Raw genomic sequence first — 57671 nt, forward strand, 5'->3', positions numbered from 1 at the left:
TTTGCCGCACCGGCAGCCGTGCCAAGGCACATGAGAGAGGATTGATCATGCTGATCTCGCAGATTCTCGACGACGCCGAGACCATCCGTGTCGTTGCCCGCAGCGGCGGCAAGACCCGGATCATCAACGGGGCGCGCAGCGTCTATTCGCTGGCGATGGAGGCTGCCCGCACCGGCACCGGCCTCGTCGCGCTGATCGAGCGCAAGGGACTTGGCGAGACGGTCGATCTCGACGCCGCCTACAAGAAGGGGCGGCTCCTGTCGCCGATCAATCACCCCGATCCGGCGCACCTGCATCTGACCGGCACCGGGCTGACCCATCTCGGTTCGGCCGCGACGCGCGATTCCATGCACAAGAAGCTCAGCACCGACGGCGAGGAGCAGCTCACCGATTCCATGAAGATGTTCCGCATGGGCCTGGAAGGCGGCAAGCCCGCGAAAGGCCAGACCGGCGTGCAGCCGGAATGGTTCTACAAGGGCAATGGCACGATGGCCGTAGCGCCGGGTGCCGCGCTCCTGTCACCGGCTTTCGCCAAGGACGCCGGCGAGGAACCCGAGGTGGCAGGCATCTATGTCATCGGTGACGACGGTGCCCCGTTCCGCGTCGGCTTCACGCTGTCGAACGAGTTTTCCGACCACGTGACCGAGCGCGTCAACTATCTCTTCCTCGCCCATTCCAAGCTGCGCAACGCCTCCTTCGGACCCGAGATCCTGATCGGAGACCTGCCATCGGACATCCGCGGCACGTCACGTATCGTACGCGACGGCAAGACGCTGTGGGAAAAGCCGTTCCTGTCGGGCGAAGCGAACATGTCGCACACCATCGGCAATCTCGAACATCACCACTTCAAATACTCGGCCTTCCGTCAGCCGGGCGACGTGCATGTGCACATGTTCGGCACGGCGACGCTGTCCTTCGCCGACGGCATCAAGACCGAAGCCGGCGACGTATTCGAGATCGAGGCCGGGGATTTCGGCCTGCCGCTACGCAACCCGCTCGAGCTTGAGCAGCCGGTGAAGGTGGCGGTCAGGGCTTTGTGATGGAGTGATCTCCCCCCTTGTGGGGGAGATGGCCGGCAGGCCAGAGGGGGGCGCTGTCCCGTCAGCGTCTCAATCGAAACAATTCTGTCTTCAGGCTATTCCCGGCATTTTGAAGAAAGGCCGCGATCCTTCGCGCCCCCCTCTGCCCTGCCGGGCATCTCCCCCACGAGGGGGGAGATTGGCAGCCTCAATCCCTCAATAAATATCGAAGTCGAAATATTTGGCCTGGATCTTCTTGTAGGTGCCGTCGGCGACGATGGCGTCGATGGCCGCGTTGAGCTTGTCGCGCAGTGCGGTGTCTTCGAGGCGCACGGCGATGCCGGCTTGCGTCTCCGTACCCTTGACGTCTCCAATCATCTTGCAGCAGCCGTCGCTCGCCTTCTTCATCCAGTCGACCAGCACGAACTTGTCCGAGATCACAGCGTCAAGCCGGCCGTTCTGCAGGTCGGTGATCGCTTCCTCCTGGGTCGGGTAGAGCTTTGCCTCCGCGCCTGCCTTGCCATAGACATCCTGGTCATAGGTGGCCTGCGTGGTCGCAGCCTGGGCGCCGACCGTCTTGCCGGCAAGTGCCGCCGGTTCGGTGGAGGCGATGTCGCTGTCCTTCAAGGCGACCAGGGCGAGCGGCGTCGTATAATATTTGTTGGTGAAGGCGACCTGCTTCTTGCGCTCCTCGGTGATGCTCATCGAGGCGATGATGGCGTCGAACTTCTTGGCCTGCAGGGCGGGGATGATGCCATCCCAGTCCTGGGTGACGATTTCGCACTCGACCTTCATCTGCGCGCACAGCGCATTGGCGATGTCGATATCGAAGCCGACAACCTTGCCGTCAGAGGTGATGGTGTTGAACGGCGGATAGGCGCCCTCGGTGCCGATTTTCAATTTCTCGGCAGCCTGCGCCGACAGAGAGCCGGCCGCCATCGCCAACATGGCAGCGCCTGCCGCCGATAGGATCCATTTTGAAATCTGCATTTTCTTGTTCCCCTTGAGCGCCGCATCCCGGCGACCGACAAGCCAGCCAAGCATGATGTGTCAGCGCAGGCAAGTATTTTACCTGGTGGTAATCGGAGCTCAGCGCGCGGCGCGGAAATGCTTGGACAGCTTCAGGCCCTGCGCCTGGTAGTTGGAGCCTAGGTCGGTGCCGTAAAGCGCCTGCGGCCGCTTCAGCATGTGCTCGTAGACCAGCCGGCCGACGATCTGGCCATGGTCGAGGATGAACGGCACTTCGTGGCTGCGCACTTCGAGCACCGCCCGGCTGCCGGTGCCGCCGGACGCCGAATGGCCGAAGCCCGGATCGAAGAAGCCAGCATAGTGAACACGGAATTCACCGACGAGCGGATCAAAGGGCGTCATCTCGGCTGCATAGAGCGGCGGCACATGCACCGCCTCCTGGCTGACGAGGATGTAGAACTCGTCGGGATCGAGCACCAGTTCGCCGGCGCCGCTCTTGTGGATCGGCTCCCAGAAATCTACGACATCCTGCGCGGCGCGCTTGTCGACGTCGACGAGACCGGTGTGATGCTTGCCTCGATAGCCGACCAGCCCATCACTGTCGCCATTGAGGTCGATCGACAGTGCGATGCCACCGCCGGAAATATTCGGCGGTTCGGTGGCGACCAGCATCTCGGCACGGTGCAGTTCATGCAATTCGGCTTCCGAGAGCAGTGCGTTGCCGGTGCGGAAGCGTATCTGCGACAGGCGCGAACCGGTGCGCGCGACGATCGGGAAGGTGCGCGGGCTGACTTCCAGATAGAGCGGACCGTTGTAGCCGGCGGCGATCTTGTCGAACTCGTGGCCACGGTCGGTCATCACACGGGTGAAGATGTCGAGCCGGCCGGTCGAGCTCTTCGGGTTGGCCGAGGCCGAAATCTCCGCCGGCAGCGCCAGGCTTTCGAGCAGCGGCACGATGTAGACGCAGCCGGTTTCCAGCACAGCGCCTTCGGCAAGATTGATCTCGTGCAGCTTCAGGCGATCGAGCTTTTCCGAAACCGTGTGGTTGGGGCCCGGCAGGAAGGAAGCCCGCACCCGCCAGGCCGTGTCGCCGAGCCTCAGATCGAGGCTGGCCGGCTGGATCTGGTCGGCATCGAGCGCGCGCGCCGACTTCAGCGCGCCGGACTGGAACAGCGCCGATATGTCCTGATCGGGAAGAATGCCTGTCTGCCGCAAGGCTGCGCTCCTGGCCGACGATTTTCTTGTCGCACAAACCTCTTAATGAAGCCGGCAATTGACGCAAGCGTGGGACGGGTCTAAAGGGTCGTTATCCCGTGGTGATTTGGCCGGTCGGCTTGCAGCCACGTTAAACAAGTCGCTAAAGGACCGTTGGCCGCAAGGCCGTATGGACCGGTTGCGACTTTCGCGGCCGGTTTTTTTGTGTCTGGAACAAAGCAATGAGCAACAAGAAGCGCGACTGGAAGCCACAGACAGCCCTCGTCCATGGCGGAACCCTGCGTTCCCAATTCGGCGAGACGTCGGAAGCAATGTACCTTACCCAGGGCTATGTCTACGAGACGGCGCAGGCGGCGGAGGCCCGTTTCAAGGGCGAGGAACCAGGCTTCATCTATTCGCGCTACGCCAATCCCACGGTCGACATGTTCGAAAAGCGCATGTGCGCGCTGGAGGGTGCCGAGGATGCGCGCGCCACGGCGTCGGGCATGGCGGCGGTGACGGCGGCGCTCTTGTGCAGCGTCAAGGCCGGCGACCATATCGTGGCGGCGCGCGCGCTGTTCGGCTCCTGCCGCTGGGTGGTCGAGACGCTGGCGCCGCGATATGGCATCGAAGCGACGCTGGTCGACGGCACCGACATCGCCAACTGGGAAAGAGCGGTCAAGCCCAACACCAAGCTGTTCTTCCTGGAAAGCCCGACCAACCCGACGCTGGAAGTGGTCGACATATCGGCCGTCGCGGCACTTGCCAATTCAATCGGTGCGCGGCTCGTCGTCGACAATGTCTTCGCCACGCCGCTGCAGCAGAAGCCGCTGCAGCTCGGCGCCCACATCGTCGTCTATTCGGCCACCAAGCACATCGACGGCCAGGGGCGTTGCCTGGGCGGCGTCATCCTTTCGGATAAGAAGTGGATCGACGAGAACCTGCACGACTATTTCCGCCACACGGGGCCCAGCCTGTCGCCGTTCAATGCCTGGACGCTGCTGAAGGGACTGGAGACGCTGCCGTTGCGCGTGCGCCAGCAGACGGAAAGCGCCGGCAGGATCGCCGATTTCCTGGCCGAGCAGCCGCAGATCGCCCGCGTCATCTATCCCGGCCGTGCCGACCACCCGCAGGCTGATATCGTCAAGAAGCAGATGTCGGGCGGCTCGACGCTGATCTGCCTCGACGTCAAGGGCGGCAAGCAGGCGGCCTTCGCCTTGCAGAATGCGCTGGACATCGTTCTGATCTCGAACAATCTCGGCGATGCCAAGAGCCTGATCACCCATCCGGCGACGACGACGCATAAGAATTTGAGCGACGAGGCGCGCGCCGAACTCGGCATCGGGCCAGGTACGCTCAGGCTGTCGGTCGGCCTGGAGGATACCGACGACCTACTGGAAGACATCGCGCAGGCGTTGAGGGCGGCCAAATAGGCAAGACAGTCCGGTAGGTCCGTCAAACAGGCGCGATCAGGCGCTTGACGGCGTCTCCTCCAGTTCAGCCGCCTTGGTGCGGATGGTCATCGCATTGCCGCGCCAGTCGACGGCGCCGCCGAGCCAGCCGCGCGTCCACATCGCCGGCAGGATTAGGTCGCGCACCATGATCGCCGCGACCATGCGCGGCGACAGGTACCAGCCCTTGGACCAGGCCAGGGCGCATTCCGGAAGATAGAAGGCCGCCAACACGGCAAGCGCGGTTGCCCAGAGGCTGAAGCCGGCGCCTGCCGCCGCGACCAGCGCAAGCGCCAGCGGCACCACAGCACCAGTGAGGATTTCGGGCGCGAAGAACAGCGGGAAGGTGACACGGCGCAGGCGCGCCCAGCGGGCCTGGCGCGACCAGATCTCGCCAAGCGTGCGCCGGCCGAGCGGCTGCTCGAAGGGCGAAGCGACGAGATTGACGCGCAGGCCGAGGCCGTTCACCAGCTTGGTCGCGGCGGCGTCCTCGGCGATCTCGGCCGCCAGCGCGCGAATGCCGCCGCTGGCATCCAGCATCGGCTTGTTCCACAGCATGCTCTTGCCCTGGGCGAAGCCAAGGCCGAGCGCCTCGCCGGCATATTGCCAGCGGGCCTGCAGCGTGTTGAGAAAGGCGCATTCGACCTCGGCCCAAAAACCGTCGGGACGCGAGCCGATTGGCGTCGAGCAGACAAGGCCGGTATCGGCTCGCCACGCCGCCATCAAATGCTGGATGTAGTCCCTGGGCATCAGCACGTTTGAGTCTGCAAGAACGACCCAGTTGTGGCGCGCCGCTTCCCAGCCCTTGACGCAGTTGTTGAGTTTGGGATTGGCGCTGATGCGGTCGTCGCCGATCAAAAGCCGGGCCGGCACTTTGGGAAACCGGGCAATCGCCCTGTTTATCAGTTTGACGACCGGATCGTCGGCATGGGCGACGCAGAAGATCAATTCGTAGCGCGGCCAGTCGAGCGAGAAGGCGCGTTCCAGTGTCTCGTGCGTGAACGGCTCGACACCACGCGATGGTATGACAATCGACACCGGCTGCGATTTGCCGTCGGGCGGGGCGACCGTGGTTCGCCGCTTCAGCTGCGAAGCGGCAAGCGAAATGCTGGCGGCATTTGAGAGAATGAGAGCAGTCGAAAGCGAGGCGGCTATGAGAGTGAGTTCCATCGAGATCTGGTCACTCCAGAAAAGACGGCCGGCTTTGTGGCCGTTTTCAACAGTTCGACAGAGCGTCGAGTCGCCCGCTTGGCGCACACCACCATTGTCCTGTGTCACTTAAATGACATTCTTTGCCGGCACCTGCCTTTCAAGGCCGGGCGCGACAAGACGCGCATGTTGACCTGCCCGCCGGGAGCGCCGAAATTACCGGATCAGTTTGGAGCCGTTTATGTATAGCGCCGTCACGCGCAACATCGAAGTGCAGGTCAGGCCGTTCTACCTCGAGGACCGCTCGGATCCTTCGGAGAACCGCTATGTCTGGGGCTATCAGATAACGATCGACAATCAGTCGGACGAGTTCGTGCAGCTTCTGTCGCGTTATTGGCATATCACCGACGGCACCGGCCGGGTCGAGGAAGTGAGTGGGCCGGGCGTCGTCGGCGACCAGCCTGAACTCAATCCCGGCGACAGCTATCAGTATACGTCCGGCTGCCCGCTCTCGACCCCGTCAGGAATCATGGTCGGCCGCTACACGATGCGCAACAAGCGCGGCGAGACCTTCGACATCGCCATTCCGGCATTTTCCCTCGACCTGCCAGGGACGCGGCGGACGGTGAATTAGCGGCTTTCTCCCCGTTCCATGGAGAGAAAGCCGGTTCCTTCATTGCGCCGCGAATTCCGCCGGGTCGAAGTCATATTGCTTCGAGCAGAACTCGCAGGCGACGTGGATGCCGCCATCCTCGGTGCTGTCCTTGATCTCCTGCGCGGAGAAGCCCTCGAGGATGCCGCGGATCTTGTCGCGCGAGCATGAGCACTGGTCGGCGACGGGAACGCCGCCGAAGACGCGCACGCCATGCTCGTGGAACAGGCGATAGAGCAGCCGTTCGGCGCCGATCGTCGGATCGATCAGTTCGGTCGGCTCGATGGTGCCGAGCAGCGCCAGCAATTCCTGCCAGGAATTGTCGGCCGGATCATGGATCTCCTCGCGCGGATCGCCATCGCCGCCGGGCAGGTCCGGAACGCGCATGCGCTCGGGCGATTGCGGCAGGAACTGCGCCAGGATGCCGCCGGCACGCCACTGCTCGCGCGCGCCGCCAGGGCCGGGCGTCAACAGCTTGGCCACCGACAGCCTGATATCGGTCGGGATCTGTTCCGACTGGCGGAAATAGGTGCGCGCGGCGTCTTCCAGCGTTTCGCCGTCGAGCTGGACGATGCCCTGATAGCGCTGCGTGTGGGCGCCCTGGTCGATGGTCAGCGCCAGAACGCCGCTGCCGAGCAGCGTCTGCTGCGATGTCTCGCCGACCGCGACCAAAGCCTCGAGCCGATCGGCGTCGAAGCGCGCATAGGCGCGCAGGGCAGAGGGCGTGGAGAAGTCCGCCACCAGCATGTCGACCGGCCCGTCGGTGCGGGTCTGCAGGATGAACTTGCCCTCGAACTTGAGCGAAGTGCCGAGCAGCACCGTCAGCACACAGGCTTCCGCGAGCAGGCGGGCGACCGGCTCGGGATAATCGTGGCGGCTCAGGATGGCGTCGAGCATCGGCCCGAGCTGGACCGTGCGGCCACGCACGTCGAGCGGGCCGACCTCGAAGGGCACGACGTGATCGTCGCCGGCGTAGCCGAACTCGCCGAGTTTGGGGTGGTGTTCAGTCACTTGATACGTTTCCAACATGACAAAGCTCCGGGGCGCGGCCATGCCGTCCTCTCGGGAGCATGCGTCCAAACGCGCTTGATTTGCGTGATGCGGCGCAGATAGGCATCGCGCCCCCGCAGATCAAGCGCCCAGACACTTCAAGCACCGAGACACTTCAAGCGCCAAGACACTTCAAGCACCAAGACACCAGGCAAGCACGGCCTTCTGGGCGTGGAGCCTGTTCTCGGCCTCGTCGAAGACCACCGAATGCGGGCCGTCGATGACTTCGTCGGTCACTTCCTCGCCGCGATGAGCAGGCAGGCAGTGCATGAACAATGCGTCGGGCTTCGCCCTGGCCATCAGCTTGGCATTGACCTGATAGGGCGAGAACACGTTGTGGCCACGGGCGCGATGCTCCTGCCCCATCGACACCCAGCAATCGGTGACGATGCAGTCGGCCTGGTCGACGGCCTCCTCGGGCGAGCGCGTGAAGTGCAGCTTGCCGCCATTCGCCTGCGACCAGTCGATATGCTTCTGCGCCGGCTCGCTGCCTTCGGGCACGGCGACGTTGAGGTTGAAGCGGAACCGCGCCGAGGCCTCGAGCAGCGAATGCAGCACGTTGTTGCCGTCACCGGTCCAGGCAATGGTCTTGCCGGCAACCGGACCGCGATGCTCCTCGAAGGTCATGATGTCGGCCATCAGCTGGCATGGATGGGTATCGTCGGTCAGCCCGTTGATCACCGGAATTGTGGCGTTCTCGGTCAGCTCCAGCAGCCGTTCGTGCGAGGTGGTGCGGATCATGATGGCGTCGACATAGCGCGACAGCACCTTGGCGGTGTCGGCGATGGTCTCGGAACGGCCGAGCTGCATCTCGGTGCCGGTCAGCATGATGGTCTCGCCGCCAAGCTGGCGCATGCCGACGTCGAAGGACACCCGCGTGCGCGTCGACGGCTTGTCGAAGATCATGGCCAGCACCTTGCCTTCGAGCGGCTTCGAGCGCTCGCCGGCCTTGAGACGCTGCTTGCGCGCCACCGCGTCGGTCAGCATGAAGCGCAAATCGCCTTCGGAAACGGCGGAAAGATCGGTGAAGTGGCGAAGTGACATCGGCAACGGTTCCGGGATTTACTTCGCGGCGGCGGAGGCGATCGCCTCCACCAGGCCCTTGGCGCCGGCGCGGATGCGATCGAGCGCGTCGTGGATCTCGGCATCGGTGACGGTGAGCGGCGGCAGCAGGCGAATGACGTTGTCGCCGGCCGGAACCGCCAGCAGGCGCTGGTCGCGCAATGCCATGTTCACCTTGGCATTGGGCATGGCGCATTTGAGGCCGAGCATCAGCCCGGTGCCCCTGATGTCCTCGATGACCTCGGGAAATTCGTCGGCAACGGCGGCAAGTCCCTGCTTTATCAGCAGCGCCTTGCGCTGGACGTCCTCGAGGAAGCCCTCTTCGAGCACCACGTCGAGTACGGCGTTGCCGACCGCCATGGCCAGCGGGTTGCCGCCGAAGGTGGTGCCATGCACGCCGGCGGTCATACCGACGGCCGCTTCGTCGGTGGCAAGGCAGGCGCCCATCGGGAAGCCGCCGCCAATGCCCTTGGCAATGGCCATGATGTCCGGCGTGACGCCTGACCATTCATGCGCGAACAGCTTGCCGGTGCGGCCGATGCCACACTGGACCTCGTCATAGATCAGCAGCAGGTCGTGCTGGTCGCAAAGCTGGCGCAGCCGCTTCAGCGATTGCGCAGGCACCGGGCGGATGCCGCCCTCGCCCTGCACCGGCTCGATCAGGATCGCGGCGGTCTCCGGGGTGATCGCCTTTTCGGCGGCATCGATGTCGTCGAAGCCGACCTGGTCGAAGCCTTCGACCTTGGGTCCGAACCCCTCGAGGTATTTGTACTGGCCACCGGCCGCGATGGTGGCCAGCGTGCGGCCGTGGAAAGCACCCTCGAAGGTGATGGTGCGGAAGCGCTCGGGATGGCCCTTGACGAAGTGGTAGCGCCGCGCCGTCTTGATCGCGCATTCCAACGCTTCGGCGCCGGAGTTGGTGAAGAACACCTTGTCGGCGAAGGTGGCATCGGCCAGCCGCTCGCCAAGCCGGCTCTGCCCGGGAATCTCGTAGAGGTTGGAAACGTGCCAGAGCTTGGCTGCCTGCTCGGTGAGGGCCGCGACCAGGTGCGGATGGCCGTGGCCAAGCGAATTGACCGCGATGCCGCCGGCGAAATCGAGATATCGCTCGCCCTTGTCGGTAACCAGCCAGGAGCCTTCCCCATGGTCGAAAGCCAGGGGTGCGCGAGAAAAGGTCTCGAAAAGCGCCGAACCGCTCATTATATGCTTCTCCGGTGCCGGAAAATCAAAAAAGCCGCCAAAGCGGCGGCCTTTGCGGCTTATCGTGTTTTTCGGCCATGAAGTCAACGAAAACGTCGCGTAGTGGCACGCGGCAAGCCCCCTGGCAGGACGCCGGCTCATAAGAGAGCGGCAAGTTGGGGAAAACCGAAAAAACCGATTCGTGTTGCACTTGGGACTCTTGTCACCGAGTCAGCGCATAGAGTAGTTGTAGTCGAGAAATAACTAGATTTCGTGCGGCGGACCTAATCACCAGATATATGTGGTGTCTGCCCCAGCAGTGGTGCTGGGTCGGGAGTGGATTCTGATTGCCGCACGCTTAGCAGGAGCGCGGTCTCATGAACTGGACTGACGAGCGGGTCGAACTTCTCAGAAAACTGTGGTCGGAGGGTCTGAGCGCAAGCCAGATTGCTGCGCAGCTCGGAGGGGTCAGCCGCAACGCGGTCATCGGCAAGGTGCACCGGCTGAAACTGTCGGGCCGCGGGCGCGCAACGGCGGCGCCGGCACGCCAGAAGAAGACGGCGCAGGGATCGACCGTTCAGAAATCGGTGGCGCGGGCGGCAAGCGCGTCGCGTCACGTCACGACATCGATCGGCGCGACGGCCTTGCAGACCCAGTTCGACGCCGAACCGGTGGCGCGGCACTATATCCGGCCAGTCGAGAACGTCGTGGTACCGATCTCACGGCATCTGCAGCTTGTCGAACTGACCGAGCGAACCTGCAAATGGCCGAACGGCGATCCGCTTTCGGAAGACTTTAATTTCTGCGGCAACGAAGCCGCCGAAACCGGCCCTTACTGCAAATATCACGCCCGGGTTGCGTTCCAGCCGGCGGCGGAGCGGAGGCGGAACAGGTAAGTAAGGGAATAGGGAGTAAGGCAGTAGGGCAGTATGTTTTGAACCGCGCTTGTGAGCGCCCTGCCCTACTGCCCTACTGCCCTACTTTCACAGCCACCCGTTCTTGCGAAACCGCCAGTACAGGACCGCGCAGATCAGCGCGATGGTGGCCAGCACCATCGGGTAGCCATATTCCATCCTCAGTTCCGGCATGTCGGTGAAATTCATGCCGTAGATGCCGGCGAAGGCGGTCGGCACGGCCAATATGGCCGCCCATGAGGCGAGTTTCTTCGAGATCGCCGTTTCCTGGCTCTGACCGACCAGCAGGCTCGCCTCGAAGGCGAAGGCCAGCACCTCGCGCAGGCTGTCGATCTTTTCCTGGACGGTCCGGATGTGGTCGGTCACGTCGCGGAACAGCGGGTGCATGGCGGAATGGATCTGCGGCAGGTCGGCGCTGGTCAGCCGGCGGCAGACTTCCACCAGCGGCAGCGCTGCATTGCGCAGGCGCAAGAGGTCGCGGCGCAGCATATAGAGCCGCTCGATGTCGGGGCCGGTCATCGGCTTCAAAAGGACCTTGTCCTCGATCGCCTCGACCTCGTCCTCGATCTGCTCGAGCACCGGCATGTAATTGTCGACGATGAAGTCGAGAATGGCATAGAGGACGAAATCCTCGCCCTTGGCCAGCGAATGCGGGCAGCTTTCCCAGTGCTGGCGCACGGCGGCATAGGATGTCGAAGGACCGTGCCTGACGCTGACGATGTAGCCGCTGCCGACGAACAGATGCGTCTCGCCGAAGGTGACACGTCCTTCGATCAGCTGCGCGGTGCGGGCGACGATGAACAGCGCATCGCCATATTGTTCGATCTTGGGCCGCTGATGCGGATGTTCAGCATCCTCGATCGCCAGTTCGTGCAGATGAAATTGCGCCTGGACACGCGACAGAAGCTCCCGGTCGGGTTCAAGCAGCCCGATCCAGACGACGTGTCCCGACTTCTTGGCCCACTCGCCGGCTTCCTCGATCGGGATGTCGGCAATGCGACGCCCGGCGGTATAGACGCCGGAGGCGATGATGCCTGACTGCGGCGGCGCGGGCTTGAACTCCCGGACATATTCCATCGCTGCCTCCCGAAAGCATTGCCTTCACTGGGGAACCAACCCGTCTGGCGTCGGGATAGTTTAGCGCAATATGATCAAGCGTTCGAGAAAAAGTGCACTCACTTCGCCGACGGTGGCGGTGAAAGGCCGATCTTGTCCGTCTTGTCGCCCTTCGGCCGGTCCGCAGGCATCTGGTCACCGGTGACAATGTAGTAGATGGTCTCGGCGATGTTGGTGGCATGGTCGCCGATGCGCTCGATGTTCTTGGCGCAGAACAGGAGATGCGTGCAGGGCGTGATGTTGCGCGGATCTTCCATCATGTAGGTCAGCAATTCGCGAAACAGCGACGTGTACATGGCATCGATCTGGTCGTCGCGGTCGCGCACGAAGCCGATCTTCTCGACCGAGCGCGACGCGTAGACGTCGAGAACTTCCTTGAGCTGGGTCAGCGCCAAATTGGCCAGGGCCTCCAGACCACGGAACAGGCTGGTCGGCTGGCGCCCGTCGGTGACGGCGACCACGCGCTTGGCGACGTTCTTGCCGAGGTCGCCGACCCGTTCGAGGTCGGCGGAAATGCGGATGGCGCCGACAATCTCGCGCAGGTCCGTCGCCATCGGCTGGCGCCTGGCGATGATGATGATCGCCTTGTCGTCGATCTCGCGCTGGCCCTCGTCCAGCACCGCGTCGTCACGGATGACCTTCTGGGCCAGTCCCGGATCGGCGTTGACCAGGGCGGCGACTGCCTGCTCGACCATGCGTTCGGCATGGCCGCCCATCGCCGCGATGCGCTTCGACAGATATTTCAGTTCTTCGTCGTAGGCGCTCACTATGTGCACGGACTGCATGGACGAATGCCTTCCCACGGATGTCTTGAGTCGTTTCCTTCGAATCCCCGCTGATACGCTAACCGGATGACAGAAAAAAGAAACGGCCTCTGGGAAAACTAGGGCAGTATCAGTGCGCCGGCAAATGAACAGAGAAGGCGGCGCCCTTGCCGACCTGCGACCTGATCGTCAGCCTGGCGTTGTGACGCGTCAGGATATGCTTGACGATCGACAGGCCGAGGCCGGTGCCTTTCTGAGTCCGGCTGGTCTCGACATCGATACGGTAGAAGCGTTCGGTGATGCGCGGAATGTGCTCCTCGGGAATGCCGGGACCGAAATCCCTGATCGTCACGTCGACACCGGGTTCGGAACCGTCGTCACCGGGCGCGATCGACACGATGACGCGGCCGCCCGACTGGCCGTATTTGCAGGCGTTCTCCAGAAGGTTCTCGAAAACCTGAAACAGCTCGTCGCGGTCGCCCGGCACATCGAGCGGCCCGTCGGCGAAATCGCGCTCGATGACGACGTTGTTTTCGCGGGCCAGAGGGGCCAGGGAATCGATGACGCTGTCGACGGTCTGGCGCAGATCGACCTCGGTTCCCGGCTTCAGATAAGGCTTCATCTCCAGCCGCGACAGCGACAGGAGATCATTGATCAGGCGCGCCATGCGGCCGGTCTGGTTTTGCATGATCTGCAGGAATTGCTCGCGCGCCGCCGGATCGTTGCGGGCCGGTCCGCGCAGCGTTTCGATGAAGCCGGAGATAGAGGCCAGCGGAGTGCGCAATTCGTGGCTGGCATTGGCGATGAAGTCGGCGCGCATGCGGTCGATGCGCCGCGCTTCGCTCTGGTCCTTGAACACCAGCACGTAAAGATCGGTGCCGTGTCCGACCGATGACGCACTGACCCGGTAGGCGCGCTCAACCGGCAGCTTCTCGGTATAGTCGACGACATCCGACGCGACGTTGCCGGACAGCACACCGTCCAGCAGGGCCTGCATTTCCGGCGCCCGGAATTTCAGCGACAGCGATATGCCCGGCGCAATCCCGCCAAAGGCGGCGAAGGCAGCGGCGTTGGCGTGGACGATGGTGGCTGCATGGTCGAAGATGATGAGCGGGTCGGCGACGGCGGCCGCCAGATACTCGCCGGAGAGCCGCTGCAGGCCGATCGCTTCGATCGACGCCGCACCCTCAACCGATTGGAGGGCACCGGCTGTCGGCAACATCGCGGCCGCGAGCAGCAGGAGCAGCGCCGGCACCAGCACGTAAGCGGAAATACCCGCGAAGGCGAAGGCGATCAGAACCGCCGCGACACCGGCCGCAAGCAGCCAGCGGCTGTTCCACAGCCTGACGGCCAAGGTCCGTGCCATGCCTTTCTGCTCTGCGTCCAGGTCTGTCCTCCGCCCGCGTGCCCGCGCCTATGCCGTCCCCACCGGTCGTGCGGCGACGGAAACTTCCGCTGGACCGCTCCGGAGGCTCCCAATAGCATGAGTCCGGATGCTTAAAAGGGTTCGTCTCGATGAAAAAAGCCAAGGAAGACTCCGCCGCGCCGACTTCGGGTCCGCTGAAAATCAGGATCGGCGGCAAGGAGCGGGAGTTCGATATCGAGAATCCCGAGCTTCCAGATTGGGTCGAGGACAACAAGCTGACCGCGGGCGGCTATCCCTACGACAAGAAAATGAAAAGCGACGAGTATGACGAGACGCTCGAGAAATTGCAGATCGAGCTGGTCAAGGCGCAGGCGTGGTTGCAGGCGACGGGCAAGCGGGTGATGGCGCTGTTCGAGGGACGCGACGCCGCCGGCAAGGGCGGCACGATCTTCGTGGTGCGCCAGTACCTCAACCCACGCACGGCGCGCAACGTGGCGCTGACCAAGCCCACGCCCACCGAACTCGGACAATGGTACTACCAGCGTTATGTCGACCATTTCCCGACGGCGGGCGAATTCGTCACCTTCGACCGTTCCTGGTACAACCGCGCTGGCGTCGAGCCGGTGATGGGGTTTTGCACGCCGCAACAGCACGAGAAGTTTCTCGACGACACGCCGCATTTCGAGCGGATGATCGTCAATGACGACATCCACTTCTTCAAATTCTGGCTGAATATCGGCCGGGAAACGCAGCTCGAGCGCTTTCACGATCGCCGGTACAGCCCGCTGAAGAGCTGGAAGTTCTCGCCGATCGACATTGCCGGCATTACCAAATGGGACGATTACACGAAGGCGCGCGACACCATGTTCGAGCGCACCCACAAGGAATTCGCACCGTGGATCATCGTGCGGGCCAACGACAAGCGCCGTGCGCGGCTGGCGGTGATGCGGCGCATCCTGTTGTCGCTGCCCTATAAGGGGCGCGATCTCGATGTCGTCGGCAAGGAAGACAAGAAGATCATCGGCGAAGGGCCGTCATTCCTCGGCAAGGAAGGCTGATGCCTGCCGTGCCGCGTGGCGCCCACGCGGCACGGCATTCTTCGCGATCCTTAGGCCGCCAGCCTGGCGATGCGCTGCAATCGCCGCAGCGTGGCATCGTCCTGCAACGCCTGCTGAAACAGCGATATCTCCTGGTCGATGCGGTCGCACAGCGCACCGGTGTTGCCCTTGAGCAGGCCACGCGTCTGCAGCAAGGCGGCGACCGGCTTCTTGGCGAGCTGCCTTGCCCGGCCGAGTGTCGCGTCCTCGACGCCTTCGTGGACAATCTCGGCGACGAGGCCGAGCGCCCTGGCGTCCTCGGCACGGAGCGTGTCGCCGAGGCAGAAGAAGCGGAAGGCGCCGGCATAGCCGAGCTTCTGCGGCGCCAGGATGCTGGTCGCTGCGTCCGGCACAAGGCCGAAATCGACGAACGGCACCCGGAACGTGCTCTTGCCGGAAGCAATCACCATGTCGCAATGGAACAGGATGGTGCAGCCGACGCCGACGGCATCGCCGTCGACGCAGGCCAGGATCGGTTTGGGAAACGTTGCCAGCGTGCGGAACATGTCAGTGACGGCGGCGATCAGTTTCTGATGCTTGCTGGCATCGAGGAACTCGGAAAAATCGCCGCCGAGGCAGAAGCAGCCGGCCAGGCCACGCAGCACGACGACACGCACTTCTTCATTGTCGGCGGCTTCGTGGAACGTCCTGGCAAGGCTTTCATAGGCTCGTCTGTCGAGCACCGGCCGGCCATCATTCGACGACACGGTGACGACCAGCGTATGGTTGCGCAGTTCAGGTTGCGGGTGCATGGCGATTTCCGATCTCATGACGCCCGCCTTTGACCGAACATGTCGGGATATCCCCGGGCCAGGACCGGGGCATGGTGATTGCGGCGCGAACGCACCACGTCCAGCGTGTGCTCGTTGAAGGAGAGCAGCGTCGCCACGACCTGCTGGTTGCCGTAGGTGCGCTGATAACCCAGCGGCGTCGCCAGGAAATGCAGCTGCAACGCGCGCAGCACCCACATGGGCTCGAACTCGATGATCACCTTGTCGACGCCGCGCTTCAGCCCCCACTCGACGAAGCCGGCTATCAGTTCGGTGCCGACGGTCGAGACGCCACGACGGCCATCGCGAAATCCGGGAGCCACCGCATAGCGGGTCAATTCCCAGATGTTCGGACCCGATGGCGGCGTGCCTTCGGAAAGGTCGGTCAAAACCTCGGTCAACAGATGCGGCCGCGTGGTCGGCAGCATCCTCTGATAGCCCGCGACTTCGTTGCCTCGGATGACGATCTGATGCACCGCCTCGTCATGATCGAACTGGTCGACCTCGAATCCGTCCGGGCGGCGCAGATCCTCCCACCCCATCTCCTCGACGAAAATCTGATAGCGTAGCCGATGGACCGCCTCCCAAAGGTCGGGGCGTTGCATCAATTCCTGGGTTGTAAGACAAAAAAGCATACTGCCGTCTCCTGTGTTCAAAGGATGATACGGCCGTGCTTTGATGAGAAAATTGCGTGATCACGTAGGCGGGAGTTCGATCACGTAGGCGGGAGTTCTAGGTCGGCACGGCCGACCTAACTAATGTAGCCGCGTCTTATCGCTTCGGCGACAGCCTGAACTCTGTTGACGGCACCGAGTTTGCTTTTGGCGTTAAGAAGATGTTTCTCCGACGTGTGTTCGGAGATGCCGAGGATTTGCGAGATCTCCCATTCGGACTTGCCGACGGCGGCCCATTGCAGGCATTCGCGTTCGCGTGGCGTCAACTCGACGTGGTCGATGGTGTTGCCGGCCATGGTGTGGAGCTGCATGGCGCGGCCAACGGCATAGGTCGAGACCAGCGACACCAGGCCGAACTCGGCCGCCGACAGCTCCACGGCCTCGCCGCCCAGCGACACCATGACGATCTGGCCGTCGAGCGTGATCAGCGGGAAGGCCAACCCGTCGCGCAGCTTGAACGCGCCGGCATCGCCCATCACTTCGCCGCTGCTCTTGTCGATGCGAATGTCCTGGGCGGCTTCGCGCCACTGGAAAGGTGCCTGCAACTGCTTCATGTGGCTGACCACGGGATCGTGATCGACATAGTTGCGCGCCACGTAGCGCTCCAGCCATTCGACAGGCCAGTCGCAAAGCAGCACGTGCTGCTTTTGCTGCCCGGCAGGCGTGCCTGGCTGCGGAACGGTTCCGGCCATCAGCGCGGTCAAACCGAAATCCGATGTTATGCCCAACAGTTTCTCACAGACCGCCGCCGCCGTTCCTGCGTGCTGCAGTTGGTCTATGTATTCCAGCGTAAGATCAAATTGACCCATCGCAACATCAACCCCATGTTGCCTCATGCATTGAGACCGATGGTCCATGCATTGTCTGCACTTTGCCACCGACCGCCGATTGCAACGCGCCCGTTTCCGGTTGTGGTTCTCGACCCTGGTTCCCCAACCAGGGCAGCCACCGCTGTTTGCAAACACGCTAAAGCATATCCTGAAATCGGCGCGTTGAAATCAAAAACCATTGTGCCTATACCATTTTCGTACCAAAACCGCTGCGAACACGAGTGCGGCGGAGTTCTATCGTGGCGTTCCAACGGAGATTCCTGTTCCTGGCCTCGATGCTGGTCGCGGTGCTGCCATTGGCTGCCGCGCGCGCGGCGGAACCGCAGGTGCCGGTGCTGTGGGACGCAAAGGAGCGGCTGCCCAAGCCGGACCTTTCCGCGCTGCCGCGGCTGCGATTCCTGACGACCACGGATTTTCCACCCTTCAACTTTCTCGACAGCTCGGGAAAATTGTCCGGTTTCCACATCGACCTGGCGCGCGCCATCTGCGCGGAACTCGGCATCGTCGATAAATGCCAGATCCAGGCCTTGCCGTGGACCGAGCTCGAAGGGGCGCTCGAGAAGGGGGAAGGCGAAGCCATCATCGCCGGCATCGCCGCGACGCCGCAGTCGCGCCAGACATACGCCTTCTCGCGCTCCTACCTGCAGTTTCCGGCACGTTTCATCATGCCGAAGGGCAAGGCATTGGTGGAACCGATCTTCGACAAACTGCGCGGCAAGCGCGTCGGCGTGATATCAGGCTCGGCACATGAGCGCATGCTGCGCGACTATTTCAGCACGGTCCAGGTCGTCACCTTCGAGGGACCCGAAGCCCTCTACAGCGATCTCAAGGCAGGCAAGATCGACGCGGCCTTCGGCGACGGCATGCGCTTCGCCTTCTGGCTGGGCGGCTCGGACGCGGCAGGCTGCTGCCGTTTTGCCGGCGGCCCCTATCTGGCTCCCGAATATCTGGGCACCGGCATGGCCATCGCCACGCGGGCGGACGATCCGGCGCTGGCGGCGGCGCTGGATTACGCGCTGCAGGAAATTTCAGTGAAAGGCACCTTTGCCGAATTCTACCTGCGCTATTTCCCGGTCAGCTTTTTCTGATCCGGTTCCGGTCAGCTTTTCTGATCCGAACGGAATGCCGTCAGGTCAGCGTGCGCAGCCGTGCCTTGGCCGCGCGGCCGATGGCGGCGACGGTCAGCGTGTCGAGATCGAGCTCACGCCGGATCAGCTGCAGCACCCGCACTTCTTCCAAGCGCATTTCGAGATCGACGGCGGCCACTTCGAAGGCGGCGGCGTAGGCGGTGTCGCGCAGGCGCTCCGGCAAAGCCTCGCCAACCTGGGCCAGCACACCCTCGAGACCATCCTTTTCATGCAGCAGTTTCTGGCAAGCCTGGGCGACGGGAACCAGCCGGTCCTGATTGAAATCCTCGAACACCGGCCATGAGCGGACTACGTCGCCGATCCTGGCCAGTTCGACATCGGTCATGTCACGGTCGGAGGCCGAGGTGATGACCATCAGGTAGATCAGGGCTTCATGCGGGGACGGCGATGGCATTGTTTGCTCCTTGAACGGTCTTCGAAGGTAGGAACGTGCCCCAAGGGCCGCAAGGAAAAAGCGCCGCGCGCGTTGACGCTCCGGCCACGCGCGCCTAGAGACCGGTTGAAAATCGACACTTGCGGCCATATCGCGAATTTGGCCGACGCATAATTGGAAAACAGGACCATGGCGGGATCAAACATCATCGATCTCAATCCCGAACTGCTGGCGGCGGCGGCCGAGAGCAAGGCATGGCCGTTCGAGGAAGCCAAAAAGATCATCGAACGCTACAAGGGCGCCGACTTTCCCGAAACCATCCTGTTCGAGACCGGCTACGGACCGTCCGGCCTGCCGCATATCGGCACGTTCGGCGAAGTGGCGCGCACCTCGATGGTGCGGCATGCGTTTCGTGTGCTGACGCAGGACAAGGTCGCGACCAAGCTGCTCTGCTTTTCCGACGACATGGACGGCATGCGCAAGATACCCGACAGCGTACCGGATCGGGCGGCGCTCGAACCGCATCTGCATAAGCCGCTGTCTTCGGTTCCCAATCCGTTCGGCGGCGACTATGCGAGCTTTGCCGACCACAACAATGCGATGCTGTGCCGCTTCCTGGACACGTTCGGCTTCGACTACGAATTCGCCAGCGCGACGCAGTACTACAAGTCGGGCCGTTTCGACGCGATGCTCAAGCGCGCCGCCGAACGCTACGACCAGATCATGGCGGTGATGCTGCCGACGCTCGGGCCGGAGCGGCAGGCGACCTATAGCCCGTTCCTGCCGATTTCCCCGAAGAGCGGGCGGGTGCTTTACGTGCCCATGAAGCATGTCGACGCCAAGGCCGGCACCATCACCTTCGATGACGAGGGCACGGAGACGACGCTTTCGATCACCGGCGGCCGGGTGAAGCTGCAGTGGAAGCCGGACTTCGGCATGCGCTGGGCAGCGCTTGGCGTCGATTTCGAAATGTTCGGCAAGGACCACCAGACCAATGCGGTGGTCTACGACCGCATCTGCAACATTCTGGGTGGGCGTGCGCCGGAGCATTTCGTCTACGAGCTGTTCCTGGACGAAAACGGCCAGAAGATCTCGAAGTCGAAGGGCAACGGGCTGACCATCGACCAATGGCTGACCTATGCGCCGACCGAGAGCCTGGGGCTCTACATGTACCAGCGGCCGCGGCAGGCGAAAAAACTCTATTTCGACGTCATCCCGAGGGCGGTGGACGAGTATTACACCTTCCTTGGCGCCTACCCGCGCCAGGACTGGAAGGAACGGCTGGGCAACCCGGTCTGGCACATGCATGACGGCAACCCGCCGGCCATCGACATGCCGGTGCCGTTCTCGCTGCTGCTCAATCTGGTCAGCGCTTCCAATGCGCAGAACAAGGACGTGCTGTGGGGCTTCATTTCCCGCCACACCACGGGCGTAACGCCAAAGACGCATCCGGAGCTCGACCAGCTGGTCGGCCATGCGATCCGCTATTTCGACGATTTCGTGAAGCCGACGAAGACCTTCCGCCCGGCCGACGAGATCGAGCGCGAAGCGCTGCTGGCCCTCGACAAGGCGCTTGGCGACTTGCCGGCGGACGCCGGTGGCGAAGCGATCCAGAACGCCTCGCTCAACGTGGCGCGCAAGATCGAGCGCTATCAGGATCATTCCAAGCAGAGCCCGGAAGGCGGCCCGGGCGTTTCGGGTGCGTTCTTCCAGATGATCTACCAGGTGCTCATCGGCCAGGAGCGCGGCCCGCGCTTCGGATCGTTCGCAGCGCTCTACGGCGTCGCCGAGACCCGCGCGCTCATTCAGAAGGCGTTGGCGGGACAGCTGGCTTGAGGGCGCCGTCGACCTCTTCCAGGATCGAGCCCGGCGCCTGAGGCGCCGGGGCGGGCGCGGCCGGCGCCGCCGAGACGCCGGCAAGGTTCGGCGCCGATCCGAAAATACCTTTCTTTTCGGTGCGGGCCTTTTCGCCGGCATCGACATAGGGTCCGCCCTTGGCGGCGCGCGCCCAGCCGTTCTCGACCAGCCATTGACCGATATCCTGCTTGCCGATCCGGCATTCCGCCGCGACTAGGTCGCGGCCGCCCTCGGGCGGCACGGTGCAGACCACGGCGCGGCCGCGCAGGAAGGCGCGGAACGCCGTGCGGGCGCGGATGCCGCATGGCCAGGATTTGCCATCCGCAGTGCAGGTCTCGTCCTGCCCGACGACGTCGATGCCGGAGACCGCGACCGAATAGCCCTTCGCCTCGATCAGGCCGGCGGCCGATGCGACCGGCTGAAACAGCTTCGTGCCGTTCCAGTCGTCGGGCATCTTCGGCTTGGGCGGCATGGCGAGTGCGAGTTTGCTCAACGGTTTGCGCGGCTCGACCCGTTCGAGTTCACCGGTTGGCAGTTCCGGCGGGGCGACGAGGGCTGGATCGATCGCCCTCGAATGCGGCGACGGCGGCTTTGGCGGTTGCGAGGGCGTGGGAAGAGCTGAGGTGGCCGGCTCCTCGGACCCCGCATCGGTGCCGGCTTCAGCGATCGTATCGGCGCCAGGATCGATCTGATCGACCGTAACGGCGCTTTCGCTTCCCTTCAGCGTGCGCCCGCCGGCGATGACCAGCGCCGCCATCACCGGGACCATCAGAACCGCAAGGACAAGATGAGGAAACCGCATCGGCCGGACCTACTGGCTTGCCCAGACAATCCGCGCCACCCACTCGACCTCGCGCATGGAGATGTCGCGGTCGGGATGATCGGGATTGAGCGAAACCAGTGAAATCGACTTGACGGTCTGGCGTTCGAGCACCTTGGCCATCACCTCGCCGGCAGTGGTCTTGACGACGACGCGATCGCCCTTGCGGGTGACCGCGCCCGGCTCGACGATAAGGACGTCGCCATTGCGGTAGAGCGGCAACATGGAATCGCCCTGCACCTGCAGTGCGTAGGAGCTCTCGGTCGATTGCGCCGGCAGTTCGACCAGATCCCAGCCCTGTCCCGCCGGAAAGCCGGCATCGTCGAAGAAGCCGCCGGCGCCGGCCTGGGCAAAACCGAGCAAAGGCACCGACCGTCTGCGGCCATCCCGGGCGTCATGGACAAGTCCGGCCCTGCCTTCGATCAGCCCGGTGAATTCGTCGAGCGAAGCCCCCGTCGCCTCGATGATCTTGGCCAGTGATTCGGTCGAGGGCCAGCGGGGCCGGCCATCCGACGACAGGCGTTTCGACTTGTTGAAGGCGGTTGAATCGAGCCCTGCGCGCCTTGCCAGACCCGAGGCCGAAAGCGAATAGCGCTCGGCAAGAGCATCGATGGCAGCCCAGACACGGTCGTGCGAGAGCATGTCGTGCTCTCCTTCGAAACAGGAAAAAATGCCTTTTCCTTCTAGTCTTCGAATGCCGGTTTGTCCACCGGCGTGCAGCCGTGACGCGCGTTCCCGTCGGCCGGGCAAACTCCGATTGCGGGATTAATCCGCCGCCTTGGCAAGACTGCGCAAACCCTGGTGCGATGTCATGAAAATCCGCTCTTCCTGCGTTGGCGGTCGCGGATTTACAGCACGGCCAAGTGCGGTCACAACCTCGTCTATGTCGAGGAAGCGTCGAACTTTGCGGTCGTAGACGCCGGCCGTCGTCAGGATCAAGGCGGCCGTCTCGCCATTGTCGAGGACGAAGCGGTGCTTGCCGATGACCTGGGTGCCTTCCCAGGTCTCGATCGAGGACACCACCTCGAAACGGCGCCACAGCCTGATCTCGCGGGCATAGACCACCTGCAGCCCGCCCATCATCGGCGCCCAGCCATTCTTCCGCGCCAGCCTGATGAGGCCGGCACGGACGAACAGGTCGATGCGGCCGAGATCGGCCAGCATCATGTAGCGCGCATTGTTGAGATGGACGTTGAAATCGATGTCGGTCGGCAGGCAACGAAAGGCCAGCCGGCTTTCACCGCCCATCACGTAGGGGCCACGGCTTCGCGTCGTGGCCAGCATGCGCGCCATACGCGCCCAGACGTACATAACCTTACATCAGGCGGCCTGCTTCACGTCGCCCTTGGCGTAGGGATCGAAGCGTTCGTAGAAGGTTTCGCCCTTCTCGGCCATGTCGAGCAGCAGCTTCGGCGCCTTGAACTCGGCCCCGTATTTCTTCTGCAGGCCCTTGGCGATCTTGACGAATTCCTTGGCGCCGATGCCGTCGATATAGGACAGCGCGCCGCCGGTGTAGGGCGCGAAGCCGAAGGCCAGGATCGAGCCGACATCGGCCTCGCGCGGATCGGTGACGATCCCCTCCTCCATCACCCGCGCCGCTTCCAGCGCGATGGTGACGAGCAGACGCTGCTGCAGTTCCTCATAGTCGACCTTCTCGGGTGCCAACTGCGGATAGAGATCCTTGAGGCCGGGCCACAGCTTCTTCTTGGCGGGCTTGGCCGGATAGTCATAAAAGCCCTTGCCGTTCTTGCGGCCGAAGCGGCCATGGTCGTTGACCATGGTGTTGATCAGCGCCATCTGCTTGGGGTCGACGGCCTTGTCGCCGATATCCCTGATGGTCTGCTTCATGATCTTCTGGGCAAGGTCGATGGCCGTCTCGTCGGTCAGCGCCAGCGGACCAACCGGCATGCCGGCGGCCTTGGCCGCATTCTCGATCATCGGCGCGGGCACGCCTTCGATCAGCATCTTGTAGGCTTCCGACATGTAGCGCAGCACGCAGCGGTTGACGTAGAAGCCGCGCGTGTCGTTGACGACGATCGGCGTCTTCTTGATGGCGCGCACGAAGTCGATCGCGGTCGCCAGCGCCTTGTCGCCGGTCTTCTTGCCCAAAATGATCTCGACCAGCATCATCTTGTCGACCGGCGAGAAAAAATGGATGCCGATGAAGTTCTTCGGCCGCGCCGAATTCTTGGCCAGACCGGTGATCGGGATGGTCGAGGTGTTGGACGCGAAGATCGCCGACGATTTCAGCACCGCCTCCGCCTGTTCGGTGGCGGCTTTCTTGACGGCGGAATCCTCGAACACCGCCTCGACCACCAGATCGCAGCCGGCAAGGTCGGCATAGTCGGCCGTCGGCGTGATCAGCGACAAAAGCTTGTCACGCTCCTCGGGCTTGGCGCGGCCCTTCTTGACCTGATCGGAGACCAGGCTGTCGGAATGCGCCTTGCCCTTCTGCGCCGACTCGATATCGCGGTCGAGCAGTACCACCGGGATGCCGGCCTTGGCCGTGACATAGGCGATGCCGGCGCCCATGAAGCCGGCGCCGAGAATGCCGATCTTCTTGAATTTGGTTTCCGGCACGCCGGCCGGGCGGCGTGCGCCCTTGTTCAGTTCCTGCAGCGACACGAACAGCGAGCGGATCATCGCCGCCGCTTCCTTGGTCTGCATGATCTCGGTGAAATAGCGCTGTTCGATCCTGAGCGCGGTGTCGAACGGCACCAGCAGGCCTTCATAGACGCATTTCAGGATCGCGGCGGCTGCCGGATAATTGCCATAGGTCTCGCGGCGCAGGATGGCGATGGCCGGCGGCCACAGGTTGAAGCCGGCGGGTGTATAGATCTGGCCGCCAGGCAGCTTGAAGCCCTTCTCGTCCCACGGCGCCACCGGCTTGAGCCCGTTCCTGATCATCGCCTTGGCGGTCTCGACCAGCCTGGCCGGCTCGGCGATCTCGTGGATAAGCCCCATGGACTTGGCCCTCTGCGGCGACAGCGTCTGGCCGGAGGTCAGCATCTGCAGCGCCTGCTGCTGATCGGTCAGCCGCGGCACGCGCTGGGTGCCGCCGGCGCCCGGGAAGATGCCGATCTTGACCTCGGGAAGCGCCATCCTGACCTTATCAGAGTCGGCGGCGACACGGCCGTGGCAGGCCAGCGACAGCTCGAAAGCGCCGCCCATGCAGGTGCCGTTGATCGCCGAAACCCACGGCTTGCCGCAGGTTTCCAGCTTGCGGAACAGGCCGGTCATGTAACCGGCATTCTCGAACAGCGCCTTGGTCGCCTTTTCGGCATCCTTGCCCTTGTCCGTGGCAAAAGTCGCCAGCATCTTCTGCAGCAGGGTGATGTCGGCGCCGCCGGAGAACGTGTCCTTGCCGGAGGTGATCACCGCGCCCTTGATGGCCGCGTCGCCGGCCACATGATCGACAATGGCGTTCAACTCGCGCATCACCTCTTCGGTGAAGACGTTCATCGAGCGGTCCGGGCTGTTCCAGGTGACCAGCGCGATGCCGTCGGCGTCGATGTCGAGGGTGAAATTGGTGTAGCTCATTTTCTCTCTCCCCGTCAGACGCGTTCGATGATGGTTGCGGTGCCCATGCCGGCGCCGATGCACAGCGTCACCAGCGCGGTGTTGAGGTCGCGGCGCTCGAGTTCGTCGAGCACGGTGCCGAGGATCATCGCGCCGGTAGCCCCGAGCGGATGGCCCATGGCGATGGCGCCGCCATTGACGTTGATCTTGTCGTGCGGGATGTCGAAAGCCTGCATGTAACGCAGCACCACTGAGGCAAAAGCCTCGTTGAGTTCGAACAGGTCGATGTCGGACAGCTTCATCTTGGCGCGCTTCAACAGCTTCTCGGTGACGTCGACCGGACCGGTCAGCATCAGTACCGGCTCCGAGCCGATGTTGGCGAAGGTGCGGATGCGCGCGCGCGGCTTCAGGCCCATGGTTTTCCCGGCCCTCTTCGAACCGAGCAGCACGGCCGCCGCGCCATCGACGATGCCGGACGAATTGCCGGCATGGTGGACGTGGTTGACCTCTTCCACCTCGGGATGCTTCTGCACCGCGACCGCATCGAAGCCGCCCATTTCGCCGGGCATGACGAAGGACGGATTGAGCGAGGCCAGTGACTGCATGTCGGTCGACGGACGCATATGCTCGTCATGGTCGAGGATGGTCAGGCCGTTCTGGTCCTTGATCGGGATGACGGAGTTCTTGAAGCGGCCATCGGCCCAGGATTTGGCGGCGCGCTTCTGGCTCTCGACCGCATAGGCGTCGACGTCGTCGCGGGAGAAGCCGTATTTGGTGGCGATCAGGTCGGCCGAGATGCCTTGCGGCACGAACCAGCCGGGCAGGCCGACCGAAGGGTCCATGAACCAGGCGCCGCCCGAGGCGCCCATGCCAACGCGCGACATGGATTCGACACCGCCGGCGACGACGATCTCGTCGGCGCCCTGGGCGATCTTGGCGGCGCCGAAATTGATGGCGTCGAGACCGGAGGCGCAGAAGCGCGAGATCTGCATGCCCGGTGCCTTGTTGTCGTAGCCGGCCTCGAAGGCGGCGGCGCGCGGAATGACCGAGCCGGCCTCGCCGACCGGGTCGACGCAGCCGAAGATGATGTCGTCGACATTGCCGGTATCCAGCCCATTGCGGTCGCGCAAAGCCTCGAGCGTCTTGGCGGCGAGCCGTACCGCCGGCACCTCGTGCAGCGACCCATCCTTCTTGCCCTTGCCGCGCGGCGTGCGCACGGCGTCATAGACATAAGCGTCAGCCATTTTTCTGCTCCTTGGGTTTGCCGGTCGTCGCTCTCAGAGCGAGCGGCCGATCAGCAATTTCATGATCTCGTTGGTGCCGCCGTAGATGCGCTGGACACGGGCGTCGCGGAACATGCGGGCGATCGGATATTCATTCATGTAGCCATAGCCGCCATGCAATTGAAGGCATTCGTCGACGACTTTTCCCTGCAGATCGCTGAGCCAGTATTTGGCCATCGACGCCGTCACCGGATCGAGGCCGCCATTGATGTGGCGGGCGACGCAATCATTGTAGAAGACGCGGCCGATGGTGGCCTCGGTCTTGAGTTCGGCCAGCTTGAACTGGGTGTTCTGGAAGTCGATGATCGCCTTGCCGAACGCCTTGCGCTCCTTGACGTAGTCGATGGTCAGCGCCAGCGCCCGCTCGATCATGGCGATGGCGCCGGTGCCGATCTGCAGCCGCTCCTGCGGCAGCTGCTGCATCAGCTGGATGAAGCCCTGCCCTTCCTCATGGCCAAGCAGGTTGGAGGTCGGCACGCGCACGTCGTTGAAGAACAGCTCCGACGTGTCGTTGGCCTTCAGCCCGATCTTGTCGAGGTTTCGGCCGCGCTCGAAACCTTCCACTTCATCTGTCTCGACGACGATCAGCGAGGTGCCCTTGGCGCCCTTTTCCGGATCGGTCTTGGTGACGACGATGATGAAGTTGGCGAGCTGGCCGTTGGTGATGAAGGTCTTGGAACCGTTGACCTTGTATTGGTTGCCGTCCTTCTGCGCCCGCGTCTTGACACCTTGCAGGTCCGAGCCGGCGCCCGGTTCGGTCATGGCGATGGCGCCGATCAGTTCGCCGGTCGCCAGCTTCGGCAGCCACTTCTTCTTCTGCTCTTCCGAGCCGTAGTGAAGGATGTAAGGGGCGACGATCGAATTGTGCAGGCCGATGCCGAAGCCGTCGACACCGACATGGCCGATGGCCTCGATGATGGCGCTCTCATGCGCGAAGGTCCCGCCCGAGCCGCCATACTCTTCCGGCATCGAGGCACAGAGCAGGCCGGCGGCTCCCGCCTTCAGCCAGCTTTCGCGGTCGACCATCTCGTTCTTCTCGAACTCGTCGTAACGCGGCGCGATCTCCTCCGACATGAAGCGGACCGCCATGTCGTAGAGCATGCCGACCTCGTCCGCCGCCCAGGCGGGTTTCGGCAAAGAAAGCACTTCAGCTGGATTTGTCGCCACGATTTCCTCCGCGTTCCGACAATTGTGGGCCGGCGGTGCCGGCCGACAAACCTAGAACGCTTCCGCAGGCAGCGCCATTAGCGTGTCCGCACCACTCGAGATACGGGCAAGGTGCGCCGACGTCTCCGGCATGATCCGCTCCATGAAGAAGCGCGCAGTCACCATCTTGTTGTCATAGAACGCCATGTTGTTTTCATAGGAAGACTGGGAACCGTTGGCGCCGGTCTTACCCAGCGCCGCCTTGGCCATCTGCGCCCACATGTAGCCGAGCGCCACAAGGCCGAAGAGATGCATGTAGTCGGTCGAGGCGGCTCCGGCATTGTCAGGCTTGGCCATGCCGTTCTGCAGCAGCCACATGGTCGCCGCCTGCAAATCGTTGAGACCCTTCTTCAACGCCTTGGTGAAGGGCGCCATCTTTTCGTCGGCGCGGTTTTCCTCGCAGAATTCGCCGACATCCCTAAAGAAAGCCTGGACGGCGCGGCCGCCGTTCAGGCCGAGCTTTCGGCCGACGAGGTCGAGCGCCTGGATGCCGTTGGCACCTTCATAGATCATGGCGATACGGGCATCGCGCACGAACTGGCTCATGCCGTGCTCTTCGATGTAGCCGTGGCCGCCGAACACCTGCTGCGCCATGACGGCGTGGTCGAAACCCTTGTCGGTGAGCACGCCCTTGACCACCGGGGTCATCAGGCCGGTGTAGTCGTCAGCCGCCTGGCGGTCCTTTTCGTCGCCGGAACGGTGCGCGATGTCGGACTTGATCGCCGTCCACAAGGCCAGCGCGCGGCCGGCTTCGTTGAAGGCCCTCATGGTCATCAGCGAGCGGCGGATGTCGGGATGGACGATGATCGGGTCGGCCTTCTTGTCGGGCGCCTTCGGCCCCGACAGCGAGCGGCCCTGCAAACGGTCCTTGGCGTAGGCGACGGCGTTCTGGTAGGCGATCTCGGAGAGCGACAGCCCCTGCAGGCCGACACCGAGCCGTGCCTCGTTCATCATCGTGAACATGGCCTTCAAGCCGCCATTCTCCTCGCCGAGCAACGTACCCTCGGCCTCGTCGTAATTCATGACGCAGGTCGAATTGCCGTGGATGCCCATCTTCTCCTCGATCGAACCGCAGGAGAGGGTGTTGCGCTCCCCCGAATTGCCTGATGCATCGAGCTTGAGCTTCGGCACGATGAACAGCGAGATGCCCTTGACGCCTTCCGGCGCGCCCTCGATGCGGGCCAGCACCAGATGGACGATGTTGTCCGACATGTCGTGCTCGCCGGCCGAGATGAATATCTTCTGGCCCGAGATCTTGTAGGTGCCATCGCCGTTCGGCACCGCCTTGGTGCGCAGCAGGCCGAGATCGGTGCCGCAATGGGGCTCGGTCAGGTTCATGGTGCCGGTCCAGGCGCCCTCGACCATCCTGGGCAGCCATTTGGTCTTCTGCTCGTCGGTGCCGTGGGTGATGATCGCCGCGATCGCGCCCTGCGTCAGGCCCGGATACATCATCAGCGACATGTTGGCCGACACCATGTATTCGGCAACCGCCGTGTGCACGGCATAGGGCAGGCCCTGGCCGCCGAACTCGACCGGCGCGGCAAGCCCCATCCAGCCGCCTTCGCGGTACTGGTCGAAAGCTTCCTTGAAGCCCTTGGGCGTCGTCACCGAGCCATCGTGGTGACGGACGCAGCCTTCCATGTCGCCGACACGGTTGAGCGGGTGCATGACGTTTTCGGCAAGCTTGGCGCCCTCCGCGAGGATCGCCTCCAGCACGTCGGGCGTGGCGTCCGCAAATCCGGGAAGGTTCGAATAGCGCTGGTAGCCCAGCACCTCGTTCAACACGAACAGCGTATCCTGGACCGGTGCCCTGTAGATCGGCATGCTTTTCCTCCACCATGCGGATTTGGCCCCAAACCAAGCCGTGCGCGGCAGGCGAGCCAATGTCGAAGTCGCAATAGCAATTATTGACGTTTGCGTAAACGTCAATTGTTTGCGCCGCAAAAATTTTTGCCAGGCTTTGTCCGAAATTTTGCAAGCGGCCGCTTGCCCGGCTGTTCGCGACAGGGCAATTTCATCGCATGAACCCCGCCGCATTCATAATCAGCGTTCAGAGCCATTACCTGGATCAGTTTCGGGCGTTCGTAGCAAAGCAGCGGCAGAGCTGCGTTCAGGGGTCCCCCGAAGTAAAGTTCCAGATCGGTGAGGATAGCGGGATATTTCGGGGGCTTTGTTGCGTCGACTTTGTCAAGAATGACGGCAAAGTCGATCCCATCGAGCTTCAGCCGGATTTCCTCACATTCGAGCCGGATTATCAGGTCGGATTGAGCGCGCCGAATTCCTGATAGAGCAGTTGCAATGGAACGATGTCGTGATCCATCACACGCTCGCGGCTGCTCCGCTCGACCAGATAGGCATCTGGTTCCAGCACTGGTTCGATCCCGATGACGAGCGTCACCAAGAGGGCGCCGAATTGGGAAATATCATCCACTCGGCTTCCATTCGGCCCAAAGTGCTGAACGTGGACTTCGGAACGGCTTCCCCGGACGCATTCTGGAGCCTGCTTGCGCTTCTTGAAGCTGCAGGCGCGACCGGCCTTCGGATCACCAATTCACAGGCGCAGGCATCATCCTAGCGCGGCGGTCCGCTGCGCCCATCCTAAAAAAGCCGCGCGGCAACGGCCACGCGGCTTTTTCGGTTGAAAGCAGATGGGGGCTGGCTTAGCCCGCGACGCTCGCCTGCGGCGCCGAGCGCTCGGCCAGCATCTGGCGCACCGCCGTCATCGAGCCGCCCAGCTCGTTGATGGCGTCGTCGATCAGCGCCCGCTGCTTCTGCAGGCGGGCAAGCTGCTTTTCAGACTTGTCGAGCGCCAGCCGCAGCTGCTTGGTGTTGGACCCGGTCGGATCGTAGAGATCCATCATCTGCTTGACGTCGCGCAGCGAGAACCCGACCTTGCGGCCGAGCAGGATCAGCTTCAGCCGGGCCCTGTCGCGGCGCGTGTAGAGGCGGGTCGAGCCGTCACGCTGAGGATTGAGCAGGCCCTTGTCTTCGTAGAAACGCAGCGTGCGCAGCGTCACGCCGTACTTCTTGGCCATCTCGCCGATGCGGACGAGATCCTCGCCGGCTTCGACAGGTATATTGTTGGTGTTGGCCGCGGTCTCGCCGGCCGAAATAAGCTTCATGGTCACTGGCTTTCCCCGTCTGGTGGCGTCGCGGTCCTTGACCATGCGTCGCCTGACTGGAAGCGGGGGCGTGCTTCCGGCCGTGGTTTCGACAAACAAATCGCAAAACAGCACACTCAATGCGCCTTTTACGTTTACGTCAATTCTATACCGATAGCCGCCTCATGACGCAAGGGCGTTCTGTGGGCGTTCCGCGGACGGTGCTTTTTGACGCAGCGCAAGTGCGATGCCCAGCGCAGGCGCGGCCGTGAACTTCCTTCCAACTTCTTAAGCTTGGTTAACGCGTTGTTTACCACGTTGGGCGAAATGTGCGCATGTCGGCTACCCGTGTTTATCCTGTATCGAATTTTTCACGGTTTTTCGGAGCGCGGGTGAACCCCGGGAAGCTTGTCTTCCACCGCATGGAAGCGCGGTCGCCTCGTTCCGGCAGGGACTTGGGGAGCTGGTCGCAAACTGGCCAATCTGAAAGACGGACGCACCGATGAACAGCAAGCGGTCCTATCTCGATACACTCAACGCCGGCAGGCCGCGCAGGCCGCAGACCACGCTCGAGCAGCTCAACCGCTCGCTGGAGACGCTGGAACAGCGGCTGGGGCAGACGCGCGAAGACACGATGGCACGTCCCGCTCCCCGCCAGTATGGCGCCGAACCGCGCTATCCCGCAGCCGATCCCCGCTATCCCGCCACCCAGCCTGCCGGCCAGCAGCGCTGGTACGAGGATCCGCAGCCGGCACCCCGCGCCAAGGCCCCAGTGCCGCCCCCCGCCTTCGACCAGAGCTATCAGGCCATTGCCCGTGACATCGACCGCGTCCGCGGCCAGGAAGACAGCGTCGCCATGGTCGGCAAGATCGCCGGCGAGTTGCGCGGCATGCGCGAGGAACTGCGCCACCAGATGACATCAGGACTGCAGCGCGAATTCGAAGCACTGCGCAAGGATATCGATCGCGCCTTCCAGTCGAACGCCAAGCTGGGCGCATCGGGCCCAGGCGGATCGGGCAAGGGCAGCGCCGAACTCGGCGTCGAATTCGAACGGCTCTCCGGCGCCATCAAGTCGCTGTCGGAAAAGAGCGACGACAGAAGCGTCAACCTGCTGCGGCTGGAACTTGAGCAGGTCAAGGCCGCGCTCGACACGCTGGCGCGCGAGGAGAGCGTGCAGAAGGTCGATCGCCGCTGGGATGATTTCGATCGCCGCTGGACAGCCTTCGAAGACCGCGTCGACGCCGACCAGCGCAAGCGCTCAGACGAGCCCGCGCTTGCCGCGCTGACCGATCGGCTGGAGCAGATCAGCAATGCCGTCAACAACCTGCCGGAATCGCTGTCGCTGCGTTCGCTGGAGGAAAAAGTCCGCACGCTGGCCGGCGCCGTCGATCACTTCGCCAGCCAGCAGGACAATCGCGGCGGCGACACGCTGGCCATGATCGACGAGCGGCTGGACGAAATTTCCCGCGCCATCGTTGCCTCGACCGTCGCGGCGCAGGCCAATTCGCTCGACCATGAAGCCTTCGAGCGCATCGAGAAGCGGATCGATTCTCTGGCCCTGCAGATCGAGGAAGTGGCGCAGGACCGCCCCGGCAATGCAGTCATGGATCGCCTGAGCACGCTGTCGAGCCGGGTCGACGAACTCGCCGGCCGCGCCAACCTGCCCGAACAGGCGATGGAACGGCTGGCCAAGCAGATCGCGCTCATCGCCGACAAGATCGACCAGGCGCCGGCCATGCCCGATGCCGACTATATCTTCCAAGGCCTGGAGCAGCGTTTTGACGTGCTGTCGAGCATGATGGAACGCCGCCAGGGCGACGCCATCGAACAGGGCAACATGCTGTTTCGCGATCTCGAGCGCCGACTGGACGAGGTTGCCGACCGGCTGGACCAGCGCGTGCCGCAGATCGACAGTGCCAGTATCATGGAGGCCATCGACGCCCGCTTCACCGCGCTCGCCAAGCGCATCGAGACGCGCGCTCCCGATCCCGCCGGCGAAGCGGCGATCCGCAGCCTGGAAAGCCGCCTCGTGGACATTTCCAGCCGGCTCGACGCATCGGCCGCGCAGGTTGCCGGCATCGACCCGGCGCTGATCCGCAGCCTGGAGGCGCAGGTCACCGGCTTGTCCGCGCATCTTTCCAAGCCCGGCACGCCGTTGCCGGAATTCGAAGACATCAGCCCGCGCCTCAACGAAATCGAGAAGTCGCTGGCCGGGACCCGCGATTCCATCCTCGGCGCGGCTCGCGAAGCGGCCGAAAACGCAGTGCAGTCGCTCGCCGGATCGAGCGCCAATACCGCCGCCGTTTCGGGGCTCGCGCAGGACCTGAAGACACTCGAGACGCTGACACGCCGTTCCGACGAGCGCAATTCGCGGACCTTCGAGGCCATCCACGACACGCTGCTCAAGATCGTCGACAGGCTGGGCTCGCTGGAAACCAGCGATCCGTCCGAGGCGGTAAGCGAGCTTTTGGACGCACGGCCGGATGAAGCAGTCGGCAAACGCCGCGCACGCACGGCCAAGATGGCTGTCGAGGCGCCGTCGATGGATATCGACGCGCCGATGCCGCTGACGGGCGACATGGCCGATCTCGACGGCCGTGCCGCCGCCATAATGCGCAACGAGCCGGGAGGCACACGCTCGCCGGCGGAAGCCGCCGCTGCAGCCGCCATGGCCGCACTCGGTTCCGACACCATTGCCGAGAAGGACCAGCCGGCCGGCCGCAAATCGATGTTCGGCGGGCTGGCACGCGCCTTCAAGGGCAAGAAGGCGGCGGATATTCCGCCCCTGGCCGGCTCGGCGCCGAGCGCCGATATCCCGAGCGTCGATCTCGACGAGCCGCTCGACCCGAAAATGGCCAACCGGCCGCTGGAGCCCGGCTCGGGCGCACCCGACCTCAATGCCATCATGAAGCGCGTGCGCGACGAGCGGGGCCAGCCGGCAAAGCTCAGCGACAGCGATGCCTCCAAATCGGACTTCATCGCGGCGGCGCGGCGCGCGGCGCAGGCCGCCGCGGCCGAAGCCGATGCCTTGAAGCGCCAGTCGACGATGAAAGGGCCGGTAAAGGCGCTCAGGATCGGCGACCTGCTCAAGGCACGGCGCAAGCCGATCCTGATGGCGGCGGCCGCGATCATGCTGGCGCTTGCCGGCCTGCAGCTCGGCAAGGCATTCCTCTCCGATCCGGCCCAGGTGGCAAGCAACGACGCGGCACCAATGGCCTCGCAGCCGGTTCATACGGCATCCGTCGACGCAGCCAGCCCGCCGAAGGCGGAAGCCCAGCCGGCGGCAACGGACAACGCGCCGGCCCACGCCGTCAGGCAGGCCGAACCATCCGCACCGATCGCTAAAGACGACATGGTCAACCAGACCGCCATGGCGATGCCTTCCGACAACGATGCGATGGCGGATACGGCACCGGCCACCGGGCCGACATCGGGACCCGCGGCTTCGGCCGCTGCTTCCGGCTTCGGCGCCTCCGATGCAATGGCTCCGGCCGCGCCGACGGCGCCCAATTCGACGGCCCCGACGACGTCAACGCCGGCGGCCATCACCGGTGGCGCGCAGGCGACGGCCAGCGATGCCCAGCCGACCATGGCCGCGCCAACCGCGACCAACGACACCAAGGGCAACGACACCACTGGCGCGGTTGCGCCGACGGATACATCCGCCGCGACAGCCGCGGCCAAGTTCGACATTCCGGCCGAGGCCGGCCCGGTCGGGCTCCGCGATGCCGCCGCCGGCGGCGACGCCAAGGCGCTGTTCGAGATCGGTTCGCGCTACGCGGAGTCGCGCGGCGTCAAGGAAGACATGGCGACAGCGGCCAAATGGTATGAGAAATCGGCGGAACTCGGCTTCGCGCCGGCCGAATACCGTATCGGCAATTTCTACGAGAAGGGCATCGGCGTCGCGCGCGACATCAAGAAGTCGAAGACCTGGTACCAGATGGCCGCCGAGCAGGGCAACGCCAGCGCCATGCACAATCTGGCCGTGCTGTTCGCCATGGCCGCCGACGGCGTGACCGACAATGAATCGGCCGCCCACTGGTTCCAGGAGGCCGCCGACCTCGGCGTCAAGGACAGCCAGTTCAATCTCGGCATTCTCGCCGCCAAGGGCGTCGGCATGAAGCAGAACCTCGAGGAATCCTACAAATGGTTCGCGCTCGTCGCCAAGACCGGGGACAAGGACGCGGCCGCCAAGCGCGACGAGATTGCCAATGCGCTGCGGCCCGAACAGCTCGAGCGCGCCCGTGCCGCGACCGAATTGTGGAAGGCCAAGCCGCTCAACGTGGCAGCCAATTCGGTCGACATTCCCGATGCCTGGCAGGAAGGCACGCCGCAGACCACCGCCAGCATCGACATGAAAAAAGCGGTCCAGAACATCCAGCGCATTCTCAACAAGAATGGCTACGACGCCGGTGGTGCCGACGGCAAGATGGGCCAGAAGACGAAGACCGCGATCATGGCTTTCCAGACCGACAACAAGATGCCGGCCACCGGCGCGGTCGACGAGAAACTGGTCAAGGCACTGCTGGCGCGCAAATAACGGCAGATGCGTCGCTTCCACGACGCCCTTGCCACACATTTGCCTGTTAACTGATTGAGATGTTTTTTGTTTCGGCCCGGTGACGGGGTTTTTCCCCGCCGCCGCGTCGGCGCAAGAAAAAATTGGCTTTTCGATGCGAGACTGTCCGCAACGGCTGTATTCGCCGACAGGCAAACTGATCGAGACTGACGGGTGGGCATCTATCTCCCGATTGCGGAAATTTCCGTCAACGTCTTCGTGCTGCTGGCCATGGGCGCCGCGGTGGGCTTCCTGTCGGGCATGTTCGGCGTCGGCGGCGGCTTCCTCATCACCCCGCTCCTGATCTTCTACAACATTCCGCCAGCGATCGCGGTCGCCACGGGCGCCAACCAGGTCATCGCCTCCTCCTTCTCCGGTGCGCTGTCGCACATGAAGCGGGGTACGCTCGACTTCAAGCTCGGCGGGGTGCTTCTGGCCGGCGGCGTTGTCGGTTCGACCGGCGGCATCTTCGTGTTCGCTTTCCTGCGCAGGCTCGGCCAGCTCGACCTGTTCATCTCACTGCTTTACGTCGTGCTGCTCGGCACCGTGGGCGGACTGATGCTGGTCGAAAGCGTCAATGCGCTGCGCGCGACGCGCAGCGGTGCGGCACCGGTTATGAAGAAATCCGGCCAGCACAACTGGATCCACCGCTTGCCGCTGAAGATGCGCTTCAGGGCCTCGAAACTGTTCGTCAGCGTCATCCCGGTGCTAGGCCTTGGCGCCGGCATCGGTTTCCTGTCGTCCATCATGGGCGTCGGCGGCGGCTTTATCATGGTGCCGGCGCTGATCTATCTGCTCAAAGTGCCGACCAACGTGGTTATCGGCACGTCGCTGTTCCAGATCATCTTCACCTCCGCCTACACGACGCTGGTTCACGCCAGCACCAACCAGACCGTCGACGTGATGCTGGCTTTCCTGCTGATGGCGGGTGGCGTGGCCGGCGCACAATATGGCGCCAAGGCCGGCCAGAGGCTGCGCGGCGAGCAATTAAGGGCGCTCCTGGCGTTGCTGGTCCTGGCGGTGGCGATAAGGCTTGCCATCGGCCTGTTCGTCACGCCGCCCAACCTATATTCGCTGTCCGGCGCGGGTCTCAACTGATGGCGGGCCCTAACGCATTCGCAACTGCCATTCTCCTGTCCTTGCTGGTGGCCGCCTTGCCGGCGAAGGCACAGACGCCGCTGACGGAAGGCATCCAGATCGGGCTCTCCACAGACAATGTCTCGATCACCGCCGGCTTTTCCGGTGCCGACCTGACCATTTTCGGTTCGCTGGAGAACCCCGACCCGCTGGTTGCCCGCCAGGGCCGCTACGATGTCATCGTCGTGCTCGAAGGGCCGCCCAAGCCTGTGGTGGTGCGCCGAAAGGACCGGGTGCTCGGCGTCTGGATCAATCTGGAATCGGAAACCTTCGAGAACGTGCCGGTCTCCTATTCGGTGGCGACGACACGGCCGCTGCAAGACATTACCGAACCGAACAGTTACAAGCAGCTGTCGCTCGGCGCCTCCAACCTCTACATGCAGCCCGCCGATGCCGGCGACAGCCCGGCGACGATCCAGGAATTCACCGCCGCGCTGCGCGAACGCAAGGCGGCGGCCGGCCTCTACAGCGAGAATGTCGGCGGCGTGCAGTTCCTGTCGCAGAACCTGTTCCGCGCCACCGTCAGGCTGGCGCCGAATGTGCCAGTTGGAACCCATAAAGCCCGTGCATTCCTGTTCAAGAGCGGCCTGTTCATCAAGGAGAGCTCGGCCCAGCTCGAAATCCGCAAGTCCGGCTTCGAACAGTCGATCTTCCGCGTCGCGCACGATTATGCCTTCCTCTACGGCGTCTTCGCCATATCGTTGGCCATGCTGACGGGCTGGCTCGGCAGGCTGGTCTTCCGCAGGGACTGAGACGTCCAAAAGGGGTTCCCCTTTCCCGGGTCATGCTGTAGACCGCTCCTCCCCGCCCGACGGGCAAGCAATTCAATTCGGCAGAGTGATCAATTCGGCAGAGTGGTTCGGCCGCCCGAAACCGCAGCGCGCGCTCCCTTCCGCGAGCGCCGATCCGCTGCCTGCCAACAATGACAGGAGGCTGCCTTGCGACCAGCATTCGCCGGTATCGACTTCGGCACGTCGAACTCCACTGTTGGCGTGGTCCGCAATGGGCAGCCTCGCCTCGTCGGGCTTGAAGACGGCCAGGTCACGTTGCCGAGCGCGGTGTTCTTCAATTTCGAGGACGGCCGCATCTGCTTTGGCCGCCAGGCCATCGCCAACTACACCGACAGCGTCGAAGGCCGGCTGATGCGCTCGCTGAAGAGCGTGCTCGGCAGTTCGCTGGCGCACGAAAAGACGCGCATCAAGGCGCGCTCGATCGGCTTCATGGAAATCATCGGCCTATTCCTCGGACATCTCAGGAAGAAGCTCGAAGAAGACGCCGGCGACGTGGTCGAGACGGTGGTGCTCGGCCGGCCGGTGCAGTTCGTCGACGACGATCCGGTAGCCGATGCGAATGCGCAGGGCGACCTCGAAAAGGCCGCCCACGCCCAGGGCTTCAAGCACATTGCTTTCCAGTTCGAGCCGATCGCCGCGGCACTCGACTACGAGCAGAGGGTCACGCGCGAGGAGTTGGCGCTGATCATCGACATGGGCGGCGGCACGTCGGACTTCTCGGTCGTGCGCGTCTCGCCGGAGCGCTCCCGCTCGCTGGACCGCAAGGACGACATCCTGGCCAGCCGGGGCGTTCATATCGGCGGCACGGATTTCGACCGGCTGCTGAGCATTGCCCATGTGATGCCGCGGCTCGGCTATCTGACCCCGACCAAGGACGGCAAGCGCAATCTGCCGGCCAGCTATTTCATCGATCTCGCGACATGGCAGCGCATCAACCTGGTCTACACCGCCAAGGCGATGACGCATCTGCGCCAGATCCGCTACGAGGCCGTGCGCGCCGACCTGGTCGATCGTTTCATCCACATCGTCGAGCATCGTTATGGGCACGCGCTGGCGGCACTGGTCGAAAAGGCCAAGATCGAGTTGACGGACAGATCATCCGCCGAGGTGGCGGTGAAGCTGCCGGGGGCGGACTTCTCCGCCGAGATCACGCGCGGCGGGCTGGACGCCACGATCGCCCGGGACATCGAGCGGGTCACCGCAACGGTCGGGGAGACCATCCGCGACGCGCGGGTCAAACCATCCGACATCACCGCGGTGTTCCTGACCGGCGGATCGACCGCGATCCCGCTGGCAAGACGGGAGATCCTGTCGCTGGTGCCGCAGGCTTCCGTCATCGAGGGCGACATGTTCGGCTCGGTCGGGCTTGGCCTGGCTCTCGACGCGCAGCGCAAGTTCGGCTGACCGGTCCGTTGATATTCAGGTGATGCCGGCCTGCAAATGGCCGTTTCCTGCGCTTCCGGTACTCGCGTACCCGAACGTACGCTCCGTTCCGGTTCTCGGAACCAACCATTTTCGGCACGGCCTGACCTGAATCTCAACGAACCTTATGCTGGCGCAGATCCGGTTGTTTCGGCACCGAGATGCGCCTTGAGCGCCATCTGGGCCAGGCTTGCCTGGCGATCCCGGTGCGTGATCATGGCGAAGTCGCGTTTCGGCAGTTCGAGCGGCACCGACCGCAGGCTGCCTTCGGCAACGGCGCGTCCGACGACCAGGTCCGAAATGATGGTGGCGCCGGCACCCGCCTCGACCGCCTGGCGGACAGCCTCGTTGCTGGGCAGCACCAGGAATATTTGCAGGTCGGCAAGCGAAATCCCCTCGCGCCGCGCCAGATCCTCCAGCACCTCACGCGTGCCCGAGCCGCCCTCGCGGATGATCCAGCGCAGGCCCCTGATGTCGGGATGGCCAGGCGCGGTTTCAACGATCTCGGGGTGGGAGCTGGCAACGACCAGCATCAGCCTGTCGGTATCGACCTTGGCGCGGCGCAATATGTCGGATTCGGTGCGCCCCTCGACCAGGCCGAGATCGGCGGTTCCATCCAGCACGCTGGCCTCGACCTGCCTGGTGTTGCCGATGGTGACGCTCAGCCTGACGGCCGGATAGGCTTCGTGGAAGGAAGCCAGCCGGCGCGGCAGCCAGTAGCTGGCGATAGTCAGGCTGGCCGCGATGGAGAGGCTGCCGGCGATCGTCTGCGAGACATGTTCAAGCACATTGCGGGCGGCGGTGGCCCGCTCGAGCACGGCCTTGGCCTCCGGCAGGAACCGATGGCCGGTCTGGGCCAGTTCGATGTTGCGGCCGACGCGGTTGAACAGGTGCACGCCGTGCTGCTCTTCGAGCGCGCGGATGGCGGCCGATGCCGCCGACTGGGAGATGCCCAAAAGCTCCGCTGCCTTGGTCATGTGGCCGCGCTCGGCGACGGCGACGAAAATGCGCAACTGGTCCAGGGTCATGCGCGCATTAAGAACCAATATCGATCGAATTTACAAGAACAACTGATTAGACGGATCGATAGTTTTATTCTACTTTTTCAGTCGAAGTTAGAAAAAATTGGCCATCAGGTCGCAGCGAATAAAATGATCGGGCGGTTCAGATCCCTGTTTGCCCATTGGGCCCGTGGCATAAGGCGACGGCTGACCGGCGATCGCTACCACCCGGAAGAGCATTACATGCGCGGCCCCGGACCGAAGACGCGGGCCAAATCCGCGAACCGCACTGGATCATGATGCTCGGACCACCGCGCGGCGCGAATTCGGCACCATCGCAGCTCCCGCTGGCGGACACGCGCGCGCCTGATGAAGGCGACGGCGTCGACACCTCGCCCGATGTTTCCGACAGCATCGCCAAGACCACCTGCTACATGTGCGCCTGCCGCTGCGGCATCGACGTGCACATCAAGGACGGCAAGGTCCGCTACATCAACGGCAACAAGGACCATCCGGTCAATCGCGGCGTGATCTGCGGCAAGGGCAGCTCCGGCATCATGCAGCACTACAGCCCGGCCCGGCTGAAGAAGCCCTTGTTGCGCACAGGCCCGCGCGGTTCGGGCGAGTTCCGCGAGATCGAGTGGGAGGAAGCGTTCGCGATCGCCACGGAACGGCTCTCCGCCATCCGCCGGACCGATCCGAAAAAACTCGCCTTCTTCACCGGCCGCGACCAGTCGCAATCCCTGACCGGCTGGTGGGCGAGCCAGTTCGGCACGCCGAATTTCGCCGCTCATGGCGGCTTCTGCTCGGTCAACATGGCGGCCGGCGGGCTCTACTCGATCGGAGGCTCGTTCTGGGAGTTCGGCGAGCCCGACTGGGACAACACCAGATATTTCATGCTGTTCGGCGTTGCCGAGGATCATGATTCCAACCCGATCAAGATAGGCCTCGGCAAGCTCAAGGCGCGCGGCGCCAAGGTGGTGTCGATCAATCCGTGCCGGACCGGCTACAATGCCATTGCCGACGACTGGATCGGCATCCGGCCGGGCACCGACGGCCTGTTCGTCTTCGCGCTCATCCACGAATTGCTGAAGGCCGGCCGCGTCGATCTCGATTATTTGCTGCGCTACACCAACGCCCATATCCTCGTCGTCCAGGAGCCGGGCGCTGCCGACGACGGTCTGTTCGTCCGCGACGCCGACGGCAATCCGCTGGCCTGGGACAGGGTGGCGAAGACCTCCGTCAAGGCAACCGATCCGGAGGCAAGGCCGGCGCTGACCGGCAGCTTTACGATCGAAGGGCGTCACTGCGTTCCGGTGTTCCAGCTCATTGCCGACCGCTACCTCGACGAGAGCCATGCGCCGGATGCGGTCGCGGAGCGTTGCGGCATTCCGGCCGATACGATCCGCCGGATCGCGGCCGAACTCGCCCATGTCGCCTTCGAACAGACGATCGAACTGCCGGTCGCGTGGACCGACTGGGCGGGGCGCCGGCACGAGACGATCAAGGGTCGGCCGATCTCGATGCATGCGATGCGCGGCATCTCCGCCCATTCCAACGGCTTTCACACTTGCCGCGCCATCCACCTGCTCCAGGTTCTCTTGGGCACGGTGGATGTTCCCGGCGGCTTCCGTTTCAAGCCGCCCTACCCCAGGTCGGCACCGCCGGGCCCAAAGCCCGCCGGAAAGGCGACCAAGGCAATGACGCCGCTCGACGGCATGCCGCTTGGCTTCGTCTGTGGCCCGGACGATCTGCTGGTCGAGGAGGCTGGTACACCGCTTCGCATCGACAAGGCCTATTCGTGGGAGGCGCCACTGGCCGCGCACGGCCTGATGCACACCGTCATCCGCAATGCCTGGGCCGGCGATCCCTACCCGATCGACACGCTGATGATGTACATGTCGAACATGGCCTGGAATTCCTCGATGAATACCGTCGAGACCATGGCCATGCTGACCGACAGCGATGATGCGGGTAACTACAAGATTCCCTTCATCATCTATTCCGACGCCTATTATTCCGAGACGGTGCCGTTCGCGGACCTCGTGCTGCCTGACACCACCTATCTCGAGCGGCATGACTGCATCAGCCTGCTCGACCGGCCGATCAGCCATGCCGACGGGCCGGGCGATGCCATCCGCCATCCGGTCGTCGAGCCGGACCGCGACGTCAGGGCGTTCCAGTCGGTGCTGATCGAACTCGGTGCGCGGCTCGGCCTGCCCGGTTTCGTCAAGGACGACGGCTCGGCCAGATATGCCGACTATGCCGACTACATCGTCAACCACGAGCGCACGCCGGGCATCGGCCCGCTTGCCGGCTGGCGCGGCAAGGACGGGACGTCGATCGGCAAGGGCGAGGCCAATCCGGACCAGTTGCAGCGTTACATCGACAATGGCGGCTTCTGGCACCACGACCTCGCTGACGACCAGCGCTACTACAAGATGGCCAACCGCTCCTATCTCGACTTCGCCGTGCAGATGGGCTTCATCCCCACGGCGGAGCCGATCGTCTTCCAGCTTTATTCCGAGCCGTTGCAGCGCTTCCGCCTCGCCGCGCGAGGCCACGGCCGCGTGTTGCCGCCAGAGGGCGATCGCCAGCGCATCGAGACCTACATGGACCCGCTGCCGTTCTGGCACGTGCCGTTCGAGGAAGCGGCCGTCGATCTCGAAAAATACCGGCTGCACGCGCTGACGCAGCGGCCGATGCACATGTACCATTCCTGGGGTTCGCAAAATGCGTGGCTCAGGCAAATCACCAGCCAGAACCGGCTGTTCGTGCATCACCGGACCGCCGCCGGCCTCGGTCTGGCCGATGACGACTGGGTGTGGATCGAAAGTGTCAATGGCAAGGTGAAGGGGCAGATCAAGCTGGTCGAGGGCGTCAACGAAAGCACGGTCTGGACCTGGAATGCGATCGGCAAGCGGCGCGGCAGCTGGGGACTGAAGGACGACGCGGCCGAGAGCAATCGCGGCTTCCTGCTCAACCATGTCATCGGCGACCAGACCGCGGCGGACGCGCAGGGCAAACGCTATTCGAACTCCGATCCGGTCACTGGCCAGGCGGCATGGTTCGATCTGCGCGTGCGCATCGTCAAATGCGCTGATGAGGAAGCCGGCTTCACCGAACCGCAATTCGAGCGGTTTCAACAACCCCCGCATTTCGAGCCCGCGCCCGATAAATTGACCTTCGGCGCCGAATTCCGCACGAAAAGAGAAACCACCGGATGACCTGCCTTCCCTCCCACACCGACAAAAGGCTCGGCCTGGTCATCGACCTCGATACCTGCGTCGGTTGCCAGGCCTGCGTCACCGCTTGCAAGGAGTGGAATACCGGCGGCCACATGGCCCCGCTGACCGACATCGATCCCTATGGCGGCCATGCCGACGGCGTCTGGTTCAACCGCGTCCATAGTTACGAGCACACCACCGAGATGGGCGGGCGCACGGTCAACTTCCCACGCTCCTGCCTGCATTGCGAGACGCCGGCCTGCGTCACCGTCTGCCCGACCGGCGCCTCCTACAAGCGGGCCTCGGACGGCATCGTGCTGGTCGACGAAGACAAGTGCATCGGCTGCAAATTGTGCAGCTGGGCCTGCCCCTACGGCGCGCGCGAATTCGATACCGATGTCGGCGTGATGAAGAAATGCACGCTGTGCGTCGACCGCATCTACAATGACAATCTGGCCGAAGAAGACCGGGTGCCGGCCTGCGTCGCCGCTTGCCCGACCAGCGCCCGGCACTTCGGCGACCTCGGCGACCCCCATTCTGCCGTCTCGCAACTGGTGGCGGAGCGCGGCGGCGTCGACCTGATGCCGGAACTCGGCTATCACCCGACCAACAAATACCTGCCGCCGCGCGCCCACACGCAATGCGCCGCATCGGTGCCCGCCAAGCCGCTTGAGCCGGTGCGGGCCGAGGGCGGCTTCCTCGGCTGGGTCGACCGCATGCTTTCGAACTAGAACATGCATCCAGCCTTTTCCGTCGTCTTCTTCACCACCGCCACAGGAGCAGGCTACGGCCTGCTGGCGCTGCTTGGCGTGCTCGGAGGCTTGCAGATCATCCCGCCCGATTTCTGGCTCGGCCTCATCGGCCTGGGTCTGGCGCTCGGCTTGGTCGCGGCTGGACTGTTGTCCTCGACCGGCCATCTCGGCAGGCCCGAACGCGCCTGGCGGGCGTTCTCGCAATGGCGCAGTTCATGGCTGTCGCGCGAAGGCGTTGCCTCCGTCATCACCTTCATCCCGGCGGGGCTGTTCGGCATCGGCTGGGTGTTCTTGGGCCGCACGGACGGCTGGGTCGCCATTGCCGGAATTCTGACGGCCTGTTGCGCGGTAGTCACCGTCTGCACCACAGGCATGATCTACGCGTCGCTGAAGCCGATCGCCCAGTGGCACAGCCGCTTCACCCTGCCCGGCTATCTCATCTTCTCGGCGATGACCGGCAGCGTGCTGTTGAATGCGCTGCTGCAGAGTTTTGATATCGGTTCAAAGACGCTTCTGGCGGCTTGTGTGCTGCTGACCGTGATCGGCTGGGGCTGGAAGCTGGCGACATGGCGCTACAACGACCGACTGGAGATCCCGACCACCGCCAACACCGCGACCGGCCTTGCCGGCGGCACGGTGCGATCGCTGGAGTGGCCGCATACCGAAGAAAATTACCTGCTCAAGGAAATGGGTTTTCGCATCGCGCGCAAGCATGGCGCACGCTTGCGCCAGATCACGCAAGCTCTGGCCTTTGCCTTGCCAGTCCTGCTTCTCGCCGTCACCTTTGGCCTGCCCTGGCCCTTTGCAGCGGTGCCGTCGGTGCTCGCCGCGATCGTCCAGTTCGCCGGCACGCTGGTCGAGCGCTGGCTGTTCTTCGCCGAGGCGAAGCACACGGTCACGCTCTACTATGGACGTTGAGGTCAGCCGGGCCGCAGCATCGAGCCGGAGATGGCGAAGATGCGGTCGACGCCAAGCATGTAGGCCATCAGCGATTCCAGGCGGAACAGCCCGGCATAGGCGCGGTCGAGCACATTGAGCGAACCGGTATAGGCGCCAAAGGCCGGCATGATCATGCGGCCACCGTCGCCGGCAAAGCAGCGCCTGCGCACCGAGCGGCCCTGCTGTACGATGCGCGCGCACGGATGCAGGTGACCCGATATCTCGCCCTCGACGCGCAGCTTGGATGGCTCATGCCGAAAAAGCAGCGAGCCGATCGCCAGTTCGCGCACGGTCTCGCCGGGCAGGTCGGCCGGCGCTTCCGGATCATGATTGCCAGCAACCCAGAACCAGTCGCGGCCTGCCATCAGCGCTTCCAGCCGCTCGCGAAAACTCGAATGCATGCGCTCGGCGCCGCCGCCATCATGGAAGCTATCGCCCAGGCTGATGACGATCGAGGGCTGATAATCCGATATCACCGCCTGCAGCCGCAGCAACGTCGCGCCGGTATCGTAGGGCGGGATGAGCGCGCCGCGCCGCGCCAGCGATGAACCTTTTTCGAGATGCAGGTCCGATACCGCCAGAAGCCGCAGCTCCGGAAAATAGAGCACGCCGCGAGGATCGCAGACCGCGCTCTCGCCGGCGATGCCGACAAGGTCGGCCTCGGCGATCAGCGATGTCCTCGCCAGCGAAAAGTTCATTCCTCGACCATCTCCGGCCCCATGGCCTCTGCGACCAGCGTCGCGGCATCCATCAACAGCGTTTCATCGGCTTCGCCGTTCACCGGCATCTTGCCGATCTCAAGCATGATCGGCACAGCAAGCGGCGAAATCTGTTCCAGATCCTTATGCACGATTCGACCTTGGATGCGCGAGAGCATGTCGGCAAGTCTGCTGACATCGAGCAGGCCGGCCGCGGCATCGGCACGTGTCGCCTGCAGCAGAACATGGTCGGGCTCGTGGCTGCGCAGCACATCGTAGATCAGATCGGTGGATACCGTGACCTGGCGGCCGCTTTTCTCCTGGCCCGGGTGGCGTTTCTCGATCAGTCCGGAAATCAGCGCGCAGTTGCGGAAGGTGCGCTTGAGAAGCCAGCTGTCGGCCAGCCAGGCTTCGAGGTCGTCGCCAAGCATATCCTGGTCGAAGAGCGCACCGAGCGAGGGCTTCCGGGCCTTGAACATCGCGCCCATATCAGCCAGCGACCATATGGCCAGCGCGTAGTCGGTGGCGACGAAGCCGAGTGGTCTGGCGCCCGCCCGGTCAAGACGCCGGGTAAGCAGCATGCCGAGCGTTTGGTGCGCCAGCCGGCCTTCAAAGGGATAGGCGACCAGATAATGGCGATTGCCACGCGGAAAGGTCTCGATCAGCAGATCATCGCGTTTTGGCAGCACCGATTTGTCGGCCTGGAAGCTCAGCCAGTCGGCCACCTGCTCGGGCAGTTTCTTCCAGCGCCCCGGGTCGTCCAGCATGATGCGGACCTGCTCGGCAAGGTAGGTCGAAAGCGGGAACTTGCCGCCGCCATAGTAGGGTACCTTGGCATCGCTGCCGGGCGCATTCGAGACGAAGCATTCGTTCTCGCGGATCCCTTCGAAGCGCAGCACCTTGCCGGCAAACATGAAGGTGTCGCCATGCGTCAAGGTTTCGAGAAAAGCCTCCTCGATCTTACCGAGAACCCGGCCACCGCGTGAGGCCGAGCCCTTGCTGCCAGCCTGCACGTAGCGCACGTTGAGCGCCGGCACTTCTATGATGGTGCCGACATTCAGCCTGTATTGCTGTGCGACGCGCGGATTGGAGACGCGCCATAGCCCATCCTTGTTGAGGCGGATGCGGGCGTAGCGCTCATAATTTTTCAGCGCGTAGCCGCCGGTGGCGACGAAATCGATGATGCGGTCGAAGGTGGGCCGGTCGAGGCTGGCATAGGGCGCCGCCGTTCGCACTTCCTCAAACAGATCATCGGCACGGAACGGCGCGCCACAGGCGCAGCCGAGCACGTGCTGCGCCAGCACATCGAGCCCGCCATCGACCAGCGGCGGTGTATCCTGGGCGCCGAGATAGTTGGCGTCGAGCGCTGCCCGGCATTCCAGCACCTCGAAACGATTGGCCGGAATGAGGATCGCCTTCGACGGCTCGTCCATGCGATGGTTGGCGCGGCCAATGCGTTGCGCCAGTCGGCTCGCCCCCTTCGGCGCACCGACATGCACGACCAGATCGACATCGCCCCAGTCGATGCCGAGATCGAGCGTCGAGGTGGCGACGATGGCGCGCAGTGCGTTCTCGCCCATCGCCTTCTCGACGCGCCGGCGCTGGGCGACATCGAGCGAGCCGTGATGCAGGGCGATCGGCAAGGTGTCCTCGTTGACCCGCCATAATTCCTGGAACAGCAGCTCCGCCTGGCTGCGGGTGTTGACGAACAGCAACGTCGTCTTGTGGCGCTTGATCTCGCGATAGATCTCCGGCGTGGCGTAGCGCGCCGAATGTCCTGCCCAAGGCACGCGCTCTTCGGAATCGAGGATGGAAATCTCAGGCTTCGCGCCACCGGTGACAACGATCAATTCGGACATATCGCCGGGTGGGTTCTGGCTGACCAGCCAGCGTCGCAATTCGTCCGGCTCGGCGACCGTCGCCGAGAGACCGATTGTCTGCAGGCCGGGCACGTAGCCGCGTAGCCGCGCCAGCCCGAGCGCCAGCAGATGACCGCGTTTCGACGTGACGAGCGAGTGCAATTCGTCGAGCACGACATAGCGCAGATCCTCGAAGAAGCGCCGGGCGTCGGAGGCGGCGATGAGCAATGCCAACTGCTCGGGTGTGGTGAGCAGAATGTCGGGCGGCACCAGCTTCTGCCGCTGGCGCTTGTGGGAGGGCGTGTCGCCGGTGCGCGTCTCGATGGTGACGGGCAGGCCGATCTCTTCCACCGGCTTGCCAAGATTGCGCTCGATGTCGACCGCCAGCGCCTTCAGCGGCGAGATGTAAAGCGTGTGAATGCCGCGATGCGCCTGGCCCGGTTTTCGCCTTGGCCTGACGGCGAGTTCGGTCAGCGACGGCATGAACCCGGCCAGCGTCTTGCCGGCGCCCGTCGGCGCGATCAGCAGCACCGATTGCCCGGCCTGGGCCTTCGCCAAAAGTTCGATCTGATGAGCGCGCGGCGACCAGCCTTTCCCGCCGAACCATCTGATGAATGGTTCGGGCAGGACGACGGCTGCATTCTGATTGGCAAGGCGCGGTTGCTCGGTCACGCTCCCAGAGGTAGCGCGACGGCGGCCCAACGCCAAGGAAAATCGGAACAAAAGGGGATCGAGCTGTTCTTCCTTCTCCCCCTGCGGGAGAAGGTGGATCGGCGCGCAGCGCCGAGACGGTTGAGGGGTGTTCCAGCGGAGTGAGACGTTGGCGTTCCCTGGAACACCCCTCATCCGTCGCCTTCGGCGACACCTTCTCCCACAAGGGGAGAAGGGAAGATCAGTGCTACGGCCTTCTGAACCCTGTCGGCCCACCGTAGAGATAGCCGATGCGGGCGATGGCGTCCTTCAGCCCTTCGCGCGAGACCAGCATGGTGTGGCCATTGGCGTGGATCATGGTCTCGGCATCGGTCATGACGGCGACATGGCCTTTCCAGAAGACGAGGTCGCCGCGCCGCAATTTTGAGAAATCAGCGCCCGGATCGAGCGGCTCGCCGATGCTTGCCGCCTGCATGTCGGAATCGCGCAGCACGTTTTTGCCGGCCATGCGCATCGCCAGTTGCACGAGGCCCGAGCAATCGATGCCGAAGCCGGAAACACCGCCCCAGAGATAGGGCGTGCCGAGAAACATCTCGGCCACCGAAACATAGTCGCTCGCCCTCTCACCGATCGGCCGAAGGTGACCTGATATGACGGCCTCGCCGGAAGGCAGGACAGCATAGTGCGTGCCCCGCGTTTCGGCGGCACCTGCCACGGTTACCGTCGATCCCATCGACAGCTGTCCGGCGATCGGGAAACGCAGGTCCGGACCAGGGTAGAGGAAGGTGCGCGGTACCGAGACGATATGGGTGGGCGCGCGGTCGCGTCCGCCCAGCATCATGTCGGCGACATAGCCGACATAGCCGTCGCGCTCGGCCTGGACCCAGGCCCAGCCTTCCCTGTCCTCGAAGACGAGGACATCATCACCGAACAGGAGCTGCGTGTTGATGCCGGCATCCGGACGCGGCGCCTTGCGCAGATCGGCAACGGAGGCGGTGATCCGGGCCGGCCGGCCGGCGACAAAGCGGTCGGCGGTAACCTCTCCTTTCAATCTTGCATCGGCAAGGTCGGAACGAAAGGCGTGAAGGCGGGCATCCCTGGCAGTCAAATCAGCAACTCGGTCAAGGTTGGTTGGTTAGATCGGCAGTTCGTGGGCTCTGGCGATGATACCATCGCCGAAGCGCTCGACAAAGAGCGCGCCCTCGACCGTACGCTTGATCAGCACATTGCGTTTGTCGAGCTCGTCGCGATGGCGCGACACCAGCTTCAGCGCGCCCATCGTATCGAGCGCGCGGGTGATGACCGGTTTGGTGACGTTGAGGCGGGCGGCGAGCCCGCGCACCGTGTGCGGCGGCGGATCGAGATAGATGGTGAACAGGATCGCCGTCTGGCGCATGGTCAGGTCGGGCGCATCGTCGCGCACCTGCGACAGCATCACTTGCTGCCACAGTCGCAAGGCCTGGCTCGGGCGCAGTGCAATCGACATCCGTCCAGCATGACGGCAAATTGTTTCGGTTCCGTTTCAGTCTCAACCTTGTTGTTGAACCATGATCCTATCCGTTAGCCGAAGCGTTTAGAGATGATCCGCTCCAACGCCCGAATACCCTGCGCCTCGCCGCCGGCGGGGCCGTGCGGACGGTCGGCGGGGCTCCAGGCGAAGATGTCGAAATGCGCCCAGCTCGCCGTCCTTTCGACAAAGCGCTTGAGGAACAGCGCCGCCGTGATCGAACCGGCGAAAGCGTCCGATGTGACATTGTTGATGTCGGCGATCTTCGACGACAGTTTCGCCTCATAGGGCTGCCACAGCGGCATGCGCCAAAGCGGATCCTCGACCGCGGCGGAAGCCGCCGCCAGGTCGGAAGCCAGCGCCTCGTCGCCGGTGTAGAACGGCGGCAGATCAGGGCCGAGCGCGACACGGGCAGCTCCGGTCAGCGTTGCCATGTCGATCAGCAGCTGAGGCTCCTCGTCATCGGCCAGCGCCAGTGCGTCCCCCAGCACGAGCCTCCCTTCAGCGTCCGTGTTGCCGATCTCGACCGAGATGCCCTTGCGGCTCGCCAGCACATCGCCCGGCCGGAAGGCGTTGCCGGCGATGGAATTCTCGACCGCCGGGATCAGCACGCGCAGCCGCACGTTCAGCCGGGCGGCCATGATCATCGAGGCCAGACCAAGCACATTGGCCGCACCGCCCATGTCCTTCTTCATCAGCAGCATGCCGGATGACGGCTTGATGTCGAGACCGCCGGTGTCGAAACAGACGCCCTTGCCGACCAGCGTCACCTTCGGCGCGTCTTGCCGTCCCCATGTCATGTCGATCAGGCGCGGCGCGCCGACGGATGCGCGGCCGACGGCGTGGATCATCGGGAAATTCCGCACAAGCAGGTCGTCGCCCTTGATGACCGAGACTTCGGCCTTGTGGACCTCGGCCAGGGTGCGCACCGCCGCCTCCAGATCGTCTGGCCCCATGTCGCTGGTCGGCGTGTTGACCAGGTCGCGTGTCAGGAAGACACCATCGGCGATGCGGCGAACGCGCGCTGCATCGGCACCGGCCGGCAGGTCGAAGCGCAGCGTCTTGCCCGGCTTCTTGCCATAACGGGTAAAGACATAGCCGCCAAGCACCAACGCGATTGCCGCAAGCTGCGGATCGGCCGGCATCGAGGCGAAATGCCAGTCGCCTTCGGGCAGGGCTTTCGCCAGCGCGCCGAGCGCGAGCGCGCCATCGCCGTCGCCAAGACCGAACAAGGCACCGGCGAGCGCGCCATTTTCGCCAGGCACGGCCAGCGTCCTGCCTGCCTCCCCGGAAAAGCCGTTGACCCTGGCCCAGGCGACCATGGACGGCGCAAGGCCCGCGGCCTCCAGGCCATCCCTGGCGACCAGATGGACCGGCAGCGCGCCCTGCAATTTCTTCTCGACGAGTTCGACAGGCATTCGATGTTCTCCTGCCGACCCTGGCGAGTCGGCGTTTCTTAACCGTCCGTTAGGGTTAACAGAATATTTCTGCGGGAGGAAAGATGGCCACGCAATGGCCGCGCATGAATGGAGGCCTAGGCCGATGCCGACCAACCGCACCATCGACGTCAGGGGAAAACGGCTGATCACCACGGCCCTCATGCTGGCGCTCGCCGCGGGTGTCGCCGGCTGTGGAACCAGCAATCTCACCACCGGCTCGATCGGCCGCACCACCAGCGGCAAACCGCTGGAGACCATGTCGGCGGGCGAACTCCACAATGCCACCGCTTCCCTTGGCCAGTCCTACTCCAGGAACCCCAACGACAAGCGAATCGCCACCAATTTCGCGGCCGCGCTGCAGATGGACGGCGATGCCGACCAGTCGCTTGCCGTGATGCGCAAGCTGGCGATCGCCTACCCCAAGGATCGCGACGTGCTCGCCTCGTATGGCAAGGCGCTGGCCGCCAATGGCCAGTTCGAAGCGGCGCTCGACGCCATGCAGCGCGCGCAGACGCCGGAATATCCCGACTGGAGGCTGGTGTCGGCGGAAGCGGCCATCCTCGATCAACTCGGCCAGAAGGACCAGGCGCGCCAGGACTATCGTAAGGCGCTCGAACTCAAGCCGAACGAGCCTTCGGTTCTCTCCAATCTCGGCATGTCCTATGTGCTGGCAGGCGATCTGCGCACCGCCGAAACCTACATGCGTTCGGCCGCACAGCAACCCACCGCCGACAGCCGCGTGCGCCAGAACCTCGCGCTCGTCGTCGGCCTGCAAGGCCGCTTCGACGAAGCCGAGAAGATCGCCTCGCAGGAGCTCTCGCCCGAGCAGGCGCAGGCCAATGTCGCCTATCTCAGGCACATGCTGGCGCAGCAGAATGCCTGGAGCCAGCTCAAGGACCAGGACAAGGACAAGTCGAAGTCGGCGACCAACTGAAGCGCGCCGCGCCGGAAGCTGATTTCAGCCGGCGCGCTCAAGTCACTATTTCATGCATGCGCAGTTTTGGGCGACATGCATGAGACGAAATCCGTTGCGACCATGAATGAAAAGCCGCGCCTGGTTCAGCGCGGCTTTTTCTAGATGTCATGCAGGGATGTGCCGCCGTTACTGGGCAGTCGATGACGCATGATCGCTGCCGAAGATGCCGCGCTGGCTAACCTGAATGCCGGCGGGACCCAGAATGATGGCGAAAAGCACCGGCAGGAAGAACAGGATCATCGGCACGGTGAGCTTTGGCGGCAGGGCTGCCGCCTTTTTCTCGGCGGCGTTCATGCGCTGGTCGCGGCTCTCGGCTGCAAGCACGCGCAACGCATGCGCCACCGGCGTGCCGTAACGCTCGGCCTGGACGAGTGCCTGCGACACCGACCTGACCGATTCCAGGCCGGTGCGGCTGGCCAGATTCTCGTAAGCCTGCTTGCGTTCCTGCAGATAGGAAAGCTCGGCGTTGGTCAGGATGAACTCTTCAGCCAGTGCCACCGATTGCGCGCCGATCTCGTCGGCGACCTTGCGGAGCGCGGCTTCGACCGACATGCCCGATTCCACGCAGATCAGCATCAGGTCGAGCGCATCCGGCCACGCCATCTGGATCGATTGCTTGCGCTTGGTGGCGCGGTTGTTGACATAGACAACCGGCGCATAGAAGCCGGCATAGGCAACGAGGATGCAAACGAACAGCCGGATGACCAATGGCTTGTCGGGCAATCCTCCGAGCACGAATATGTAGACCAGGGCCAACGCCAAGCCGACGAAGGGCAGCACGAGACGGAAGAACAGAAACCGCGTCAGCGGATTCTGGCCGCGAAAGCCGGCAACCTTGAGCTTCTGCAAGGTGCTTTCGTCGGCAAGGGCGCGGCGCAGATCGAGCCGGTCGACAATGTTGCGCATGCCGACCGACTGTTCTTCGCGCAAGCCCTTGCGCCGGCGATCGGCCTCGGTTGCCAGCCGCGCGCGCTGCTTGGCGCGAAGCTCATCGCGCTCCAGCGCGACCGATTTCATGCGCGACTTGAGCTGGTTTCCGCTGAACGCCGGCAGCAGTGTAAAGACGGTCGCGAACACCGCGATGGCGACGAGCAGCGCGATCAGGAGGCTCGGATCGGTCAGTGATTTGATGACTTGATCGGTCATGTCGCGATCCTAGACCTCGAAGTTCATCATCTTGCGCATCACCAGGATGCCGATTGACATCCAGACTGCCGAACAGCCGAGGATGAGATTTCCAACGCTGGTGTTGAACAGCGGCATCAGGTAGGTCGGGCTCGACAGGTAGACGAGAAACGCGACGATGAAAGGCAGCGCGCCGATGATGGCGGCCGACGCCTTTGCCTCCATCGACAGCGCCTGGACCTTGGCCTTCATTTTCTTGCGATCACGAAGCACCCGCGAAAGATTGCCCAGCGCCTCGGAGAGATTGCCACCGGCCTGCGACTGGATCTGGATGACGATGCCGAAGAAGCTCGCCTCGGTGCATGGCATGGTTTCGGGCATGCGCAAGGTCGCGTCGGGGATCGACAGGCCCATCTGCTGCGAATCGACGATGCGGCGAAACTCGGTCTTCACCGGCTCGGGGGCTTCGTTGGCGATCAGTCGCACGGCATCGTTCAGCGGCAGGCCGGACTTGACCGCGCGCACGATGATGTCGAGCGCGTTTGGAAATTCGTTGAGGAATGCTTTGACGCGCCGGCTGCGGCGAAATGAAACGAACCAGCGCGGCAGGCCGAGCGCACCGGCGAGCAGCACGCCGGGCAAGACGATCAGCGGCGCCCCGGCCACGAACGCGATCACGGTCAGCGCTATGCCGCATATGGCGGAATAGATATAGAAACGCTCGATCGGAACCTTCATCCCAGCCTGGCGAAGCTGTGCCTTCAGCGGCGGCTTCTTGATGGCGCTGTCCTTGGATTTCTGCTTCTCGTCGAGCTCCTTGAGCGAATCCTGGACCGATTTGCGGCGCTTGGCCGCGTCCGTCGCACGGTCGCGCGTGGCCTTGACAACGGAACGGTCCGTCTCCGCGGCCTTGATCGTTTCAAGCCGCTTGCCGGTCTGTCTCTCATTGCTGATCTGGTTGAACAGAAATGCATAGGCGACCGCGCCGGCGCTGAAGCCGGCGAGCACGACAAACGCCAATACGGTGCCGTCAATTCCAAACATTGGCCAGAACCTTCACGCCTGCGGGTACGTCAGTCAGCGCGTTTCTCCATAGCCTCGAGCGCTATGGCGAGGCGCTGCTCCTCGCCGTAATAACGGGCCCGTTCCCAGAAATGCGGACGGCCGATGCCGGTCGACACGTGCTCTCCCAGCAGCCTGCCGTTGGCGTCCTCGCCCTTGATATTGTAGAGGACGATATCCTGCGTGATGACGACGTCGCCTTCCATCCCGATCACCTCGGTGATGTGGGTGATGCGACGTGAACCGTCGCGCAGGCGGGCCGCCTGGATGATCACGTCGATGGAGCCGACGACGATTTCGCGCACGGTTTTCTGCGGCAGCGAGTAACCGCCCATGGCGATCATGGATTCGATACGGTTCAGGCATTCGCGCGGGCTGTTCGAGTGGATCGTACCCATCGAGCCGTCGTGGCCGGTGTTCATCGCCTGCAGAAGGTCGAACACCTCGGGTCCGCGCACTTCGCCGACGATGATGCGCTCGGGCCGCATGCGCAGGCAGTTCTTGACCAGATCGCGCATCGTCACCTCGCCCTCGCCTTCGAGGTTGGGCGGACGGGTTTCCAGGCGCACGACATGCGGCTGCTGCAGTTGCAGTTCGGCCGAGTCCTCGCAAGTGATGACGCGCTCCTCGCGGTCGATGTAGTTGGTCAGGCAGTTGAGCAGTGTGGTCTTGCCGGAGCCGGTGCCCCCCGAGATGACGATGTTGCAGCGAACACGGCTGATGATCTTGAGGACTTCGGCTCCCTGTGGCGAGATGGCGCCGAACTTGACCAGCTGATCGAGCGTCAGCTTGTCCTTCTTGAACTTGCGGATGGTGAGCGCGGTGCCATCGATGGCGAGCGGCGGCGCGATGACGTTGACGCGGGAGCCGTCGGGAAGGCGGGCGTCGCAGATCGGGCTGGATTCATCGACACGGCGGCCGACCTGGCTGACGATGCGCTGGCAGATGTTGAGAAGCTGCTGGTTGTCGCGGAAGCGGATCGGGGTCTGTTCGACCTTGCCGTTGACTTCGATGTAGACGTTCTTGGAGCCGTTGACCATGATATCGGCGATGTCGTCGCGGGCAAGCAATGGCTCGAGCGGCCCATAGCCAAGCACGTCGTTGCAGATGTCCTCGAGCAGTTCCTCCTGCTCGGCGATCGACATCGCGAAATTCTTGATCGCGATGATGTCGTTGACGATGTCGCGGATTTCCTCGCGCGCGCTTTCGGGGTCGAGCTTGGCGAGCTGCGACAGGTCGATCGTGTCGATGAGCGCCGAGAACACCTGGCTCTTGGTGTCGTAATAGGTTTCGCTCTTTTCGCGGCCACGCTTGGGCTCCGGCGCGACGGGAGGCGCCTCTACCGCGCGGCGAGCCGGCGGTGCGACAGGTGCGCTCGGCTGCGGCGTTGCCGCCGGCCGTGCAAGAACCGCCGTGTCAGCCGAACCCGCGGCTGCCGGTGCGGCCGGCGCAGGTGCCGGCTGGCGAAATTCCGGCGTGAACCGGTTGCCGTCGTCGTTGCCTCGTTTACCAAACATGATCGACTACCGGTCCCACTGCGTCACTTCTTGTTGCGCGAGAGCTTGCCGAGCAGACTGCCCAGGCCAGCCTTCTTTTTCGTCTTGATCTCGCTGCGGCCGGTCAGCACATGAGCAATCTCGTTGATCGTGGCCACAACCGGGTTCTTGGCATCCATCTCGCCAAGCATACGCCCGTTGTTGGCGGCATTGCCGAACAGGACCGGATCAAAGCCGATGACCGACATCGGCGTGAGGCCGAGCGGCTCGGCGAAATCGGAAGGCGAAATCTCCGGCCGCTTGGGGATCCCGGCCTGGTTGATGATCAGCTTTGGCGGCGGGTCGTTGGGACGAAGCCGCTTCAACATGTCGACCAGGTTTTTGGTGTTGCGCAGGTTGGCCAGCTCCGGCGTCGCCGTGATGACGATCTCGTCGGCCTTGACCAGCGTGTTCTTGGCCCACCCGGTCCAGACATGGGGTACGTCGAGCACCAGGAGCGGCACGCTGCGCTGCGCGGTATCGACAAGTTGCGCAAAGGCATCCGGATCGAAGTCGTAGACGCGTTCCAGTGTCGAAGGCGCCGCGAGCAGCGACAGGTGCTCGGCACACTGGGTCAGCAGCCGGTCGAGATAGACTTCGTCGATGCGCTCGGGCGAAAACACCGCTTCTGCGATGCCTTGTGCCGGATCCTGGTCGAAATTGATGTTGGCGGTGCCGAAGGCGAGGTCGAGATCGGCAACGACGACCTCGGATTTGAAGAGAGAAGACATCGCCCAGGCTACATTGTGGGCGATCGTCGAGGAGCCGACGCCGCCCTTGGCGCCAATGAAGGCGACCGAGCGGCCGAGCGGTTCAGCCTCCGGATCGACGAAAATCGACGACACGACACTGACGATGTCGGCCATCGAGACCGGCGCGATGACATATTCGGAGATGCCGGAGCGGATGAGTTCACGATAGAGGCCGACATCATTGTAGTGGCCGATCACCACCACTTTCGAGGACGGATCGCAGTACTCCGAGAGTTGGGCGAGTTGCTCCAGCAGTTGCTTGGGTTCGCTGCGCGACTCGAGCAGGATCAGATTGGGCGTCGGCGCCGATTGATAGAACTCGATTGCGGTGGGAACGCCGCCCATGTGGACCTTGAGATGCGCCTTGGTCATGCGGCGGTCCTCGCCAGCCCGCTCGACCGGATTGGCAACGCCCTCCGTCTCGCAGAATGCCTGGATCGAGATGCGCGGTATCGGCCGCAACGCCTGCATCGCGGCGATGTCCTGCGGCGAGGTATCGCCGCCGTCCACGGTGGCATCATAGGCGAGGTTGCTCATGGTCATGCTCTTTCCGTGGCCTGTTCTTTGCGTGGCCTGTTCTTGCGTGACTTCTCTTTCCCGAGAGCGGCTCAGTAGGTCACTTCCGAATTGCCGAGGAACTCATCCGAAATGCCCCTGCTGCGGTAGACGTCGATCACCGCGCCACGATTTTCCGCATCGATGGTGGTCTGCTTGCGCGGTCCGAGCAGATCGGCCGGATTGGCCATCTGGGCGGCGAGATTGTTCTGATAGGAGCAGCCGAAGTCGGCGTAGTGCTTGTTTTCAGACGACTCGACCAGATCTTCGGGCCAGCGTCCGCATTTGTCGGTCTGGGCTCTCACCGCGATAAAGGAGACGCGAACCGGGGCCGATGCCTCGCTCGACCCAGCCTGATAGGAGACCACGGCGATCCGGTTGCGCTTGATGCCGCTGGCGACCGCGAGCCTGGCGAAATCACGGCCGGCCGCCCTTGCGGCAACCTCGTTGGCCGATCCGCTGGGAATCTGGATGGTCAACGCCGGAGCGGCACTCTTGTCATAGCCGTCGAGGAAACCCAGAAGCGTGTCGCGTTGCGAGCCGGTCATGCCGCGATCGCCGGCACCGACGGGCAGGTCGATCTTCTGGTTCTTCTCCGCGATGACGATGGGATGGTTGGTGCGATAGTCGTCTGGAATGGCGCCGACGGTGACACTGTCGCGCTGGGCGCAACCGGCGAGCAGAGCCGTCGCCGCCACGGCCAGGACCGGAAGCAGCCAGATCCGCGAACGGCCAGGGCGCATCGTGGCGATGCTTGTCTTCAACGCTGACTGAGACATGTCCGCTTCCCCATTCACTTGTAGATGTAGCCGACAACGCCGTGGTACCGGCCGTTGGGCTTGTCGGTCTGCATGGTGCCGTAGACGCGATTGACCTTGCCAAGGAACATGGCGGCGCCATCGCTGGCAGCGTTGAAATTGTCGTCCGGCTTGGCGAGATCGTTGCGCGCCACCGGCTTCACCAGATAGGGCGTGATGATGATCACCAGCTCACTTTCGTTGCGCACGAAATCCCGGCTGCGGAAGAGCGTGCCGAGCACCGGGATCTTTGTCAGTCCAGGCAACCCATTGACGGCTTGCCTGACATCGTCGCGAACCAGGCCGGCGATCATCATGGAGCCGC

At 63.7% G+C, this 57671-nt stretch carries 49 protein-coding genes and 1 riboswitch (1 of these 50 cut by a window edge); of the genes, 15 read left to right on the forward strand and 34 right to left on the reverse strand.

Annotation, left to right across the window (positions count from 1 at the left end):
- Window positions 1-47 precede the first annotated feature (47 nt).
- Complete coding sequence (gene araD1 / locus LB577_RS03420; protein WP_224685561.1) at window positions 48-1040, forward strand: AraD1 family protein; 993 nt, start codon at window positions 48-50, stop codon at window positions 1038-1040.
- Window positions 1041-1235: 195 nt separating this feature from the next.
- On the opposite strand, the gene LB577_RS03425 is transcribed toward araD1, so the two are convergent.
- Both LB577_RS03425 and LB577_RS03430 read right to left on the reverse strand, forming a co-directional pair.
- Window positions 1236-2009: an ABC transporter substrate-binding protein gene (locus tag LB577_RS03425; protein ID WP_224685562.1), complete on the reverse strand. Its 774-nt coding sequence runs from the start codon at window positions 2007-2009 to the stop codon at window positions 1236-1238.
- Between the two features lie 99 nt (window positions 2010-2108).
- A complete protein-coding gene (locus LB577_RS03430; RefSeq protein WP_224685563.1) occupies window positions 2109-3203 on the reverse strand; it encodes a 2'-deoxycytidine 5'-triphosphate deaminase in 1095 nt (364 codons plus the stop codon).
- An 88-nt stretch (window positions 3204-3291) separates the two neighbouring features.
- Window positions 3292-3369: riboswitch (SAM riboswitch) on the forward strand.
- 55 nt (window positions 3370-3424) lie between these two features.
- On the opposite strand from LB577_RS03430, the gene LB577_RS03435 reads away from it, so the two are divergent.
- Window positions 3425-4615 carry an O-succinylhomoserine sulfhydrylase gene (locus tag LB577_RS03435; protein WP_224685564.1) on the forward strand — a complete coding sequence of 397 codons (1191 nt, stop codon included), beginning with the start codon at window positions 3425-3427 and terminating at the stop codon, window positions 4613-4615.
- A 36-nt stretch (window positions 4616-4651) separates the two neighbouring features.
- Here LB577_RS03435 and LB577_RS03440 read toward each other — a convergent pair whose 3' ends face one another.
- Window positions 4652-5803 carry a ceramide glucosyltransferase gene (locus tag LB577_RS03440; RefSeq protein ID WP_224685565.1) on the reverse strand — a complete coding sequence of 384 codons (1152 nt, stop codon included), beginning with the start codon at window positions 5801-5803 and terminating at the stop codon, window positions 4652-4654.
- Between the two features lie 220 nt (window positions 5804-6023).
- On the opposite strand from LB577_RS03440, the gene apaG reads away from it, so the two are divergent.
- Window positions 6024-6416, forward strand: coding sequence for a Co2+/Mg2+ efflux protein ApaG (apaG, locus tag LB577_RS03445; protein WP_224685566.1), 393 nt, complete (start codon window positions 6024-6026; stop codon window positions 6414-6416).
- 39 nt (window positions 6417-6455) lie between these two features.
- On the opposite strand, the gene LB577_RS03450 is transcribed toward apaG, so the two are convergent.
- From LB577_RS03450 to LB577_RS03460, 3 genes are all read right to left on the reverse strand, one after another.
- Complete coding sequence (locus LB577_RS03450; RefSeq protein ID WP_013897268.1) at window positions 6456-7487, reverse strand: Hsp33 family molecular chaperone; 1032 nt, start codon at window positions 7485-7487, stop codon at window positions 6456-6458.
- A 129-nt stretch (window positions 7488-7616) separates the two neighbouring features.
- Entirely contained in the window at window positions 7617-8528 is a 912-nt protein-coding gene (argF, locus tag LB577_RS03455) for an ornithine carbamoyltransferase (protein WP_224685567.1), read from the reverse strand.
- Window positions 8529-8546: 18 nt separating this feature from the next.
- Window positions 8547-9746: an aspartate aminotransferase family protein gene (locus LB577_RS03460; protein ID WP_224685568.1), complete on the reverse strand. Its 1200-nt coding sequence runs from the start codon at window positions 9744-9746 to the stop codon at window positions 8547-8549.
- 356 nt (window positions 9747-10102) lie between these two features.
- On the opposite strand from LB577_RS03460, the gene LB577_RS03465 reads away from it, so the two are divergent.
- Window positions 10103-10621, forward strand: coding sequence for a GcrA family cell cycle regulator (locus tag LB577_RS03465; RefSeq protein ID WP_023777200.1), 519 nt, complete (start codon window positions 10103-10105; stop codon window positions 10619-10621).
- A gap of 87 nt (window positions 10622-10708) precedes the next feature.
- Here LB577_RS03465 and LB577_RS03470 read toward each other — a convergent pair whose 3' ends face one another.
- The 3 genes from LB577_RS03470 to LB577_RS03480 form a co-directional block, all read right to left on the reverse strand.
- Complete coding sequence (locus LB577_RS03470) at window positions 10709-11716, reverse strand: magnesium and cobalt transport protein CorA (protein WP_013897272.1); 1008 nt, start codon at window positions 11714-11716, stop codon at window positions 10709-10711.
- 98 nt (window positions 11717-11814) lie between these two features.
- Entirely contained in the window at window positions 11815-12540 is a 726-nt protein-coding gene (gene phoU, locus LB577_RS03475; protein WP_023777201.1) for a phosphate signaling complex protein PhoU, read from the reverse strand.
- Between the two features lie 109 nt (window positions 12541-12649).
- Entirely contained in the window at window positions 12650-13885 is a 1236-nt protein-coding gene (locus LB577_RS03480) for an ATP-binding protein (protein WP_224685569.1), read from the reverse strand.
- A gap of 149 nt (window positions 13886-14034) precedes the next feature.
- On the opposite strand from LB577_RS03480, the gene ppk2 reads away from it, so the two are divergent.
- Window positions 14035-14943, forward strand: coding sequence for a polyphosphate kinase 2 (gene ppk2, locus LB577_RS03485; RefSeq protein ID WP_224685570.1), 909 nt, complete (start codon window positions 14035-14037; stop codon window positions 14941-14943).
- Between the two features lie 50 nt (window positions 14944-14993).
- Here the strand turns inward: ppk2 and LB577_RS03490 are convergent, their stop codons facing one another.
- The 3 genes from LB577_RS03490 to LB577_RS03500 form a co-directional block, all read right to left on the reverse strand.
- On the reverse strand, window positions 14994-15752 hold the full coding sequence (locus tag LB577_RS03490; protein WP_224685571.1) for an enoyl-CoA hydratase-related protein: 759 nt from the start codon (window positions 15750-15752) through the stop codon (window positions 14994-14996).
- Complete coding sequence (locus LB577_RS03495) at window positions 15749-16387, reverse strand: acyl-homoserine-lactone synthase (protein WP_023768365.1); 639 nt, start codon at window positions 16385-16387, stop codon at window positions 15749-15751. Before LB577_RS03495 ends, LB577_RS03490 begins: the two co-directional genes overlap by 4 nt.
- A 116-nt stretch (window positions 16388-16503) precedes the next feature.
- Entirely contained in the window at window positions 16504-17235 is a 732-nt protein-coding gene (locus tag LB577_RS03500) for a helix-turn-helix transcriptional regulator (RefSeq protein ID WP_318013402.1), read from the reverse strand.
- A gap of 296 nt (window positions 17236-17531) precedes the next feature.
- On the opposite strand from LB577_RS03500, the gene LB577_RS03505 reads away from it, so the two are divergent.
- Window positions 17532-18344: a transporter substrate-binding domain-containing protein gene (locus LB577_RS03505; RefSeq protein ID WP_263495832.1), complete on the forward strand. Its 813-nt coding sequence runs from the start codon at window positions 17532-17534 to the stop codon at window positions 18342-18344.
- A gap of 40 nt (window positions 18345-18384) precedes the next feature.
- On the opposite strand, the gene LB577_RS03510 is transcribed toward LB577_RS03505, so the two are convergent.
- The gene (locus LB577_RS03510; protein WP_140569974.1) at window positions 18385-18798 is read right to left on the reverse strand and encodes a tellurite resistance TerB family protein; all 414 of its coding nucleotides are present in this window, start codon (window positions 18796-18798) and stop codon (window positions 18385-18387) included.
- A 168-nt stretch (window positions 18799-18966) separates the two neighbouring features.
- Between LB577_RS03510 and LB577_RS03515 the strand changes: the two genes are divergently transcribed.
- Window positions 18967-20613 carry a lysine--tRNA ligase gene (locus LB577_RS03515; protein ID WP_023768369.1) on the forward strand — a complete coding sequence of 549 codons (1647 nt, stop codon included), beginning with the start codon at window positions 18967-18969 and terminating at the stop codon, window positions 20611-20613.
- Here the strand turns inward: LB577_RS03515 and LB577_RS03520 are convergent.
- From LB577_RS03520 to LB577_RS03560, 9 genes are all read right to left on the reverse strand, one after another.
- Window positions 20579-21436 carry a thermonuclease family protein gene (locus tag LB577_RS03520; RefSeq protein WP_224685574.1) on the reverse strand — a complete coding sequence of 286 codons (858 nt, stop codon included), beginning with the start codon at window positions 21434-21436 and terminating at the stop codon, window positions 20579-20581. The genes LB577_RS03515 and LB577_RS03520 overlap by 35 nt on opposite strands.
- Before the next feature lie 9 nt (window positions 21437-21445).
- The gene (locus LB577_RS03525) at window positions 21446-22096 is read right to left on the reverse strand and encodes a helix-turn-helix transcriptional regulator (RefSeq protein WP_023777207.1); all 651 of its coding nucleotides are present in this window, start codon (window positions 22094-22096) and stop codon (window positions 21446-21448) included.
- A gap of 123 nt (window positions 22097-22219) precedes the next feature.
- Complete coding sequence (locus tag LB577_RS03530) at window positions 22220-22765, reverse strand: thioesterase family protein (protein WP_224685575.1); 546 nt, start codon at window positions 22763-22765, stop codon at window positions 22220-22222.
- Window positions 22766-22774: 9 nt separating this feature from the next.
- On the reverse strand, window positions 22775-24994 hold the full coding sequence (locus tag LB577_RS03535; protein WP_224685576.1) for a 3-hydroxyacyl-CoA dehydrogenase NAD-binding domain-containing protein: 2220 nt from the start codon (window positions 24992-24994) through the stop codon (window positions 22775-22777).
- Window positions 24995-25008: 14 nt separating this feature from the next.
- Window positions 25009-26217, reverse strand: coding sequence for an acetyl-CoA C-acetyltransferase (locus LB577_RS03540; protein ID WP_023777210.1), 1209 nt, complete (start codon window positions 26215-26217; stop codon window positions 25009-25011).
- Between the two features lie 33 nt (window positions 26218-26250).
- Window positions 26251-27423 carry an acyl-CoA dehydrogenase family protein gene (locus LB577_RS03545; protein WP_224685577.1) on the reverse strand — a complete coding sequence of 391 codons (1173 nt, stop codon included), beginning with the start codon at window positions 27421-27423 and terminating at the stop codon, window positions 26251-26253.
- Window positions 27424-27474: 51 nt separating this feature from the next.
- Window positions 27475-29286, reverse strand: a complete 1812-nt coding sequence (locus LB577_RS03550) for an acyl-CoA dehydrogenase (protein ID WP_224685578.1) — start codon at window positions 29284-29286, stop codon at window positions 27475-27477.
- Between the two features lie 430 nt (window positions 29287-29716).
- Window positions 29717-29893 carry a hypothetical protein gene (locus LB577_RS03555; RefSeq protein WP_224685579.1) on the reverse strand — a complete coding sequence of 59 codons (177 nt, stop codon included), beginning with the start codon at window positions 29891-29893 and terminating at the stop codon, window positions 29717-29719.
- Between the two features lie 229 nt (window positions 29894-30122).
- Window positions 30123-30584 carry a MerR family transcriptional regulator gene (locus tag LB577_RS03560; RefSeq protein ID WP_224685580.1) on the reverse strand — a complete coding sequence of 154 codons (462 nt, stop codon included), beginning with the start codon at window positions 30582-30584 and terminating at the stop codon, window positions 30123-30125.
- Window positions 30585-31065: 481 nt separating this feature from the next.
- Between LB577_RS03560 and LB577_RS03565 the strand changes: the two genes are divergently transcribed.
- The 4 genes from LB577_RS03565 to LB577_RS03580 all read left to right on the forward strand — a co-directional run bounded on the left by LB577_RS03565 (window position 31066) and on the right by LB577_RS03580 (window position 38453).
- Complete coding sequence (locus LB577_RS03565) at window positions 31066-35103, forward strand: SEL1-like repeat protein (RefSeq protein ID WP_224685581.1); 4038 nt, start codon at window positions 31066-31068, stop codon at window positions 35101-35103.
- A 192-nt stretch (window positions 35104-35295) separates the two neighbouring features.
- Complete coding sequence (locus LB577_RS03570; protein ID WP_140570009.1) at window positions 35296-36219, forward strand: sulfite exporter TauE/SafE family protein; 924 nt, start codon at window positions 35296-35298, stop codon at window positions 36217-36219.
- Window positions 36219-37010, forward strand: a complete 792-nt coding sequence (locus LB577_RS03575; protein ID WP_224685582.1) for a TIGR02186 family protein — start codon at window positions 36219-36221, stop codon at window positions 37008-37010. Before LB577_RS03570 ends, LB577_RS03575 begins: the two co-directional genes overlap by 1 nt.
- A gap of 186 nt (window positions 37011-37196) precedes the next feature.
- The gene (locus LB577_RS03580; protein WP_224685583.1) at window positions 37197-38453 is read left to right on the forward strand and encodes an Hsp70 family protein; all 1257 of its coding nucleotides are present in this window, start codon (window positions 37197-37199) and stop codon (window positions 38451-38453) included.
- Window positions 38454-38596: 143 nt separating this feature from the next.
- Here the strand turns inward: LB577_RS03580 and LB577_RS03585 are convergent, their stop codons facing one another.
- Window positions 38597-39499, reverse strand: a complete 903-nt coding sequence (locus LB577_RS03585; RefSeq protein ID WP_224685584.1) for a LysR family transcriptional regulator — start codon at window positions 39497-39499, stop codon at window positions 38597-38599.
- A 269-nt stretch (window positions 39500-39768) separates the two neighbouring features.
- Here LB577_RS03585 and LB577_RS03590 point away from each other — a divergent pair, with 269 nt between their 5' ends.
- Genes LB577_RS03590 through LB577_RS03600 form a run of 3 tightly spaced genes read left to right on the forward strand, consistent with a single transcriptional unit; the run spans window position 39769 to window position 44369 of the window.
- Window positions 39769-42699: a molybdopterin oxidoreductase family protein gene (locus LB577_RS03590; RefSeq protein WP_224685585.1), complete on the forward strand. Its 2931-nt coding sequence runs from the start codon at window positions 39769-39771 to the stop codon at window positions 42697-42699.
- Window positions 42696-43430, forward strand: a complete 735-nt coding sequence (locus LB577_RS03595) for a 4Fe-4S dicluster domain-containing protein (protein ID WP_224685586.1) — start codon at window positions 42696-42698, stop codon at window positions 43428-43430. Before LB577_RS03590 ends, LB577_RS03595 begins: the two co-directional genes overlap by 4 nt.
- A gap of 3 nt (window positions 43431-43433) precedes the next feature.
- Entirely contained in the window at window positions 43434-44369 is a 936-nt protein-coding gene (locus LB577_RS03600; protein ID WP_224685587.1) for a dimethyl sulfoxide reductase anchor subunit family protein, read from the forward strand.
- A gap of 2 nt (window positions 44370-44371) precedes the next feature.
- Here the strand turns inward: LB577_RS03600 and pdeM are convergent, their stop codons facing one another.
- The 5 genes from pdeM to LB577_RS03625 form a co-directional block, all read right to left on the reverse strand.
- A complete protein-coding gene (gene pdeM / locus LB577_RS03605; protein ID WP_224685588.1) occupies window positions 44372-45088 on the reverse strand; it encodes a ligase-associated DNA damage response endonuclease PdeM in 717 nt (238 codons plus the stop codon).
- Complete coding sequence (locus LB577_RS03610; RefSeq protein WP_224685589.1) at window positions 45085-47619, reverse strand: ligase-associated DNA damage response DEXH box helicase; 2535 nt, start codon at window positions 47617-47619, stop codon at window positions 45085-45087. The genes pdeM and LB577_RS03610 overlap by 4 nt, the downstream gene beginning before the upstream one ends.
- 226 nt (window positions 47620-47845) lie before the next feature.
- Window positions 47846-48706, reverse strand: a complete 861-nt coding sequence (locus LB577_RS03615) for an NlpC/P60 family protein (RefSeq protein ID WP_224685590.1) — start codon at window positions 48704-48706, stop codon at window positions 47846-47848.
- Between the two features lie 27 nt (window positions 48707-48733).
- Window positions 48734-49084 carry a MarR family winged helix-turn-helix transcriptional regulator gene (locus LB577_RS03620; protein WP_140570030.1) on the reverse strand — a complete coding sequence of 117 codons (351 nt, stop codon included), beginning with the start codon at window positions 49082-49084 and terminating at the stop codon, window positions 48734-48736.
- A 74-nt stretch (window positions 49085-49158) separates the two neighbouring features.
- On the reverse strand, window positions 49159-50523 hold the full coding sequence (locus LB577_RS03625) for a leucyl aminopeptidase family protein (RefSeq protein ID WP_224685591.1): 1365 nt from the start codon (window positions 50521-50523) through the stop codon (window positions 49159-49161).
- 124 nt (window positions 50524-50647) lie between these two features.
- Here LB577_RS03625 and LB577_RS03630 point away from each other — a divergent pair, with 124 nt between their 5' ends.
- A complete protein-coding gene (locus tag LB577_RS03630; protein ID WP_224685592.1) occupies window positions 50648-51478 on the forward strand; it encodes a tetratricopeptide repeat protein in 831 nt (276 codons plus the stop codon).
- A gap of 168 nt (window positions 51479-51646) precedes the next feature.
- Here LB577_RS03630 and LB577_RS03635 read toward each other — a convergent pair whose 3' ends face one another.
- From LB577_RS03635 to LB577_RS03660, 6 genes are all read right to left on the reverse strand, one after another.
- On the reverse strand, window positions 51647-52666 hold the full coding sequence (locus LB577_RS03635) for a type II secretion system F family protein (protein WP_013897304.1): 1020 nt from the start codon (window positions 52664-52666) through the stop codon (window positions 51647-51649).
- Window positions 52667-52675: 9 nt separating this feature from the next.
- Complete coding sequence (locus tag LB577_RS03640) at window positions 52676-53689, reverse strand: type II secretion system F family protein (protein ID WP_023766943.1); 1014 nt, start codon at window positions 53687-53689, stop codon at window positions 52676-52678.
- 29 nt (window positions 53690-53718) lie between these two features.
- Complete coding sequence (locus LB577_RS03645) at window positions 53719-55224, reverse strand: CpaF family protein (RefSeq protein ID WP_224685593.1); 1506 nt, start codon at window positions 55222-55224, stop codon at window positions 53719-53721.
- Window positions 55225-55247: 23 nt separating this feature from the next.
- Window positions 55248-56537, reverse strand: a complete 1290-nt coding sequence (locus LB577_RS03650) for a CpaE family protein (protein ID WP_032923236.1) — start codon at window positions 56535-56537, stop codon at window positions 55248-55250.
- Between the two features lie 65 nt (window positions 56538-56602).
- Window positions 56603-57328, reverse strand: coding sequence for a CpaD family pilus assembly protein (locus LB577_RS03655; RefSeq protein ID WP_031250323.1), 726 nt, complete (start codon window positions 57326-57328; stop codon window positions 56603-56605).
- A gap of 14 nt (window positions 57329-57342) precedes the next feature.
- Window positions 57343-57671: the end of a type II and III secretion system protein family protein gene (locus LB577_RS03660; protein WP_023766947.1), read on the reverse strand. Its footprint extends 1189 nt past the window's final position; the window shows 329 of its 1518 coding nt (coding positions 1190-1518); its start codon lies off the right edge, out of view — the gene reads right to left on this strand; it ends in the stop codon at window positions 57343-57345.

It is taken from the genome of Mesorhizobium sp. B283B1A, assembly GCF_020165735.1.
Lineage (GTDB): Bacteria > Pseudomonadota > Alphaproteobacteria > Rhizobiales > Rhizobiaceae > Mesorhizobium > Mesorhizobium opportunistum.

What these genes read in the sequence shown, in the direction of transcription:
- araD1 (WP_224685561.1), top strand. Translation starts at nt 48, where the DNA reads ATGCTGATCTCGCAGATTCTCGACGACGCCGAGACCATCCGTGTCGTT.
- LB577_RS03425 (WP_224685562.1), bottom strand. Translation starts at nt 2,009, where the DNA reads ATGCAGATTTCAAAATGGATCCTATCGGCGGCAGGCGCTGCCATGTTG.
- LB577_RS03435 (WP_224685564.1), top strand. Translation starts at nt 3,425, where the DNA reads ATGAGCAACAAGAAGCGCGACTGGAAGCCACAGACAGCCCTCGTCCAT.
- LB577_RS03440 (WP_224685565.1), bottom strand. Translation starts at nt 5,803, where the DNA reads ATGGAACTCACTCTCATAGCCGCCTCGCTTTCGACTGCTCTCATTCTC.
- apaG (WP_224685566.1), top strand. Translation starts at nt 6,024, where the DNA reads ATGTATAGCGCCGTCACGCGCAACATCGAAGTGCAGGTCAGGCCGTTC.
- LB577_RS03450 (WP_013897268.1), bottom strand. Translation starts at nt 7,487, where the DNA reads ATGGCCGCGCCCCGGAGCTTTGTCATGTTGGAAACGTATCAAGTGACT.
- argF (WP_224685567.1), bottom strand. Translation starts at nt 8,528, where the DNA reads ATGTCACTTCGCCACTTCACCGATCTTTCCGCCGTTTCCGAAGGCGAT.
- LB577_RS03460 (WP_224685568.1), bottom strand. Translation starts at nt 9,746, where the DNA reads ATGAGCGGTTCGGCGCTTTTCGAGACCTTTTCTCGCGCACCCCTGGCT.
- LB577_RS03465 (WP_023777200.1), top strand. Translation starts at nt 10,103, where the DNA reads ATGAACTGGACTGACGAGCGGGTCGAACTTCTCAGAAAACTGTGGTCG.
- LB577_RS03470 (WP_013897272.1), bottom strand. Translation starts at nt 11,716, where the DNA reads ATGGAATATGTCCGGGAGTTCAAGCCCGCGCCGCCGCAGTCAGGCATC.
- phoU (WP_023777201.1), bottom strand. Translation starts at nt 12,540, where the DNA reads ATGCAGTCCGTGCACATAGTGAGCGCCTACGACGAAGAACTGAAATAT.
- LB577_RS03480 (WP_224685569.1), bottom strand. Translation starts at nt 13,885, where the DNA reads ATGGCACGGACCTTGGCCGTCAGGCTGTGGAACAGCCGCTGGCTGCTT.
- ppk2 (WP_224685570.1), top strand. Translation starts at nt 14,035, where the DNA reads ATGAAAAAAGCCAAGGAAGACTCCGCCGCGCCGACTTCGGGTCCGCTG.
- LB577_RS03490 (WP_224685571.1), bottom strand. Translation starts at nt 15,752, where the DNA reads ATGAGATCGGAAATCGCCATGCACCCGCAACCTGAACTGCGCAACCAT.
- LB577_RS03495 (WP_023768365.1), bottom strand. Translation starts at nt 16,387, where the DNA reads ATGCTTTTTTGTCTTACAACCCAGGAATTGATGCAACGCCCCGACCTT.
- LB577_RS03500 (WP_318013402.1), bottom strand. Translation starts at nt 17,235, where the DNA reads ATGGGTCAATTTGATCTTACGCTGGAATACATAGACCAACTGCAGCAC.
- LB577_RS03505 (WP_263495832.1), top strand. Translation starts at nt 17,532, where the DNA reads ATGCTGGTCGCGGTGCTGCCATTGGCTGCCGCGCGCGCGGCGGAACCG.
- LB577_RS03510 (WP_140569974.1), bottom strand. Translation starts at nt 18,798, where the DNA reads ATGCCATCGCCGTCCCCGCATGAAGCCCTGATCTACCTGATGGTCATC.
- LB577_RS03515 (WP_023768369.1), top strand. Translation starts at nt 18,967, where the DNA reads ATGGCGGGATCAAACATCATCGATCTCAATCCCGAACTGCTGGCGGCG.
- LB577_RS03520 (WP_224685574.1), bottom strand. Translation starts at nt 21,436, where the DNA reads ATGCGGTTTCCTCATCTTGTCCTTGCGGTTCTGATGGTCCCGGTGATG.
- LB577_RS03525 (WP_023777207.1), bottom strand. Translation starts at nt 22,096, where the DNA reads ATGCTCTCGCACGACCGTGTCTGGGCTGCCATCGATGCTCTTGCCGAG.
- LB577_RS03530 (WP_224685575.1), bottom strand. Translation starts at nt 22,765, where the DNA reads ATGTACGTCTGGGCGCGTATGGCGCGCATGCTGGCCACGACGCGAAGC.
- LB577_RS03535 (WP_224685576.1), bottom strand. Translation starts at nt 24,994, where the DNA reads ATGAGCTACACCAATTTCACCCTCGACATCGACGCCGACGGCATCGCG.
- LB577_RS03540 (WP_023777210.1), bottom strand. Translation starts at nt 26,217, where the DNA reads ATGGCTGACGCTTATGTCTATGACGCCGTGCGCACGCCGCGCGGCAAG.
- LB577_RS03550 (WP_224685578.1), bottom strand. Translation starts at nt 29,286, where the DNA reads ATGCCGATCTACAGGGCACCGGTCCAGGATACGCTGTTCGTGTTGAAC.
- LB577_RS03560 (WP_224685580.1), bottom strand. Translation starts at nt 30,584, where the DNA reads ATGAAGCTTATTTCGGCCGGCGAGACCGCGGCCAACACCAACAATATA.
- LB577_RS03565 (WP_224685581.1), top strand. Translation starts at nt 31,066, where the DNA reads ATGAACAGCAAGCGGTCCTATCTCGATACACTCAACGCCGGCAGGCCG.
- LB577_RS03575 (WP_224685582.1), top strand. Translation starts at nt 36,219, where the DNA reads ATGGCGGGCCCTAACGCATTCGCAACTGCCATTCTCCTGTCCTTGCTG.
- LB577_RS03585 (WP_224685584.1), bottom strand. Translation starts at nt 39,499, where the DNA reads ATGACCCTGGACCAGTTGCGCATTTTCGTCGCCGTCGCCGAGCGCGGC.
- LB577_RS03590 (WP_224685585.1), top strand. Translation starts at nt 39,769, where the DNA reads ATGATGCTCGGACCACCGCGCGGCGCGAATTCGGCACCATCGCAGCTC.
- LB577_RS03595 (WP_224685586.1), top strand. Translation starts at nt 42,696, where the DNA reads ATGACCTGCCTTCCCTCCCACACCGACAAAAGGCTCGGCCTGGTCATC.
- LB577_RS03600 (WP_224685587.1), top strand. Translation starts at nt 43,434, where the DNA reads ATGCATCCAGCCTTTTCCGTCGTCTTCTTCACCACCGCCACAGGAGCA.
- pdeM (WP_224685588.1), bottom strand. Translation starts at nt 45,088, where the DNA reads ATGAACTTTTCGCTGGCGAGGACATCGCTGATCGCCGAGGCCGACCTT.
- LB577_RS03620 (WP_140570030.1), bottom strand. Translation starts at nt 49,084, where the DNA reads ATGTCGATTGCACTGCGCCCGAGCCAGGCCTTGCGACTGTGGCAGCAA.
- LB577_RS03625 (WP_224685591.1), bottom strand. Translation starts at nt 50,523, where the DNA reads ATGCCTGTCGAACTCGTCGAGAAGAAATTGCAGGGCGCGCTGCCGGTC.
- LB577_RS03630 (WP_224685592.1), top strand. Translation starts at nt 50,648, where the DNA reads ATGCCGACCAACCGCACCATCGACGTCAGGGGAAAACGGCTGATCACC.
- LB577_RS03635 (WP_013897304.1), bottom strand. Translation starts at nt 52,666, where the DNA reads ATGACCGATCAAGTCATCAAATCACTGACCGATCCGAGCCTCCTGATC.
- LB577_RS03640 (WP_023766943.1), bottom strand. Translation starts at nt 53,689, where the DNA reads ATGTTTGGAATTGACGGCACCGTATTGGCGTTTGTCGTGCTCGCCGGC.
- LB577_RS03645 (WP_224685593.1), bottom strand. Translation starts at nt 55,224, where the DNA reads ATGTTTGGTAAACGAGGCAACGACGACGGCAACCGGTTCACGCCGGAA.
- LB577_RS03650 (WP_032923236.1), bottom strand. Translation starts at nt 56,537, where the DNA reads ATGACCATGAGCAACCTCGCCTATGATGCCACCGTGGACGGCGGCGAT.
- LB577_RS03655 (WP_031250323.1), bottom strand. Translation starts at nt 57,328, where the DNA reads ATGTCTCAGTCAGCGTTGAAGACAAGCATCGCCACGATGCGCCCTGGC.